This window comes from Phenylobacterium sp. (genome assembly GCF_041691455.1).
Classification (GTDB): Bacteria; Pseudomonadota; Alphaproteobacteria; order Caulobacterales; family Caulobacteraceae; genus Phenylobacterium.
In genome coordinates this window covers 1-41,246 of record NZ_JBEPUO010000028.1, presented here as the reverse complement: position 1 = coordinate 41,246, position 41,246 = coordinate 1, and the positions used below count along the sequence as shown (strand labels likewise).

42 protein-coding genes and 1 pseudogene are annotated in these 41,246 nt (G+C 68.8%); 14 read left to right on the top strand and 29 right to left on the bottom strand.

All coding sequences use genetic code 11. The annotated features are described in order from the left end of the window. The first annotated feature begins 173 nt into the window (after positions 1-173). Positions 174-764, top strand: a complete 591-nt coding sequence (locus ACESMY_RS20135) for a hypothetical protein (RefSeq protein ID WP_372786405.1) — start codon at positions 174-176, stop codon at positions 762-764. On the opposite strand, the gene ACESMY_RS20130 is transcribed toward ACESMY_RS20135, so the two are convergent. The 3 genes from ACESMY_RS20130 to queA are packed head-to-tail and all read right to left on the bottom strand — an operon-like array spanning position 731 to position 4,268. Further along, positions 731-2,080, bottom strand: a complete 1,350-nt coding sequence (locus ACESMY_RS20130) for a hypothetical protein (RefSeq protein WP_372786404.1) — start codon at positions 2,078-2,080, stop codon at positions 731-733. The two genes, ACESMY_RS20135 and ACESMY_RS20130, sit on opposite strands and share 34 nt — an antisense overlap. After that, positions 2,077-3,192 carry a tRNA guanosine(34) transglycosylase Tgt gene (gene tgt / locus ACESMY_RS20125; protein WP_372786403.1) on the bottom strand — a complete coding sequence of 372 codons (1,116 nt, stop codon included), beginning with the start codon at positions 3,190-3,192 and terminating at the stop codon, positions 2,077-2,079. Before tgt ends, ACESMY_RS20130 begins: the two co-directional genes overlap by 4 nt. Then, positions 3,192-4,268 (bottom strand): tRNA preQ1(34) S-adenosylmethionine ribosyltransferase-isomerase QueA, encoded by a 1,077-nt coding sequence (gene queA / locus ACESMY_RS20120; RefSeq protein ID WP_372786402.1) that lies wholly within the window; start codon positions 4,266-4,268, stop codon positions 3,192-3,194. Before queA ends, tgt begins: the two co-directional genes overlap by 1 nt. 67 nt (positions 4,269-4,335) lie before the next feature. Between queA and ACESMY_RS20115 the strand changes: the two genes are divergently transcribed. Continuing rightward, complete coding sequence (locus ACESMY_RS20115; protein WP_372786401.1) at positions 4,336-5,292, top strand: endonuclease/exonuclease/phosphatase family protein; 957 nt, start codon at positions 4,336-4,338, stop codon at positions 5,290-5,292. Here the strand turns inward: ACESMY_RS20115 and ACESMY_RS20110 are convergent. From ACESMY_RS20110 to coaD, 4 genes are read right to left on the bottom strand one after another with little or no spacing between them, the layout of a single operon-like run. Continuing rightward, positions 5,264-5,725, bottom strand: coding sequence for a hypothetical protein (locus ACESMY_RS20110; protein ID WP_372786400.1), 462 nt, complete (start codon positions 5,723-5,725; stop codon positions 5,264-5,266). The genes ACESMY_RS20115 and ACESMY_RS20110 overlap by 29 nt on opposite strands. Positions 5,726-5,736: 11 nt before the next feature. Further along, positions 5,737-6,201 (bottom strand): peptidylprolyl isomerase, encoded by a 465-nt coding sequence (locus tag ACESMY_RS20105; RefSeq protein WP_372786399.1) that lies wholly within the window; start codon positions 6,199-6,201, stop codon positions 5,737-5,739. Continuing rightward, positions 6,198-7,076 (bottom strand): peptidylprolyl isomerase, encoded by an 879-nt coding sequence (locus tag ACESMY_RS20100; protein WP_372786398.1) that lies wholly within the window; start codon positions 7,074-7,076, stop codon positions 6,198-6,200. Before ACESMY_RS20100 ends, ACESMY_RS20105 begins: the two co-directional genes overlap by 4 nt. Before the next feature lie 46 nt (positions 7,077-7,122). Then, positions 7,123-7,614 (bottom strand): pantetheine-phosphate adenylyltransferase, encoded by a 492-nt coding sequence (coaD, locus tag ACESMY_RS20095; RefSeq protein ID WP_372786408.1) that lies wholly within the window; start codon positions 7,612-7,614, stop codon positions 7,123-7,125. Positions 7,615-7,771: 157 nt separating this feature from the next. Between coaD and ACESMY_RS20090 the strand changes: the two genes are divergently transcribed. Next, a complete protein-coding gene (locus ACESMY_RS20090; RefSeq protein ID WP_372786397.1) occupies positions 7,772-8,614 on the top strand; it encodes an acyl-CoA thioester hydrolase/BAAT C-terminal domain-containing protein in 843 nt (280 codons plus the stop codon). Here ACESMY_RS20090 and gyrA read toward each other — a convergent pair. Next, positions 8,611-11,415 (bottom strand): DNA gyrase subunit A, encoded by a 2,805-nt coding sequence (gyrA, locus tag ACESMY_RS20085; protein ID WP_372786396.1) that lies wholly within the window; start codon positions 11,413-11,415, stop codon positions 8,611-8,613. The two genes, ACESMY_RS20090 and gyrA, sit on opposite strands and share 4 nt — an antisense overlap. Positions 11,416-11,608: 193 nt before the next feature. Here gyrA and ACESMY_RS20080 point away from each other — a divergent pair, with 193 nt between their 5' ends. The 3 genes from ACESMY_RS20080 (at position 11,609) to ACESMY_RS20070 (ending at position 14,312) form a co-directional block, all read left to right on the top strand. Next, positions 11,609-12,670, top strand: coding sequence for a 2OG-Fe(II) oxygenase (locus ACESMY_RS20080; protein ID WP_372786395.1), 1,062 nt, complete (start codon positions 11,609-11,611; stop codon positions 12,668-12,670). Continuing rightward, a complete protein-coding gene (locus tag ACESMY_RS20075) occupies positions 12,670-13,785 on the top strand; it encodes a 2OG-Fe(II) oxygenase (RefSeq protein ID WP_372786394.1) in 1,116 nt (371 codons plus the stop codon). Before ACESMY_RS20080 ends, ACESMY_RS20075 begins: the two co-directional genes overlap by 1 nt. Positions 13,786-13,853: 68 nt before the next feature. Further along, positions 13,854-14,312: a DUF3617 domain-containing protein gene (locus ACESMY_RS20070; protein WP_372786393.1), complete on the top strand. Its 459-nt coding sequence runs from the start codon at positions 13,854-13,856 to the stop codon at positions 14,310-14,312. Positions 14,313-14,340: 28 nt separating this feature from the next. Here the strand turns inward: ACESMY_RS20070 and ssb are convergent, their stop codons facing one another. The 9 genes from ssb to flbT form a co-directional block, all read right to left on the bottom strand. Beyond that, positions 14,341-14,817 carry a single-stranded DNA-binding protein gene (ssb, locus tag ACESMY_RS20065; RefSeq protein WP_372786392.1) on the bottom strand — a complete coding sequence of 159 codons (477 nt, stop codon included), beginning with the start codon at positions 14,815-14,817 and terminating at the stop codon, positions 14,341-14,343. A gap of 179 nt (positions 14,818-14,996) precedes the next feature. After that, positions 14,997-15,383 (bottom strand): hypothetical protein, encoded by a 387-nt coding sequence (locus tag ACESMY_RS20060; RefSeq protein ID WP_372786391.1) that lies wholly within the window; start codon positions 15,381-15,383, stop codon positions 14,997-14,999. Between the two features lie 39 nt (positions 15,384-15,422). Further along, a complete protein-coding gene (locus tag ACESMY_RS20055; protein ID WP_372786390.1) occupies positions 15,423-16,106 on the bottom strand; it encodes a hypothetical protein in 684 nt (227 codons plus the stop codon). Positions 16,107-16,159: 53 nt separating this feature from the next. Then, positions 16,160-19,006 (bottom strand): hypothetical protein, encoded by a 2,847-nt coding sequence (locus tag ACESMY_RS20050; RefSeq protein WP_372786389.1) that lies wholly within the window; start codon positions 19,004-19,006, stop codon positions 16,160-16,162. Between the two features lie 168 nt (positions 19,007-19,174). After that, positions 19,175-20,002: a flagellin gene (locus ACESMY_RS20045; RefSeq protein ID WP_372786388.1), complete on the bottom strand. Its 828-nt coding sequence runs from the start codon at positions 20,000-20,002 to the stop codon at positions 19,175-19,177. Between the two features lie 177 nt (positions 20,003-20,179). Beyond that, entirely contained in the window at positions 20,180-20,470 is a 291-nt protein-coding gene (locus ACESMY_RS20040; protein WP_372786387.1) for a flagellar protein FlaG, read from the bottom strand. 91 nt (positions 20,471-20,561) lie between these two features. Beyond that, positions 20,562-21,395, bottom strand: a complete 834-nt coding sequence (locus tag ACESMY_RS20035) for a flagellin (protein ID WP_372786386.1) — start codon at positions 21,393-21,395, stop codon at positions 20,562-20,564. Between the two features lie 303 nt (positions 21,396-21,698). After that, positions 21,699-22,076, bottom strand: coding sequence for a flagellar biosynthesis regulator FlaF (gene flaF, locus ACESMY_RS20030; protein WP_372786385.1), 378 nt, complete (start codon positions 22,074-22,076; stop codon positions 21,699-21,701). Next, complete coding sequence (flbT, locus tag ACESMY_RS20025; protein WP_372786384.1) at positions 22,036-22,461, bottom strand: flagellar biosynthesis repressor FlbT; 426 nt, start codon at positions 22,459-22,461, stop codon at positions 22,036-22,038. The genes flaF and flbT overlap by 41 nt, the downstream gene beginning before the upstream one ends. 231 nt (positions 22,462-22,692) lie before the next feature. On the opposite strand from flbT, the gene ACESMY_RS20020 reads away from it, so the two are divergent. Continuing rightward, positions 22,693-24,528 carry a tetratricopeptide repeat protein gene (locus tag ACESMY_RS20020; protein WP_372786383.1) on the top strand — a complete coding sequence of 612 codons (1,836 nt, stop codon included), beginning with the start codon at positions 22,693-22,695 and terminating at the stop codon, positions 24,526-24,528. On the opposite strand, the gene pseH is transcribed toward ACESMY_RS20020, so the two are convergent. Both pseH and ACESMY_RS20010 read right to left on the bottom strand, forming a co-directional pair. Next, a complete protein-coding gene (gene pseH, locus ACESMY_RS20015) occupies positions 24,525-25,094 on the bottom strand; it encodes a UDP-4-amino-4,6-dideoxy-N-acetyl-beta-L-altrosamine N-acetyltransferase (RefSeq protein ID WP_372786382.1) in 570 nt (189 codons plus the stop codon). The two genes, ACESMY_RS20020 and pseH, sit on opposite strands and share 4 nt — an antisense overlap. After that, a complete protein-coding gene (locus tag ACESMY_RS20010; RefSeq protein WP_372786381.1) occupies positions 25,091-25,789 on the bottom strand; it encodes a cytidylyltransferase domain-containing protein in 699 nt (232 codons plus the stop codon). Before ACESMY_RS20010 ends, pseH begins: the two co-directional genes overlap by 4 nt. A 160-nt stretch (positions 25,790-25,949) precedes the next feature. On the opposite strand from ACESMY_RS20010, the gene ACESMY_RS20005 reads away from it, so the two are divergent. Together ACESMY_RS20005 and ACESMY_RS20000 are read left to right on the top strand one after the other, a co-directional pair. Further along, positions 25,950-26,819: an AAA family ATPase gene (locus tag ACESMY_RS20005; protein ID WP_372786380.1), complete on the top strand. Its 870-nt coding sequence runs from the start codon at positions 25,950-25,952 to the stop codon at positions 26,817-26,819. A gap of 93 nt (positions 26,820-26,912) precedes the next feature. After that, a complete protein-coding gene (locus ACESMY_RS20000; protein WP_372786379.1) occupies positions 26,913-27,740 on the top strand; it encodes a hypothetical protein in 828 nt (275 codons plus the stop codon). Between the two features lie 7 nt (positions 27,741-27,747). Here the strand turns inward: ACESMY_RS20000 and ACESMY_RS19995 are convergent, their stop codons facing one another. Continuing rightward, positions 27,748-28,122: a hypothetical protein gene (locus ACESMY_RS19995; RefSeq protein WP_372786378.1), complete on the bottom strand. Its 375-nt coding sequence runs from the start codon at positions 28,120-28,122 to the stop codon at positions 27,748-27,750. 19 nt (positions 28,123-28,141) lie between these two features. After that, a complete protein-coding gene (locus tag ACESMY_RS19990; protein WP_372786377.1) occupies positions 28,142-28,954 on the bottom strand; it encodes a universal stress protein in 813 nt (270 codons plus the stop codon). Between the two features lie 149 nt (positions 28,955-29,103). On the opposite strand from ACESMY_RS19990, the gene ACESMY_RS19985 reads away from it, so the two are divergent. Next, complete coding sequence (locus ACESMY_RS19985) at positions 29,104-29,748, top strand: YfbR-like 5'-deoxynucleotidase (protein ID WP_372786376.1); 645 nt, start codon at positions 29,104-29,106, stop codon at positions 29,746-29,748. After that, positions 29,690-30,725: pseudogene (locus ACESMY_RS19980) on the top strand (NAD regulator). The gene ACESMY_RS19985 and the pseudogene ACESMY_RS19980 overlap by 59 nt, the downstream one beginning before the upstream one ends. Here the strand turns inward: ACESMY_RS19980 and ACESMY_RS19975 are convergent. From ACESMY_RS19975 to ACESMY_RS19950, 6 genes are all read right to left on the bottom strand, one after another. Continuing rightward, positions 30,700-30,945, bottom strand: a complete 246-nt coding sequence (locus ACESMY_RS19975) for a hypothetical protein (RefSeq protein WP_372786375.1) — start codon at positions 30,943-30,945, stop codon at positions 30,700-30,702. The pseudogene ACESMY_RS19980 and the gene ACESMY_RS19975 sit on opposite strands and share 26 nt — an antisense overlap. A 69-nt stretch (positions 30,946-31,014) precedes the next feature. Beyond that, positions 31,015-31,419, bottom strand: a complete 405-nt coding sequence (locus tag ACESMY_RS19970; RefSeq protein ID WP_372786374.1) for a VOC family protein — start codon at positions 31,417-31,419, stop codon at positions 31,015-31,017. After that, positions 31,416-31,916: a helix-turn-helix transcriptional regulator gene (locus ACESMY_RS19965; protein WP_372786373.1), complete on the bottom strand. Its 501-nt coding sequence runs from the start codon at positions 31,914-31,916 to the stop codon at positions 31,416-31,418. Before ACESMY_RS19965 ends, ACESMY_RS19970 begins: the two co-directional genes overlap by 4 nt. Positions 31,917-31,939: 23 nt before the next feature. Then, positions 31,940-32,857 carry a sterol desaturase family protein gene (locus tag ACESMY_RS19960; RefSeq protein WP_372786372.1) on the bottom strand — a complete coding sequence of 306 codons (918 nt, stop codon included), beginning with the start codon at positions 32,855-32,857 and terminating at the stop codon, positions 31,940-31,942. After that, positions 32,854-33,255 (bottom strand): hypothetical protein, encoded by a 402-nt coding sequence (locus ACESMY_RS19955; protein WP_372786371.1) that lies wholly within the window; start codon positions 33,253-33,255, stop codon positions 32,854-32,856. The genes ACESMY_RS19960 and ACESMY_RS19955 overlap by 4 nt, the downstream gene beginning before the upstream one ends. 111 nt (positions 33,256-33,366) lie before the next feature. Beyond that, entirely contained in the window at positions 33,367-33,909 is a 543-nt protein-coding gene (locus ACESMY_RS19950; protein WP_372786370.1) for a porin family protein, read from the bottom strand. Between the two features lie 199 nt (positions 33,910-34,108). Here ACESMY_RS19950 and ACESMY_RS19945 point away from each other — a divergent pair, with 199 nt between their 5' ends. After that, positions 34,109-35,239 (top strand): beta-ketoacyl-ACP synthase III, encoded by a 1,131-nt coding sequence (locus tag ACESMY_RS19945; RefSeq protein ID WP_372786369.1) that lies wholly within the window; start codon positions 34,109-34,111, stop codon positions 35,237-35,239. Here ACESMY_RS19945 and ACESMY_RS19940 read toward each other — a convergent pair. Then, positions 35,236-36,447, bottom strand: a complete 1,212-nt coding sequence (locus ACESMY_RS19940; protein WP_372786368.1) for a M48 family metalloprotease — start codon at positions 36,445-36,447, stop codon at positions 35,236-35,238. The two genes, ACESMY_RS19945 and ACESMY_RS19940, sit on opposite strands and share 4 nt — an antisense overlap. Positions 36,448-36,550: 103 nt before the next feature. Here ACESMY_RS19940 and ACESMY_RS19935 point away from each other — a divergent pair, with 103 nt between their 5' ends. Together ACESMY_RS19935 and ACESMY_RS19930 are read left to right on the top strand one after the other, a co-directional pair. Then, a complete protein-coding gene (locus ACESMY_RS19935) occupies positions 36,551-38,281 on the top strand; it encodes an amidohydrolase family protein (RefSeq protein WP_372786367.1) in 1,731 nt (576 codons plus the stop codon). A 5-nt stretch (positions 38,282-38,286) separates the two neighbouring features. Further along, the gene (locus ACESMY_RS19930; protein WP_372786407.1) at positions 38,287-40,887 is read left to right on the top strand and encodes a M1 family metallopeptidase; all 2,601 of its coding nucleotides are present in this window, start codon (positions 38,287-38,289) and stop codon (positions 40,885-40,887) included. A gap of 3 nt (positions 40,888-40,890) precedes the next feature. Here the strand turns inward: ACESMY_RS19930 and ACESMY_RS19925 are convergent. Beyond that, positions 40,891-41,246: putative PEP-binding protein (locus ACESMY_RS19925; RefSeq protein ID WP_372786366.1), on the bottom strand; the 356-nt coding region annotated here is incomplete at its 5' end.

Here is a 41,246-nt window from a genome sequence, read left to right as displayed (position 1 = left end):
ACTCACGACCATTCGATTAAAAGTCGAATGCTCTACCACTGAGCTACCGGCCCACTTTCGCGAGGGCTTTGGAGGGCCTGGCGAAGCGGCGCGGACCTTAGGCGCCGGACCTCAGCGGCGCAAGGGCGCGCGCCTCCTTAACGCCACAGCAATGTGGGCTAGACTTGCCGCCGATGCGACACGCCGCCCTCCCCGCGCTCCTGACCGCCGCCCTCGCCCTCGGCGCCTGCACAACGACGCGTTCGGACGGATCGCCGAAGGTGGAGACCACCAATGAGGCCAACCGCGGGAGCTTCAAGGGGGCCGCCGAATCGCCCCTGCGCGACCTCAATGTCCTGCGCACCAAGATCCCCAGTGTGCTGCTGCAGGCGGTGGCCGATCCCTACGAGCGGCCGACGGTCAAGGGCTGCGCGCAGCTCAATATCCTGCTCAAGCCGCTGAACGACGCCCTGGGCGCCGACCTCGATGCGCCCGAGCCTGACCAGGACGACCTGATGGGCCGGGGCAAGGAGACGGCGTTCGGCTTCATGGCCGGCGCGGCGTCCGACGTGATCCCCTTCCGGGGCTGGATCCGCAAGCTGACCGGGGCGGAGCGGCACGACCGCCTGGTGCAGCAGGCGATCACCGCCGGCGCCGTGCGCCGCGCCTATCTGAAGGGTCTCGGCGAAGCCAAGGGCTGCGATCCCCCGGCGACGCCCTCGCACCAACTGGCCGGCGCCCCGGTGGTCGATCAGTCCATGAAGCCGAAGTACCCGATCCGCTGAGCCGGCGGCGGGTCGGGGCGAAGCTCCCGCTGGTAGAGGCCCTGACGCCGCATCCGGTCGCTCAGCGCCTGCGCCTTGGCGAGGTCCGGATAGATCGTCGGGAGCATCGCGGCGCTGCGCTGGCCGGCCCGGAAGTCGGCGATGAGGGCGAGCGTGGTGTCATGGGCGCTGACCGCATAGGCCGCCATCAGCCCCTGGTGGACGAGCATCAGGGCCGCCGCGCCCACCACGAGGCCCTCCATCGGCCGGGGCCGCCGTTCCCAGGCCCGCCGCAGGTAGGGCAGCGCCAGGATCCACAAGCCCACCTGCAAGGGAATCAGGAAGACCGCGTAGCGCATCGGCACGAAGTCCGCGGCGGTCGCGCCCGTGCGCGCCACGCCGGCCATCACCGCGGTGGTGAGGGAAAAGAGGATCAGGCCGAGCGCCGTCCGTTCGGGCCAGGCCGCGTCCCGTCCGCCCTTGCCGATCAGCGCGGCCAGCGACAGGCCCAGCACCATCACGCCCACCAGCCAGCCCAACCCCGGGATGCCGCGCACCCAGGGCAGGCCCAGGTAGTTGACGAAGAGCGCGACCGCTTCGGCGAGGCGCGTCAGGCCGCCTGCCGTCATCGGGCTGGCCGGCGCAGCCTGGCCCAGCAGATAGATCAGGCTGAAGGCGATGCCCGTGATCACGACGGCGACGGCCCAGCGCCGATCGCCGGCCCGCCAAGCGACGAGCAGGAGCGCCGGCCAGACGGCCAACCCCGCCGCGCTGCCGAGGCCCGCCGCCACGGCGCAGATCAGCACACCCCCTCGCCGGAGCGGCGCGCGCTCGCCCGGCGCGGTCGCCAGGACGATCGCTGCGACGGCGAAGACCAGGGCGTGGAGATAGGTGGTGTTGATGTCGGCGCTGGCGTCCAGGACATGGCAACCCATCGCACTCAAGGCCACTGCGCCGCCGGCTCCGATCAGCCTGAGGCCCCGCCCCGCCGCCGCCCCGGCGGCGCAGGCCAGCAGGGCCGCCGTCCCGGCCAGGCAGAGCACGCCCATCGCCAGGAACAGGTAGCTGCTGGCCCCAAAAGCCCGAGTGTCGAGGTCGAGGATCGCGAAGGTCCAGACCAGGTGATGGAAATTGTGCGGCGCCCAGAGATAGCGCCCGAGGTCGCCGTCCGCGCGGAAGCGCTCATGGCGCGCGATCCAGTCGAACATGTCGGAATAGGGTTCGAGGATCGAGGTGCGCCAGACGAGCCAGGCCGCGATGGCGAGATAGAGGCCGAGCGCCGCGGCGAAGATCCACCGGGCCGGCGCCGCGAGGCCAGGCTCGCGCGCGGCGCTCAACGGCTGGCCTGGCGAGCGGCGAACGCCTTGCGGAACGCGTCCAGCCGGCCCTCGGCGATCGCCGAGCGCAGGGCGTCCATCAGCTGCTGGAAGAAGGCCAGGTTGTGCCAGGAGAGCAGCACCTGGCCGAGGATCTCCTCGGACTTCACCAGGTGGTGCAGATAGGCCTTGGAATAGTCGCGGCTGGCCGGGCACGCGCTGGTGGCGTCCATCGGCGTGTCATCGTCGGCGAAGCGGGCGTTTTTGAGGTTGACCGAACCCTCCCAGGTCCAGGCCTGGCCATGACGCCCCGACCGCGTCGGCAGGACGCAATCAAACATATCCACGCCGCGCGCGACGGCCTCGACGATGTCGATCGGCTTGCCGACCCCCATCAGGTAGCGCGGCCGCTCCGGAGGCAGCATCGCCGGCGCATACTCCAGCACCTCGACCATCCCCTCGTGCCCCTCGCCCACCGCCAGGCCGCCGATCGCATAGCCGTCGAAGCCGATGTCGGTCAGGCGGTTTGCGCTCTCGCCGCGGAGCGCCTCCGACATGCCGCCCTGCTGGATCCCGAACAGGGCCTGGGTGTCGCGCGTCCCGAAGGCAGCCTTCGACCGCTCGCCCCAGCGCGCCGAACGGCGCGTGGCCTCGGCGGCTCGATCTTCCGTGGTCGGCAGCGACACCAATTCGTCGAGTTGCATGACGATGTCGGAGCCCAGCAGGTCGGCCTGGATCTCTATGGAGCGCTCGGGGGTCATCACATGCTTCGAGCCGTCGATATGGCTCTGGAAGGTCACCGCCTCTTCCGTGACCTTGGAGATTTTCGACAGCGACATCACCTGGAAGCCGCCGGAGTCCGTCAGGATCGGCTTCTCCCAGCGCATGAACCGATGCAGGCCGCCGAGCCGCGCCACCCGCTCGGCCGTGGGCCGCAGCATCAGGTGGTAGGTGTTGCCCAGGATGATGTCCGCGCCGGTCGCGGCGACCTGGTCGACAGTCAGCGCCTTCACCGTGCCGGCGGTGCCGACCGGCATGAAGGCGGGAGTCCGGATCTCACCCCGTGGGGTCGCGAGAACCCCGGTCCTGGCCTTGCCATCGGTCGCCGCGATACTGAACGGAAAGGCCGCCATCAGGCCGCCCGCCAGAGCAGGCTCGCGTCGCCGTAGGAATAGAACCGGTAGCCGTCGGCGATCGCGTGCTCATAGGCCGCGCGCATCGCCTCGAGGCCGGCGAAAGCCGACACCAGCATGAACAGGGTCGATTTCGGCAGATGGAAGTTAGTCATCAGCCCGTCGGCCGCCCGGAAGCGATAGCCGGGCGTGATGAAGATCGCCGTCTCGCCCTCGAAGGCGCCGATCGCGCCGTCCTCGCCCGTGGCGGACTCCAGCAGCCGAAGCGAGGTGGTCCCGACGCAGACGATCCGGCCGCCACGCGCCCGCGCCGCGTTCAGCCGCGCCGCCGTGGCCGCATCCACCTCGCCCCACTCCGGATGCATCCGATGCTCGGCCAGCGTTTCGGTCTTCACCGGCAGGAAGGTGCCCGCGCCCACGTGCAGGGTGACGAAAGCGGTCTCGACGCCCGCCTCGGCCAGCCGCGCGAAAAGCTCCGGCGTGAAATGCAGGCCGGCAGTCGGCGCCGCCACCGAGCCGTCCTCTTCGGCGTAGACCGTCTGATAGTCTCGCCGGTCCTGTTCGTCCTCGGCGCGCTTGGCGGCGATATATGGCGGCAACGGCATGGCTCCCCGCTCGGCTATGGCCGCGTCGAGGTCAGGGCCGGAGAGGTCGAAGCTCAGCATCACCTCGCCGCCCTCGCCCTTGCCGATCACCGTGGCGTCCAGCGCGCCCAGGAAGCAGGCCCGGTCGGAGGCCTCGCCGAACACCACCCGGTCACCCTCGGCCAGCCGCTTGCCGGGGCGCATGAAGGCGGTCCACCGGTGGCCGGCGAGCCGGCGGTGCAGCGTCGCCTCCACAGCCACCTGGCTCTCGCCGCGATGGCGAACGCCCTTCAGCCGCGCGGGGATGACGCGGGTGTCGTTCAGCACCAGCACGTCGCCGGCGCGCAGCTCGCCCGGCAGGTCGCTCACCGCCAGGTCGCGCAGCGGCGCGCCCGGCGCGACCACCAGCAGGCGCGCGGAATCCCGAGGCTTTGCGGGCCTTAGCGCGATGCGGTCCTCGGGAAGGTCGAAATCGAAGTCGGCGAGCTGCATGGAAGGCGGGTGAAGGCCATGCGCGGCCTTTCCCGTCAAGTCGCGGGCCGTGCTAGGCAGTCGGCGAATGTCCTCGTCGCGACTCGTGCTCACCGCCCTCCTCGGGCCGCCGTTCCTGGTAGGCGCGAGCCTGTGCGCCCTCGCCGCGGCCCTGGCCCAGCTGGGACGCTGGAACCCGACGTGGGACCTCTTCACCCACTTCGCGGTCGTCTATCTCGCGGTTGGCGTCATCACGGCCCTGATGGCGTTCATCTTCGCCGGACGGCTGCGCGCCGCCGTCGCCGTGGCGGGCCTCGCCTGCATCTTCGCGGCCGGACTGCTGATGGCGCCGGAATATCTGCGGTCCACGGGGCCCAGGGCGGCGGCGGGCGCGGGGCCCGCGTTCCGCGTGATCCAGTTCAACGCCTGGAGCGGCCGCAACGGCGAGGGGCGCCTTCTCGCCTGGTTGAAGGTCGAAAAGCCCGACGTCCTGGTGGTCGAAGAAGCTAATTCCCGAGTGCTCAACGCGCTCTCCAGCGCCGGCTGGTGGTCGGTGGCGGGCCGCTCCGGCGTCATGCTGTTCACGCCCCGCCGTCCGCTGGCGGCGATCATTCCGGAGGACAATCCGACGGGGCCGATGGAGCTGAACGGCGTCGTCGTCGCCTCGGCGGCCGGTCCCGTGACCGTGCTCGGGGTGCACGCGCCCTGGCCGTCGCATCCGACGCTCAAGCGCGACCACGACCTGCTGTTGCCGATCGTCCGCAGCTATCCGGCCGCGACCACCATCCTGGCCGGCGATTTCAACTCCACGCCCTGGTCGTTCGCCCGCCAGCGGGATGACCGCGACCTCGGCCTGATCCGGCGCACGCGGGCGGTGTTCACCTGGCCCATCGCCGCCTATCGGCGCCCCCTCATCCCAGTGCTGCCCATCGACCACGTCTACGCCGGCTCGGGCTGGGCGACAGTGAAGGTGGAGCGCGGGCCGTACCTCGGTTCGGATCACTTTCCGGTAGCGGTCACCCTAGCGCCGATCGCGCGGCCCTGAGCGCGGCGTCCAGGGCCTTGCGTTGCGCCGCGTGGCGCGACGTCAGGGCCTCGGCCCGCCGGTCGAGCGCGGCGCGTTCGCGATCCAACGCCGCCAGGGCTCGGCCGTGCTCGGCGTCGAGCGCCGCCAGCCTGGCCTCGAGGTCGGAAACCTTCCCGAGCTGGGCCTTCGTGGGTCCCTTGGGCCTGGCGGCCTTCGCGGGCTTCAGGTCCGCCAGCGCGCCTCGCGTTCCCGCGGGCCGGCGCAGCACCTCGCCGGGCCGCGCGGTGGCCGCCTTCACCAGCGCGGGATCGTCGGTCTCGTGCGCCGCGCCCTCCTTGAAGACGTCCTGCCGCACGCCCCAGGCCGCCAGCGCCTTGGCCCGCGAGCTCACCGCCACGACGTAGTCGGTGAGCCCGTCGGAGGTGACGAAGACTTTCAGGCGGGCGGCCATCGCGGCGCCCGTCAGGCGTCCGCGGCGACCTTCATGGAGATGATCTCGCCCGGATCGCGCGGCGGCTCGCCCTTCGGCAGGGCGTCGATGTGCTCCATGCCGTCCGTCACCTCGCCCCAGACCGTATACTGATTGTCCAGGAAGCGGGCGTCGTCGAAGCAGATGAAGAACTGGCTGTTGGCCGAGTTGGGGTTCGCGGTCCGGGCCATCGAGCAGACCCCGCGCACGTGCGGCTCCTTGGAGAATTCCGCCGGCAGGTTCGGCTTCTTCGACCCGCCTGAGCCGGTGCCCGTCGGGTCGCCGCCCTGGGCCATGAAGCCCGGGATGACGCGGTGGAAGACGACGCCGTCATAAAAGCCCTCGCGGGCCAGCTCCTTGATCCGCTCCACATGCTGTGGCGCGAGGTCGGGGCGGAGCTTGATGGTCACGGGTCCGGTGGCCAGCTCCAGGATCAGGGTGTTCTCGTCGTCCATCATTGCACCTCGGCAGGAATGTTTATGTCGCAGGCGGAAAGGGCCGGGCCCTTGGCCGCGCGCAGGCGTTCGATTTCGGCCTTGAACCAGGGCCCCTTCGGATCGATCACCCGGACCTTCGGGCGATCCTTCTCCGCCAAATCGGCGAGCAGGCGAACCCGTTCCATGCGGTCCTGCGGATCGGCGACCGGTTCGCCCACCTTGATCGCCCGGACCACGTCCTGGCCGCTGATCACCCGGCCCCAGGCGGTGTATTTGCGCTCAAGCGACGGGAAGGGTCCGCGCATCAGGAAGAACTGGCTGTTGCCGGAGTCCGGATTGTCATCCCGCGCCATGCCGGCGACGCCCGGGCAATAGAGGCCCCAGGCGTTGACCTTCTGGTCCTTGGTGAGCGCCCCCAGGGCCATCGACTGGCTCATCACGGGCAGCGACTTGACGAAGCCGATCTCGGCCACCGACTGGTCGGCCGCCAGCACGAAGGGGGTCTCGGGGCCGCGGCGGAACATGAATTCGGCCGGCACATTGGGCTTGGACGAGCCACCCTGGCCGTTGTTCTGCGGGTCGCCGGTCTGGTCCATGAAGTCCTCGATCACCCGGAAGAAGCGCAGGCCGTCGAAGAAATTCTCATGCGCCAGCTCGCGCATCCGCGCGACGTGCTGCGGCGCGGCTTCCGGGACCATCTCCACCAGGATGCGGCCCTTGTTGGTGTCGATGACCAAGACGTCGTTGGGGTCGGGGGCCCGCCAGTCGGCCGGGCCGGGCGCGCTCGGCGCGGCGGGTTTGGCGGCGGCGGCCACGGGCGGCTTCTTCGGCGCGGCGGCGGCAGCGGCGGTGACGGCGACGGCCGCGACACAGGCGGCAAGCAGGACGGTTCTCATGGGGATCACTCGTAATGGCCCGGCGCGCGCGGCGCCAGCGGCGGAATCAATGACGGCCGGCCTTGGCCAGCAAGCGGTCCTTGACGCTGGGACTGACGAACTTGGTGACGTCGCCGCCCAGAACCGCGATCTCCTTCACCAGCTTCGAGGCGATCGCCTGGTGGCGCGGGTCGGCCATCAGGAAGACGGTCTCGATCTCGCGGTCGAGCTGCTGGTTCATGGCGGTCATCTGGAATTCGAATTCGAAGTCGGCGACGGCGCGCAGACCGCGGACGATGATGCCGGCTCCGACCTCGCGGGCGAAGTGCATGGTCAGGCCCTCGAACGGCTGGACCAGGATCTCGGCGCGGCTGCGTAGGGGGGCCACCGCTTCCTCGACGATCGCCACCCGCTCCTCCAGCGTGAACATCGGCCCCTTGCCGGTGTTGATGGCGACGCCCAGGACCAGCTTGTCCACCAGTTTCACGGCGCGGCCGATGATGTCGGTGTGGCCGTTGTGGATCGGGTCGAAGGTGCCCGGATAGAGCCCGACACGGATCATGCGGCTAGGTCCCCCAACAACCGGTCTTTCGCCTTTCGCCGCCGCGCGCGGCTATGGCAAGCTCAAAGTTGCGGCGGAGGGTGCGGGGACAGTCTTGGCGGGATCGCGGAAGACACCGCCAGTCTGGGTTCCCGAAGGGGTTAGACGGAGCGCCGTGTGCGAACCGGGGCTGGTGGCGGAGCTGTTCGCCCCCGAGGATGCGCGGCGTCGGCCGGCGATGATGGCGCTCGGCGGATCGGAGGGCGGCCTGCAAGGCGCTCGGATCTTGGCCGCCGCCCTGGCCATGGCCGGCTTCCCGACCCTGGCCGTCGCCTATTTCAACGAGGTCGGCCTTCCCGACGCCCTGGAGGCGATCCCGCTGGAGACCTTCGGCCGCGCCCTGGCCTGGCTGGCGGCGCAGGACAGCGTCGATGCGGACCGCATTGGCGTCGTCGGGGCATCCAAGGGCGCAGAGGCGGCCCTGCAGTTCGCCAGCCGCTGGCCGCAAATCAAGGCGGTGGTGGTCGGCGCGGCGACCCATGTCGGCTGGCAGGGCATCAATCGCCGCAGCTGGGCCAGGGTGTCGTCCTGGACCCACCAAGGCCGCGAGCTTCCGTTCGTCGCCTACCGCGGCATGCCCAACCCCTTCGCCTCGCTCGGCGCCTTCTACGCCAAGAGCCTGGCGGCGGCCGACAACACCGAGGCCGCCACGATTCCCGTCGAGGCGATCGGCGGCCCCGTCCTGCTGGTTTCCGGGGGCCGCGACAGCATGTGGGACGCTTCGCAGATGTCGCGCGCTGTGACCGGCCGGCTCGACGCCAGGGGCTTTACGCATCGGGTCGTGCATCTGGACTATCCCGACGCCGGGCACCTGGCCTTCGGCGCGCCGATCCCGCTGGGCCACCCGGCGCGTCGGATGCTGGGCCGCTTCGGCGGGTCGGTGAGCACCAACGCCGCGGCCCGCGAAGACAGTTGGCCGCGTATCGTCGCGTTCCTGAAGGAGGTCCTCGGCGCCTAGGCCTCGGGGGCGTCGTCGATGTCCGGCTCGTCCGAACCCGGCGCGTCGTCGTCGCCCTCGACGGCGTCCACGTCCTCATCCTGGCCGGTGTCGGCCAGGCGCTCGACGGAGACCACATGCTCGTCCGGCGCCGTGCGGAAGATCGTGACTCCGGAGGTGTTGCGGCCGACCATGCGGACCTGGCTGACCGGCGTCCGGATCAGCTGGCCCTGATCGGTGACCAGCAGGATCTCGTCGAACTCGTCCACGGGGAAGGAGGCCGCGAGCTTACCGCCCTTCTTGGTGAGGTCCTGGGCGAGCAGCCCCTGGCCGCCCCGGCCGGTGCGGCGGAATTCATAGGCCGAAGTGCGCTTGCCGAAGCCCTCGGTGGAGACCGTCAGGATGATCTCCTCGGCCGCCTCCAGGGTGGCGATCCGCTCGACCGACAGCGCCTCGATGCCCTCGCCGGCCTCGACGTCCTCGTCCTCGACGGCCGGCGACTCGTCGCCTTCGACGGCCTCGCCGCGCGCCTTGCGCATGGCGTTGGCGTGCTTGACGTAGGCCGTCCGCTCGTCGGGCGTCGCGGCGATCGACCGAAGGATGGCCATGGAGATCACCTGGTCGCTCTCGGCCAGGCGGATTCCCCGTACACCGGTCGAATCGCGGCCGGCGAAGACGCGGACCTCTTCGGTCGCAAAGCGGATGCAGCGGCCAAGCGCGGTGGTCAGCAGGATGTCGTTGACGCCGGCGTTGCAGGTGCCGACGCCGATGATGCTGTCGCCCTCGTCGAGCTTCATGGCGATCTTGCCGTTGCGGCGCACGTCGACGAAGTCGGAGAGCTTGTTTCGCCTCACCCCGCCCGAGCGGGTGGCGAACATCACGTCGTACTGCTCCCAGGTCGCCTCGTCCTCGGGCAGCGGCAGGATCGAGGTGATGCTCTCGCCGGGCTCGATGGGCAGGATGTTGACCCAAGCCTTGCCGCGCGAGGTCGGCGTGCCGATCGGCAGGCGCCAGACCTTCAGCTTGTAGACCTTGCCGCCGGAGGAGAAGAACAGCATCGGGGTGTGGGTATTGGCCGAGAACACCCGGGTGACCGCATCCTCGTCCTTGGTCGACATGCCCGAGCGGCCTTTGCCGCCGCGGTGCTGGGTGCGGTAGATCGACAGCGGGGTGCGCTTCACATAGCCGCCGTGGGTCACGGTGATGACCATGTCGTCGCGGGCGATCAGGTCCTCGTCCTCGACGTCGGCGTCGCCTTCGACGATCTCCGTGCGGCGCGGGACGGCGTAGGCCTCGCGGACCTCCATCAGCTCGGCGCGCACAATGGCCATGATCGCGTCCCGTGACGCCAGCAGCTCCAGGTAGCCCTGGATGGCGTCCGCCAGCGTCTGGGCCTCGCCGAAGATCTCGTCGCGGCCCAGGCCGGTCAGGCGCGAGAGCGTCAGCGCCAGGATCGCGCGGGCCTGTTCGTCCGACAGGCGGATCTTGTTCCCGTCGATCACCAGGGTGCGCGGATCGGCGATCAGCTCGACCAGAGGCAGCATGTCGCCCGCCGGCCAATCCTTGGCGATTAGCCGCTCGCGGGCCTCGGCCGGGTCCTTGGACGAGCGGATGATGTGGATGAACTCGTCGATATTGGCGACGGCGATCGCCAGGCCGACCAGCACGTGGCCCCGGTCGCGGGCCTTGGACAGCTCGAACTTGGTGCGCCGTTCGACCACCTCTTCGCGGAAATCCACGAAGGCGGTGACCATGTCGCGCAGGCCCATCTGCTCGGGCCGCCCGCGGTTCAGCGCCAGCATGTTCACGCCGAACGACGACTGCAGGGGGGTGTAGCGGTAGAGCTGGTTCAGGATCACTTCGGCGCTGGCGTCGCGCTTCATCTCGATGACGATGCGCATGCCCTGCCGGTCGCTCTCATCGCGCAGGTCGGAGATGCCCTCGACCCGCTTCTCGCGCACCAGCTCGGCGATGCGCTCCACCAGCCCGGCCTTGTTCAGCTGGTAGGGGATCGAGTGGATGATGATCGCTTCGCGTTCCTTGCGGATCTCCTCGATGGTCGCCACGCCGCGCATGATCACCGAGCCGCGGCCGGTCATCAGGGCGTTGCGCGCGCCGGTCCGGCCGATGATCTGGCCCCCGGTCGGGAAGTCGGGGCCGGGCACGATGTCCAGCAGCGCCTCGAGCGTGACCTCCGGATCGTCGATATAGGCCAGGCACGCGTCGACCACTTCGCCGAGGTTGTGCGGCGGGATGTTGGTGGCCATGCCGACGGCGATGCCGCCCGCGCCGTTGACCAGCAGGTTTGGCACCCGGCTCGGCAGCACCACCGGCTCATGCTCGGAGCCGTCGTAGTTGTCCTTGAAGTCGACGGTGTCCTTGTCGAGGTCGGCCAGGATCGACATGGCCGCCTTGGTCAGGCGGCACTCGGTGTAGCGCATGGCGGCCGGCGGATCGTTGTCCACCGAGCCGAAATTGCCCTGCCCGTCGATGAGCAGCAGGCCCATGGAGAACGGCTGCGCCATCCGGACCAGTGTGTCGTAGATCGCGAGGTCCCCGTGCGGATGGTACTTGCCCATCACGTCGCCGACCACGCGCGCGGATTTCACGTAAGAGCGGTCGGGGGTATGCCCCTGCTCGCTCATCGAGAACAGGATGCGCCGGTGAACGGGCTTCAGGCCATCGCGCACGTCCGGCAGCGCCCGGCTCACGATCACGCTCATGGCGTAATCGAGGTAGGAGCGCTTCAGCTCGTCTTCGATCGCGATAGGGGCGATGCCCCCATGCCGGTCGGCTGGAGGCGTGGTGTTTTCGTCGGTCAAGGCGGGGATTTAGCCGTTAGAATCGGACTGCTTATGTGGGGGTCATGAATAGCATTCGGAAGCCCGCAAAGCCAACTTTCGCGAGCGCGTACGCGCGCACGTGCGAGGCAAGCGCGGCCGGGCCTTGGAGACAGGCGGTGACCTGCGGCCGGTGGCGTCCTAAGAAGCAGCTTCGATAAGGACCCCAGTCTCTATGCCGCTTATGCCCGGCGAGCCCGCGCCCTGGTTCAAGGCGCCCACGCCCTCCAGTCCGGAGTTCGTCTTCGACACGGCGGCCGGCCGTTATGTACTGATGGTCTTCCTGCCGAAGGACGACGAGCCCGCGGCAGCCGAAGCCCTGCGCACGCTCTCGGCGAACCAGGCGCAGTTCGACGACCAGCGGATGAGCGCCTTCGTGGTGACCCGCGACCCGACGACAGCGGCGACGGCGAAAGACATGCGCGGCCTGCGCTGGTTCCTCGACCTCGACGGCGCGGTGAGCCGGCTCTATGGCGCGCTTGCCCCCGACGGGACGGAAAGCCCGATGTGGCTGCTGCTCGACCCGACGTTGCGGGCCATGGGGCGGGTGCAGCTCGCCAGCGCCACGACGATCTTCGACTTCCTGCGGCGGCTGCAGGCGCCGGAGATGCATGCGGGCGTCCCGCTGCACGCCCCTGTGCTGATCGCCCCGCGCATCTTCGAGCCCGAACTCTGTGAGCGGCTCATCGCCCTGCACAAGGCCGATGGCGGGCGGTTCACCGGCGTGATGCGCGACGCGGGCGACCGCACCGTCGCGGTAATGGACGAGCTCAAGAAGCGCCGGGACATACTGGTCACGGATGAAGACCTGCAGGCTGTCCTGCGCGACCGGCTCGAGCGGCGTCTCTTCCCGCTCATCGCCCGCGGCCTCGGCTTCGACGTGACCCGCATCGAGCGCTATGTGGTCAGCTGCTACGACGCCGCGGACGGAGCGGTCTTTCACGCGCACCGGGATTCCACGACGCTCGGCACGGCGCACCGCAAATTCGCCTGCTCGATCAACCTGAACGACAGCTTCGAAGGCGGCGACCTGCGCTTTCCGGAATTCGGCCCGCGGACCTACCGCCCGCCGCCGGGCGGGGCGGTGGTGTTCTCCTGCGCCCTGCTGCACGAGGCGACCCGCGTCACCGCCGGTCAGCGCTACGCCTTCCTGCCCTTCTTCTACGACGAGGCGGGCGCTGAGGTGCTTGCGGCCTATGAACAACGGGTCGGCGCGCTTACGGAGCCCGCCGCCTGATGGACGCAAGCCTCGCCACCGAGCCTTGGGCGCCGCCGTTCGCGCCCGGCGATCCTGCGCCCTGGTTCTCCACGCCCTCGCCGAGCAACCCCAACTTCCATTTCAACACCACGGCCGGGCGCTACCTGCTGCTGGGCTTCCTGCCCCCGTCCGGCCCGGGCCGCGAGGCCGCCTTCGCCGCCCTCGAAGCCAGCCGCGCCCATTTCGACGATGCGAACCTGGCCGCCTTCGTGGTGATCCGCGACGCGGAGTCCATCGCCAAGGCGCGCAACTGGTCGGTTGGCCTGCGCTGGCTCTTCGACGCAGACGGCGAAGTCAGCCGACTCTACGGCGCCCTCGACCCAGCCGGCCGGGAGACGCCCTTCTGGCTGCTGCTGGACCCGATGCTGCGGGTCCTGTGCGCCTTCCCCATCGCCGAGGGCGCGGCCCTGTTGAGCGCGATCGAGCGCCTGGCGCCCCTGGACGCCCACGCCGGCGTGGAGCTCAACGCCCCGGTGCTGATCGCCCCGCGCATCTTTGAGCCGGACCTCTGCGAGCGGCTCATCGCCCTCTACGAGGCCGACGGTGGCGCGCCGTCAGGCGTCATGCGCGACGTCGATGGCCGCACGGTGGGCGTGCTGGACGACTTCAAGCGCCGCCGGGACTTCACCATCTCCGATCCGGCGCTGAAGCAGGAGCTGCTGATGCGGATTCGCCGCCGGCTGATCCCGGAGGTGACCAAGGTCTTCCAGTTCCGCGCGACCCGGATCGAGCGCTACATCGTGGCCTGCTACGACGCCGCCGATGGCGGCTACTTCCGGCCGCACCGGGACAACGAGAGCCTTGGCACCGCGCATCGCAAGTTCGCCTGTTCGATCAACCTCAACGCCGAGGGGTTCGAAGGCGGCGACTTGCGGTTCCCGGAGTTCGGCCGCCGCACCTATCGCCCACCGACCGGCGGCGCGGTGGTCTTCGCCTGCGGCCTGCAGCACGAGGCGACGCCGGTCACCCGGGGACGCCGCTACGCCTTCCTGCCGTTCCTCTACGACGAGGCCGGACAGCAGGTTCGCGAGGCCAACCAGGCCGCCCTGGCCCCGCCCGGAACGCCGCCGGCGGGCGAGGATCCGGTCCCCTGAGATTGGCCCTTGAGATTGACCCATCCCGCCCCCAACTCCGCCGCAATCCCATGCGCTGATGTGAGACGATGAGACGATTGACCCCCAGGCTCGCCGCCCCGCTGCTCGCAGCGCCCTTCGCCCTGACACTGGCGCTCGCCGGCCCCGCCGCGGCCCAGAGCGCCATCAGTCCGGGCTATTGGGAGACCATCAGCAAGGTCACCTCGCCCTTCCCCACCCAGAAGACCGAGCGGCGCTGCATCAAGCCCGCCGACGTCGCCAAGTTCATGGAAGGCAAGATCAACCACATCTACACCTGCACCTATCCCACCAAGGAGGTTGGGGGCGGCAAGATCAAGCTGCAGGGCACGTGCGCCACCCGCGACGGCCCGGCGATCCCGATCTCGGGTCAGGGAACCTTCAGCAGCGACACCATGCATATCGAGGCGCGCATCGTGCCGCAGATCGGCGGCCTGTCGGTGCCGGTCCGCGCCAGCACCGACGCCAAGCGCCTGGGCGACAACTGCCCGGCCGATCCGGCGGGCTGATCCCGCCGGCCGGTTCCGGAGACCCCGTCTAGAACGGGATTTCGTCGTCCAGGTCGGCGGAGAAATCCTCGCGCGGCGCGGCGGTTTGCGCGCGCGGGCCGGACGAGAAGCCGCCGTTGTAGCCGCCGGTGTCGCCCTCGCCCGCGTTCTCGCCGCGGCCGTCCAGCATGGTCAGCTCGCCGCGGAATTTCTGCAGCACGATCTCGGTCGAATATTTCTCGGCGCCGGCCTGATCGGTCCACTTGCGCGTCTGGATCGCGCCCTCGACATAGACCTTCGCGCCCTTGCGCAGGTACTGCTCGCAGACCTTCACGATGTTCTCGTTGAAGACCACGACCCGGTGCCATTCGGTCTTTTCCTTGCGCTCGCCCGAGCTACGGTCCCGCCAGGATTCCGAAGTCGCGATCCTGAGGTTCGCCACCCGATCGCCGGAGGTGAGCGAGCGGATTTCGGGGTCGGCCCCGAGATTGCCCACCAGAATGACCTTGTTGACGCTGCCCGCCATGTCGATGTCCTAAGCTTCCGTGGTTGCGGGCTGTCAGCCCCATTCTTCGTCAAATCCGGGCCTCCCGGCCCGCGGGCACGCTAGCGGGCCATTGACAGTTGAGCAAGGACTTTGTTCCCGTTCCGTTCACATTCCAAGGGAACCGTCCACAGGCATTCGCTGCGGCCGATCACGCCGACCTACTGCGATGGCCCCTGAGGCATCGCGCCCGGGATCGCCAGCCGCCCGTCGCCCGTGCGCACCAGGGCCACGTAGCGCGGACCTTCGAGGCTGGTCGAGGTCAGCACGCCTTCCTGCTGCAGAAACAGGAAGTTGGCCTGATAGGCGCCGTAGATGTCCTGCTGCGTACCGCCCATGCGCAGGAACTTCAGCCGCATGGCCTCCAGGTTCGCCGCGCAAGTCTCCAGGTTCGGGGCGGCGACCAGCTTGTTGTACTTCAGCTTGCCGCCCTTCTGCGGGACCACGTGGTAGCAGATGCCGGCGTCGCCCGGCGGCTCGGTGCGCTGGCTGCAGGCGGACAGGGCGGCCGAGGCGGCGACGGCGGCGATCAGGGCGAGGCGATGCATACGCCGAATCCTACACAAGCCCGCCGGGATGCGCGAGCGTCAGCCCGCCGGCGACCCACTGCAGCCGGGCTGGTCGATGAGGGTGCGGAAACTGTGGTTGTCGGTGGAGATCTCCACGCGCCCCGCCACCAGGCGCAGCGTCTGCTCGCGCCAGCGGCCGTAGGCGGCCTCCCCTGCCCGTTCGCAGCGTCCGGAAAACAGGGTCTGGGCGCAGGCGCCGAGCGCCATCTCGGCCGGGAGCTTGCGCCATTGGCCCTCGGCGTAGCGCCAGCAGGCGCCGGGAGACCCGCTGACGACCTGCGGCAGGGCCACGGGGGCCGGCGCGGCTTCGGCCGGCGCTTCGTCCGCGCTCCTGGCCTGGGGCGGCGGCAGGGGCGTCAACACGGCGCCGGCGGGATCGGCGGCGGCGAGCGCGCCGGTCGGGTCGACGCCGACGTCCAGCGCGTCGGTCGAGACGCCGTTGCGCTTGGCGCACTCGGCCAGCGTCAGCTCACCCACCGGCTGGCCGGCCACGAAACAGCGCAACGGCTTGGTGGGGTCCATGCGCCCGTCGGCGACATCGGCGGAATCGATCACCAGCCCGGCCTGGGAGGCCGGCGACGGCGGGGTCGCTTCGCCGCGATGTCCGCCGACCAGGGCCCAGGCGATCGCGAGGCCAGCCAGCAGCGCCACGACGGCGCCGGCCAACACCAGCACGATCCTGCGGTCCTTGAGGAAGTCCATGACCCTGGCTAGACCCCGTCCGCGCCCGATTCAAGGCGCCGGGACAGCGGAGGTCAGGCGGAGGTTCCGCCGGTCAGGCGCGCGAGGCCGGCCTGCAGATTGGCGATCTGGGCGGTCAGGTAGGCCGGCACGGGGTTGGAAGCGCTGCCATTGTTCACCGCCGTGCTGGCCGCGGTCTTGGGCGAGGCCGCAGTCACCAGGCCCTGGTAGGCCGAACGGACGATCCCCATGGCCGCCGAGACCTGCGCCAGGGCGTGGCTGATCTGCGAAGCGTCATTGAGGTTCAGGGTGCTGGAGAGGCCCAGGCCATAGAGCTGGCTCTTGCCATCGGCGGGCACGTTGGCGCCGGCGTTGTTCGCCATGGTGGTGCGCACGACGCCTTCCGGAATCCCGAGGATCGCGAGCGCGTTCTTGTCGGCCGTCCCGGCGCCGATCTCGATCGTCATACGCGGGTTGGCCGGGGTGATGTGCAGCGCCTGGTGGCCGTCCAGCGAGGTCCCCACGGTCACCGTTGCCTCGAAGCCGGACGCGCGCTGGATCTTGGTGGCGAGCGTCTTCAGCGTCTCGCCGGGATCGATGGTGACGGTCCGCGCGATGCTGCTGTCGCCGGGCTTGACCGTGAACTGGTCGCCGGGGCGCAGCGAACTCTGCGCCATCAGTTGTTGGGAGTCGGAGAGGTCCAACGTCCCGCTGGGCAGGCCAAGGCGGTCGAGCACGCTGGCGCCGGTCGGATCGAAGGCGATCGTCGACGGGGCGGCCATGTTGTCCTTGCCGGTGAAGCGCTGCGACCAGTCGATCGAGCCCGTGGCCACGTTGAGCTTGGCGAGGAAGCCGTCCTTGGTTCCCACCGCCGGCTGGCCCGGCAGGTCCGTGCCGGCGCTGCCGGCGATCCAGACCTGGCCGTTGGCCACGGCGAGCGAGGTCGCCGTGTCGTTGCCCGTGCCGCCGTAGTAGGCGATGGCGTCGCTGGGGCTGCTCGATAGGTCCGAGGAGACCGTCGCAGCGAAAGCGTCTGTGCCGCCGGACGCCGCGCGCGTCACCGTGCCGGCGGAGAGCGCGCCGTTGGCCGTCGTGCCCGCGATCACCAGCTGGCTTCCGTTCAGCGCCAGGCCGGCGATGCTGCCGCCCTGGAGGTCGCCCAGGTCGCGGGTCGAGGACAGCACCGGCGTGCCCGAGGACACGTCATAGCGGCGGAGGACCGCGTGGCCGTCCTCGTTGCTGGCGACCACCACCGAGGTCCCGTCGACCACCATGCCGGCGGGCTTGTCCTGCCCGGTCGTGCCGAACGTCTGGGCGGAGGTCGTCGTCGGCTTGCCCGTTGCGCTGGTCTTGATGGCCTCGATGTAGCCGTCGTAGCCGCCGATGGGCGTCGAGGTTCCGGGCATCTGGCCCTGCGCGCGGCCGGTCACATAGACCGTGCCGTCGGCGCCGAACGCCGCCTGGTCGGCCTCGTCGTTGAGCCGCGACCCGCGCCGTTCTGTCCACACCTCGTCGCCATTCGTGTCGTAGAGCGTGACGAAGCTGTCGGTGTTGCTGGAGAAGGACCCCGTCGCCCCCGAGTTCAGCGCGCCCTCGACGTCGCCGGTGAGCGCGCCGGTGACCGATCCCGTCACGGCGACCTTGCCGTCGGCGGAGACCGCCAGCCCAAGGCCCGTCGCCGAATCGGCGGCGCCGAGCGTGCGCGTGTACTGCAGCTGGCCGGTTGAATCGTATTTCATCAACGCGACGTCCTGGGTCCCCTGGAGCGCCTGGCCGTCGGTCGTGCCGGTGACGTCGGCGAGCATATAGACCGAACCGTCCGGCCCCACCTGGGTCGCATGGACGGTCTTCACTTCCGGCCCGAGCGTGATGGCGGAGGTCCGGCCCGGGACGAAGTTCGCCTGGCCGGGAATCTGCGGCGGGGCGTCGACGTTCGTGGTGTCGGTCTGGAACTTCAGCAACTGCTGCGAGGTGTCGGCGTCGCTGGTCGTGGGATCCTTGTCGGGATTGGGGTCGCCCTGGGTCTGGGTGAGATAGACCGCGCCGGCCGTCGAAGGCGCGCTGAAGTTCACGGTCTCACCGGTGCCGACGGTCACCTTGAGCGCGTACTGGTCGGGCGTGTTGGTCGGCAGGGTGACGGTCTTGCCGCCCACGGTGATCGTCTTCGGCACGCCGGCCGTGCGCTGGGTGCCGAACTTCGTTTCCACGCCGGCCGCCGCCAGTTGCTGGTTCACATAGCCGACGACATTGGCCAGGGTGCGAGGCTGCGCGCCCATGCCGTTGAGGTCGATCGGGACGTTATGAGTTATCCCGATCCGCTTGATCGATATGTTGAATTGTACGTTCCCCTCATAGGCGGGGACGGAGGTGGCCGCCGAGGACGCCACGGTGGGCGTGACATAGGTGGTCGCCGCCTTCGCCACCTGTAGCTTGGTGGCCGCGATGCTCGATAGCGTGCCGTCTGCAAGCCGCAGATTTTCGAAGTCGCTGGTGTCGACGAAGCTCGAGATCTCCTTGAGCCCGCTCGCGAACGTCTTCTGGAGTTGCGCTTGGTCGAGCGCCGAATTTCCCTTGGCGGAGGCCCGCTGGGCGATGTCCAGCAGGGTGTTGAGGCCCTGATAGAGCGCGAACAGCTTCTTGTAGTCGGCGCTGGCGCCGGGCAGGTCGAGCTTGGCGGCGGTCACATCAACCAGCGGGTGGCCGGCCAGCGCGCTCTGCACGGCGGCGCTCGCCTGGCTGACGGTCTCGGGGGCGCTGTTCCAGGGGGCGGTCGGCGCGACCGGCCGGGCCGGAAGGTTGGAGCCCGCAGATCCGGCCGGCGCAGGCGTCAGCAGGCTGGAAAGATCCATGCTGATAACGCCGTGGCTGTCGGTGTTCGAAGAATTGAACAGCCCCAGCACATAGCTCTGATCAATCTGCATGGCACGCCTTCGACGGACACGGCTCCGCATCCCCAGCTTGCGCCGAATAGCGCTTAGACTTCGTTAAGAACCGCGTGACGGTGAAGAAATAATCTTCTGAAAACACTCAAGAAAAAACCCGGGCGCCGAAGCGGCCCGGGTCGTTCCTTACGCCCCAACGGAAAGGGTTTATTTGAACAGCTGCAGGATCACCTGCGGCGCCTGGTTGGCGATCGACAGCGCCTGGGTGCCGAGTTGCTGCTGGACCTGAAGGGCCTGCAGGCGCGCGCTCTCCTTGGCGAGGTCGGCGTCGACCAGATTGCCTACCCCGGCCGTCAACTGGTCGGTGAGCTGGCCGACGAATGACGCGTGATTGCTGATTTCCTTGCTCTGCGAGCCGAGGTTGCCCAGCGCCTGGTTGGTGCTGCTGATCGAGGTGGTCAACTGAGCGAGCACGGCGGTCGCCAGGGTGATGGTGCTGAGCGAGGCGGTCGAGGGCACGCTGATGATGCTGCCGCCGAGCGAGAGGTTCTGGCTCGACAGGGTGATGAAGCTGTTGGCCTGGGCGTTGGCGATGAACTTGATCTGCGAGACGCTGCCGTCGAGCATGTTCGCGCCGTCGAAGTTGGCGTTCTGCACGACCTGGCTGATCTGACGCAGGATCGACTTGAAGTCGGAGTCGAGCGCGGTGCGCGAGGCGGTGTCGATGGACGGGTCCATCGCGGCGACCACCTTCTCTTTCATCTGTACAAGAAGGTCCGAGATCGTCGCGCCGGCCGTGGAGGCCACGTCGGCGATCGATGTCGCCCGGTCCAGGCTCATTTTCACAGCGCCCAGCGATCCGATGTCGGCCCTCTGCCCCTGGGCGATGGCCCAGACCGAAGCGTTGTCCTTGGCGCTGTTGATCGCCAACCCGGTGCTGATGCGATTCTGGACCTCGCTGAGGTCTGCACTCGTCTTGTTCAGGTTCTGAAGCGCAATGAGGGCGGCCTCGTTGGTATGTACGCTCAGCGCCATAGAACCAATCTCCTTGTCGCCTGCCTGCTGTCCGCGGTCGGACGAGTCGCTGGGCGAGCTCGGAGGTGAAGCTATGGATTCGTGGTGAGCAGAAGGTTAACGCAGAACGCGTTTTGCCGCCGCCGGCGCGCCGGGGCGGAACAATCGGTTCAAACCGTCCCTAACCAAGGGGCGGGATCAGGCCTTCGCGCGGACGATGTCCCCGGCTTCGTAGTCGAGCGCCTCGCGCAGCCTCAGGAGTTGGTCCCTGGGGAGCTGCTGGAGCACCTTGCCGGTGCGGCGATCGACGGTTTTGTAGACGTAAGAGCCGGCGGCTTTGTCCTCTTCGATGACCAATCGCATGTCCACCGGATCCGGGCCTTGAGCGACGTTCTCCGCGGGGTTCCCGGTGTCGGGACGCGACGCGGCGGGCTTTTGGCCGAGTGTGGGATCGGGGGTGGCTGCGACCGTCGCAACCTTGCTGTCCATCTCTGCTGTCGTGAGCGCCTGGGGCGCCTACGCTCCAATTGAGGAAAGAGCGGACGGTGGGAGGGCGAACCCTCCCACCGCCGCGGTCGGCCTAGCGGAAGAGGCCGAGAAGGATCGACGACGACTGGTTGGCGATCGAGAGCGCCTGGATCCCCAGTTGCTGCTTCGTCTGCAGCGCTTGGAGATTCGCGCTTTCCTTCGCCAGATCGGCGTCCACCAGGTTGCCGATACCGGCATCGATGGTGTTCTGCAGGTTCTGGATGAAGGTCAGGTGCGAGGCCAGGGCCTTGGAGCCCGTACCCAGCTTGCCCATCGCGCTCGAGACGCTCGTGATCGCGGTGTTGACGGTCGCGATCATGGCGGTGGCCGAAGTCACCGTGTTGATCGTGGCGCCAGTACCGAGAGACGCGGTCAGGACCGTGCCGCCGAGCGACAGGTCTTGAGACGAGACCGTGATCACCGAGGTGGCGTCAGCGTTGGCCAGAGCCTGCACCGTGGTGCCGCCCGACTTCAGCATGTTGCCGCCGTTGAACACCGCGTTGTTCACGACCTTGTTGATCTGGTCGCGCAGCGACGTGAACTCGTCGTTCAGAGCCGCACGGCTGTTCGTGTCCAGGGTCGTGTCGGAAGCGGCGAGCGCCTTTTCCTTCATCTGGTTCAGCAGGTCAGCCACCGAGGTGCCGGCCGACAACGCAACGTCCACGGTCGACTGACCGCGTTGCAGCGAAGAGACGACCGAATTCAGCGAGCTGGAGGTCGCGCGTTGGTTTTGGGCGATGGCCCAGACCGCGGCGTTGTCCTTCGCCGAAGCCACCTTCAGACCGGTGTTGATCCGGTTTTCAGTGGTCGACAGCGACATCTGCGTCGAGTTGAGGTTTTGCAGCGCGACCATCGCGCCGACATTGGTGTTGACTGAAAAGCTCATGGAACTTCGTCCTTTTCTCAGGTCTTCGGCCGTCGTTTTGACAACCGTGAGCGTTTTGCTCGGTCCTGTAAGAAGCAAGGTTCGAGCCATTTCGGCGACGAATGGCGGCGCTTTAAGCTATTGATTTTATATCGTTATAGGTCTGTTATCCACGTTCAGACCCGGCAATTCCTGCCCACCCGCCGTAGCGCCCGGCAATTCTTGCCGCCCAGCCCGGCAGAAAACGCCCAGACGCGGGAAAACCGCCGCTTGAGGAAACCCCAGGCGCCGGGCCTTGTGCGATCGTCTCGGGATATTTGGCGGTCAGGCGGCGGCGGTCTGGGCGCTGACCGCGCCAGGGGAGAGCCCCTGCATGATCATCCGATTGACCTCGATCAGAGGTTCAATCTCTTCGCTACGGCGGATCACCGCGCTGGTGTGGCGTCCGACCCAGATGGATAGGGAAATGATCGAGGCGCGCAGCGGCGCCGGCAGGCCGTTCGCGGGATTGGCGCAGTCGTCGCTGAGCACCGTCCAGATACGACGGTTCCAGTCCAGCGCATCGATGCGGGAGCCGAGGTCGCTGGGATCGGCCTTGGCCGCCTCCATGAGCGCCATCGTCACCTGCGCAAACAGGCGGTATTCGGTCTGGCGCGGGCTCTCAGCCCGCGTCGCCGCCTGGTGGTACGCTTGAAGGGACATGCCCTAACCTCTCGCCTTCGTAGTCCATAAGCTTCCGGCACCGCATCAGAGCCTTGTAATATTCCCGCTCCATGCAGTTTTTCGAGATCTCGATGCACTCGGTAAGCACCGCCGGATTGCCGATGACATTCATGAATTCAGTCAGCCGCCGGACAAATTCGTCGTAGTAGCGATCGGCCCCCGCCTCATCGAGGTACATCATCATCACCGGGAAGTAGATGCGCCGCGCCGGCGTCGTCACTTCCTCTTCCTGCATGATGTCCTTCTCACGCAGGACGGAGGCTTTGTTCTGCAACACCAGCACGCCCCGGCGGTCGCCATTCTGGACGACGGCGCCGTTGAGAACGAACTTCTCACCGGGCTTCAGCGACAATTTGAGCGGCAACCCCGCCTCCCGATCTCAGTGCGTACGAACCGGCATCGCGATTCGAATGACCCATTGTCGCCTTCTGACAGGCCCGACGCACGACAGAGTTAAGCCGGTCGGGGTTAACGTCGCCTTGCTGGCGGAGCAGAGGGCGTTTGCGCCGCGGCAAAGGGGGGATTCGCCGGCGATCTTAAGCTCCCGTTAGCCATGTTCGCCGAGGAGTCAGGACTTCATCGGAGACTCTCGTCCATGTCGCGTCAGGCCCTGCCCAGCGCCACTTCCGCCCACGCGCTGCAGACCGCGGCGCCGACCCCGGCCAGGCTGACCGCCGATTCCCTCGGCAAGTCGGGATCGACCGATGCGCTCGCCAAGCTCAACGGTGCGATCTCGGAACTGAAGGCGCTCTCGGCCGCGCCGATGCTGCAGCGGGCGGTGGACGCGCTCCGCGCCGAAGACGCCAAGACCGCCTGCGAATGGTCGCTTAAGGCCCTGGAGCAGGACGAGCACTCCGGCTTCGGCTGGTATCTCCTGGCCATCGCGCTGGAGCGGGCGGGCGACTTCGCCAATTCCATCCAGGCCTATGAATCGGCGCTGAAACTGCTGCCCGACCATGCCGAGATCGCCAACGACCTCGGCCGCCTCGCCTTCCGCCTCGGGATGACGCCCCAGGCCGAGAGCCTTTTCCGCCACTTCCTGTCCCGCTATCCCGAACATCCGGAAGGCTCCAACAACCTCGCCTGCGCGATCCGCGACCAGGGCCGTCACGCCGAGGCTGTCGAGATCCTGCGCCCGGCGATCGTCAAGACGCCCGAGATCGCAATGCTCTGGAACACCATGGGCACCGTGGTGTCTGACCAGGGCGACTTCGCCAACGCCATGGTGTTCTTCCAGGAAGCCCTGCGGCTCGACCGGCATTTCCCCAAGGCGCGCTACAACCTCGGCAACGCCAAGTTGCTGCTCGGCGACGCGGAGGGCGCGATCGTCGACTGCGAGGCGGCGATGGCCGGCGTCCTGGCCCAGGACGAGCGCCAGATGATGCGGCTCTCTCACTCGACCATCCTGATGGCGCTGGGCCGCATCGGCGAAGGCTGGGACGACTACGAGGCGCGCCTGCATCCGCAGTTCAACGAACGGACCCAGTTCATGTTCGACGGCCCCCGCTGGGAGCCCGGCTGCGACATCGAAGGCAAGACCCTGCTGGTGATCGGCGAGCAAGGCCTGGGCGACGAGGTGCTGTTCGCAAGCCAGCTGCCTGAGGTGATCGAGCGCCTGGGCCCCGCCGGACGCCTGATCCTGGCCGTGGAGGCCCGCTTGGTCCCGCTCTTCCAGCGCGCCTTCCCGACCGCCCAGGTGGGCGCCCACGCCACCTATATCGTCGGCGGCAGGTTGACGCGGGTGATCCCCTTCGTCGAGCATATCGTCGGGATCGACCTTTGGGCTCCAATGGGCTCGCTGCTGCGCGAGTTCCGCCGCTCGCTCGACGCCTTCCCGGCGCGCGACGCCTACCTGATCCCCGACCCGGCCCGCGTCGCCCACTGGCGCGAAGTGCTGAAGGGCGCGCCGGCCGGCCCGAAGGTCGGCCTGCTCTGGAAGAGCGCGGTCAACAAGGACTCCCGCCACCGCTATTTCTCACCCTTCGAGACCTGGGCGCCGGTGCTGGCGCAGAAGGGCGTCAGCTTCATCAACCTGCAGTACGGCGACTGCGCCGAGGAGCTGGCGACCGCTCGCCGCGATTTCGGGGTCGAGATCTGGACCCCGCCCGGCATCGACCTGAAACAGGACCTCGACGATGTCACCGCGCTCTGCTGCGCCATGGACCTGATCGTCGGCTTCTCCAACGCCACCCTGAACCTGGCGGCGGCAAGCGGCGTGCCGAACTTCCTGATCTCCACGCCCGGCGCCTGGCCGCGGCTGGGGACCGCGACCTATCCCTGGTACCCGAAGACCAAGGTCTTCCTGCCACCCAGCTTCGGCGCCTGGGAACCGGTGATGGCCGAGGTGGCCGACGCCGTGGGCGCCTTCGCCCGCGCCGCCAAAGCCGCCGCCAAAACCCCCGCCAAGACGCGCGCCAAGCGGCGCAGCTAGGCCGGAAGCTCGAAGCCCCGGGAAACAAGCCGCGCCCGGCTCGCCGCGCGCGTCGCCGCCCAGTCCGAGGCCAAGAGGCCGAGCCCCACCACGTCGGCCGGCGCCCCGTCCTTGCGCACGTGGCGGCGGAACAGGGCCTCGCGCTGGAAGCCGAAGCCTTCGTGCAGCCGCCAGACCGGCTCGTTGTCGACCAAGACCTCGCACCAGAGCTTGTTCAGGCCCAGCTCGCCGAACACGTGCTCGATCACCCAGTATTCGACGAAGGCCCCGATCCCCTGCCCCCGCGTCGAGGGGTCGGCCAGGTAGTAGGCCCAGGCGGTCCGCGCATGCTCGGGCGACAGGTCGTAGAGGTTGGCCAGCCCCACCGGCCGTCCGTCCGCCTCGATCACCCAGTAGCGGCGGCGTGGATCGGCCACGGCGGCGGCGAACCAGCGGGCGTGCTCCTCAGGCGTGATCTGGTGGTCGCTGTACATCCAGCGGGCGACCTCCGGCTGATTGCGCCAGGCGAGCAGCCGGTCGCGGTCGCCTTCTTCCAGGGGCCGCAGGACCACGTCTGGCGCGCTCACGGCTTGGCCCCCGAGGTGTTCACCGGCAGGGCCGCGATGGCGTCGGAGTCGAACGCCGGGTCGAACGGATAGAGCTGGGCGTAGACGTCGCGCACGAAGGCCAGGTCCTCGGGAAGGTCCACCGTCCAGCGTAGCATGGCGAGCGACTCGTGGCGCGCCACCCCGGCCAGGCGGAACAGCTCCGGCCGCCGGTAGACGTAAGGTGTCACGTGCTCGCGCTCATAGGGGTCGCGGGCCTGTTCGGCGGCGGCGACCAGGGCCGAGGGCCTGATGACCTCGGTGTCCAGCCCATGCGGATAGGTGCGGGTCCCGAGCGTGTTGGAGGTGTAGTCGGCCCCGGCCGCATGATGGTGGTCGATCACCCGGTCGATCAGCTCGGGATCGGCCAGCGGGCAGTCGGCGGTCAGCCGCACTACGGCCCTGGCCTCCGGATAGGCGCGCAGCGTGGTGCGGAACCGCTCGAGGACGTCGTCCAGGGGCCCGCGGAACACCCACAGGTCCAGGTTCTCGCAATAGGCGGCCAGGGCGTCGTCGCTGGGGTCGGTGCTGGTCGCCACCACCAGCTTATCGATGCGCTTCGCGCGGCGCAGACGCTCAACCTGGCGGCCGATCATCGGTTCGCCCAGCACCGAGGCCATCACCTTGCCGGGCAGCCGCGAGGAGCTCATTCGGGCCTGGAGGATGGCAAGGTTCAAAGCCGGCGGCGCCTCGTTGCGGAACCCCTGAGTAGCGCCGAATCCGGCCCCGCGACAACGCGCGCCGCGAAGCCGCTTGCATGACGCGTGACTGCCTTTAGGCTGGCGCAACCAAACAACTGTTCGAACGCGGGCCTTGGGGCCCGCCCCGGGAGCCCGAATGAGCCAGCGTTTCGAAGGCACTGACGACTATGTCGCCACGGAAGACCTGAAGGTCGCGGTCAACGCCGCCATCGCCCTGGAGCGCCCGCTGCTCATCAAGGGCGAGCCCGGCACCGGCAAGACGGTCCTGGCCTACGAGATCGCCAAGGCGCTGAAGGCCCCACTGATTACCTGGCACATCAAGTCGACCACCAAGGCCCACCAGGGGCTCTACGAGTACGACGCCGTCACCCGCCTGCGCGACAGCCAGCTCGGTGAAATCGGCGTCAAGGACGTCAAGAACTACATCAAGAAAGGCAAGCTCTGGGAGGCGTTCGAGAGCAAGGAACGCCCCGTCCTGCTGATCGACGAGATCGACAAGGCCGACATCGAGTTCCCCAACGACCTCCTGCAGGAGCTCGATCGGATGGAATTCTACGTCTACGAGACCAACGAGACGATCAAGGCCAAGGTCCGCCCGATCGTGCTGATCACCTCCAACAACGAAAAGGAGCTGCCCGACGCCTTCCTGCGCCGCTGCTTCTTCCACTACATCCGCTTCCCGGAAGCCGAGACGATGAACGAGATCGTCGAGGTGCACTATCCGAACATCAAGCAGAAGCTCGTCGCCGAGGCGCTGCGCATCTTCTACGACATGCGCAAGGTGCCGGGCCTGAAGAAGAAGCCGTCGACGTCGGAGCTGCTCGACTGGCTGAAGCTGCTGATGGTCGAGGATATCGACGCCGAGGCGCTGAAGGAAAAGGATCCGACCAAGCTGATCCCGCCGCTGCACGGCGCCCTGCTCAAGAACGAGCAGGACGTGCACCTCTTCGAGCGGCTGGCCTTCCTGGCGCGGCGCGAGGGCGCGGGCTCGCGTCCCGGCCAATAACTTGAGGGCGTAACTGGAGTTACGCCGAATTCACTCGCCATTTGAAGGGGCTCCGGTCACGTTCCTAGCCGAACGGACTGGAGCCTTTTTGCTATGAAGCCGCTGCTCTACCTCTCGGCCTGCGGGCTGGCGCTGATGTCCGCCGCCGCCTGCGCGCCCACAGCTCCGCCCACCGCGCGCGCGGCGCTCGACTGTCCCGCGAACCAGGGCGACCTCGAGCGCACCAGCATCTCGCCCGACAAGAAGACCTGCCTCTATGCGAGCCGCGACGGCGACCAGGTGTCTCTGCGCCTGATCCCGGTGTCCGCCAACTACGAGATGGCGCTGCAGCCGGTCGAACAGGAACTGCAGGCCGAGGTCCAGACCGACCAGGAGGCCGCCTCCGCCAAGGTGACGGTCGCTGCCGGCGACGCCAAGGCCGCGGCCGCCGACGCCAAGGCCGCCGCCGCCTCGGCCACCGAAGCCGAGAAGGCGGCCAGGCAGGCCGCCGAGGACGCCGGCCACGAACTCGCCGACGCCGACAAGGACGACAAGGACACGCCCCGCGGCGCGCACCCCGACCGCAACGAGCACGCCCACATCGACCTGCCGGGCATCCACATCGACGCCGACGATGACGGCAAGGCCGACGTCAATGTCGGCATGATCCACGTGAACGCCGGCGAGAACGGCGCGGTGGTGCGGATGTCCCGCGACGTGCGCCTGCGCGGCGAGGCCTTCTCGCGCGACAAGCGCGGTTTCCGCGCCACCTACATCCTGGCCAAGGACAACCTGAAGGACGGCTGGAAGACGGTGGGCTACGAGGCGGCCGGCCCCAAGGCGGGCCCGATCACCGTGGCGGTGGTCAAGGCCAGGACCGGCGACCACCACGACGTCTTCGACGACGTCAAACGCCTGGTCCGCCGGAACGGCGGGGTCTAGCCGAGGCTCAGCCGGCCGGCTGGACCTCCACGACCTTGTAGGTCAGGGGCCGGCCGTCCTCGTCGGTGACGGTGACGTATTCGCCGACCGCGAAGCGGTGCTCGCCCAGCCGGTGCAGCGGCTCGTCGTCCGCCACATCCTCGTCCTCATAGTCGAAGAACCAGCGCGAACCCCGTTTCGCCAGCCGCCCGTCGGCCGGATCCTCGTCCGGCGAGAACCGCCGCACCGTGCAGTTGTCGCGCGCCTTGGCGTAGGCCGCCTCGTCCAGGTGGCCGTCGTCGGTGAGCGGCGCGGTGAGCGCATAGCCGCGGTGGTCGTCGCCGCCGGCGAACTCCGTGCCGGGGTTCCGGGCAAGCCGCATGACGATGCGCGACAGGGTCATTGGAAATCCTCTTGGAAAGCTAATGAGATAAGAACAGCGACGGCTCGTCAGAGTTCAATAGCGTGCGCGTCGTTCCCCCAAATATGAACTCCTGCAGCCGGGGATGCCCGAAGGCCCCGGCCACCAGTATATCCGCTCCGGCCTTGCGCGCCGCATAGAGCAGCACCGGCGCGGCGTCGCCGCTGTCGGGCAGGATGTCGACCTCGGCATCGACGCCCCGCGCCGCATAGTAGGACTTGAGCCGTCCCGGATCGAAGCTGCGGGAACTGGCCTTGGGCGCCGCCAGGATCACCACCTTTGAGGCTTTTTCCAGGAGCGGCAGGGCCAGGCGCGCCGCGCGGCTGGCTTCCTTGCCGCCGTCCCAGGCCACCGCCACCGATCCGCCGACCTTCAGGCCCGGGCGGGCGATCAGCACCGGGCGCTGCTCGTCGGCGACCATCTGCTGAAAAGCCTCCGCCAGGGGCCCGCGGCCGCGGGCGGGGTCGGAGGAGAAGACCACCACGTCCGACAGGCGGCTTTCGGCCGACAATCCGGCCCAGACCGGGGTCTGCAGGGCGATGAACTGGCTCTTGGCGTAGGTCGAGGTGGCCATGGCGGCGCGCGCGCTGGTCTCGCCCGCCTGGGCGGCCTCCTTCAGGGATTCCAGCGCCGTGGTCTGCACCCCGCCCAGGAAGCCCTCGCCCATCCACGGCATGACGTCGGCCACGTCGGCGGGGGTGTAGACGCCGACCATCTCGGCCTGGAACGGCTCGGCCAGCATGACCGCGGCCGCCACCGTCGCTGCGTCGCCGGCGCCCCCGGACAACGGCGCCATGATACGCGCCCAGCTCATTGGTTCGGCTCCTTCAGCGTGAACTTCATGCGTCCCGCGCCTATGCTCGCTTCGATCGGCGCGAGCATAGGCCCGCATTGATCTTTGTCAGGCCATGGGTCAGTTCACGAGCTTGCCCCGGCCGGCTTGACTGTGGAGGGAATGCTTTCGTGAGGAAAGGGCTGCGTCGTTCGAAGCCGGAACCCCGCGCCTGGCAGAGAATGCTGTCCGGCCGGCGGCTGGACCTGCTCGACCCCTCGCCCATGGATATCGAGATCGAGGACATCGCCCACGGCCTGGCCCGCGTCGCCCGCTGGAACGGCCAGACGATCGGCGAGCACGCCTTCTCGGTGGCCCAGCATTCGGTGGTCGTCGAGGAGATCGTGGCCCACATCCAGCCCGATGTGGCGCCGCGCTGGCGGCTGGCCGCCCTGCTGCACGACGCCTCGGAATATGTGATCGGCGACATGATCTCGCCGTTCAAGGCCGCGCTCGGCGTGGACTATAGGACCTTCGAGGAGCGGCTGGAAACCGCGATCCACGTGCGTTTCGGCCTCCCCGCCAAGACGCCGGCGCCGATCAAGACGCTGATCAAGCAGGCGGACCGCGCCTGCGCCTTCTTCGAGGCGACCCAGCTCGCGGGCTTCAATCACGAGGAATCGCTCGCCTTCTTCGACGCCCCGCCGCCCGGCTACAGCCTGAAGATCGACCCGCAGCCGCCCGCTCTGGCGCAGCGGCGCTACGTCGAGCGCTTCCATGTCCTTTCCGAGGCCGCCGGCTATTCGCCCGTGGCCGCGGCCTTCGACACCGAATGAGCGTTTCGGCCAACAGCGCCATGGTCATCGGCCTCTCGGCGGTCGTGGTGGCCATCCAGGGCGACGACGCCGTCGTCCTGACCGTGCGTCCGCCGGGCGAGAGCCTGGAGGGCCTGCCTTTCGGCCCCTTCGATCCGCTCGGCCACCGCACCTTCGAACTGGCTATGCGGGCCTTCGTGACCGAGCAGACGCGGTTCACCCTGGGCTATGTCGAGCAGCTCTATACCTTCGGCGACAAGGGCCGCGACGCCCCGCTCGCCGACATGGGCGACATGGGGGGCGACCGCTCCGACCATGCGCGGGTGATCTCGGTCGGCTATCTGGCGCTGGCCACCGTGGCGGTGGACACCCATGCGCCAGGCTCCGAATGGCGGCCGTGGACCCGGTTCTTCCCCTACGAGGACTGGCGTGAGGGCCGTCCCGCCGCCCTGCCGCTGATCGAAGAGGCGCTACGCCGTTGGGCGGAGGGCGATGGCCAGCGCCTGGGCCGCGCGCGCCTGCTGTTCGCGCTCGACGGTGCGCCCTGGAACGAGGAACGGGTGCTGGAGCGCTATGAGCTGCTCTACGAGGCGGGTCTGGCGCGCGAGGCGGCCCGCGACCGCAGCGAGACGGCGACCGCCCTGCCCGCGCCCCTGGCCGCGGCGCTCGGCGAGCCGATGCTTTCCGACCACCGCCGGATCCTGGCGACCGCCGTCAGCCGCCTGCGCGGCAAGCTGAAGTACCGCCCGGTGGTCTTCGAACTGATGCCCGAGGCCTTCACGCTCTCGGCCCTGCAGCGCGCCGTCGAGGCCATCGCCGGCGTGCCGCTGCATAAGCAGAACTTCCGCCGCGCGCTGGAACGCGCCGAGCTGGTCGAGGGCCTGGGCCGCATGGACGCCGAGACCGGCGGACGGCCCGCCGAGCTGTTCCGATTCCGCCGCGAGATCCTGGGCGCGCGGCCGGTCTCCGGGCTCAGCCTTCCGCTCCTGCGGGACTAAGGCGTCCGCGGCGCGGCTTCAGCTTGGCGACATAGGGCAGCACGAACAGGTAGAGCCCGCTGAACAGCAGCAGGAAGAGCGGGATCAGGGCGAAGAGATACATCCAGGAGGGCGGCTGCTGACCCTTGTTCAGCATGAAGATGACGATGGTGTTGGCGATCACGCCCACCGTGAAGACGATGGACAGCCAGCGATGGAATTGTCGGATAAATCGGCTCAAGGAAACCTCCTGCGAGACAACTGTTGGGATAGGCGAGCGGCCGCAACCGCTCGCCGCTTGTGACGCGCCCTAGCGGGCCTCGATCAGCTTCCAGCCGTTGCCGGACGGATCGCGGAACGAGGCATCCACCGCGCCGTAGCGCTCCACTGGTTCCTGGGTGAATTCCACGCCGCTGCCCATCATCCGCGTGTGGGCGGCGCGAACGTCGTCGACCACCAGAACCAGCGGCGGCATGGCGCCCTTGGCCACGGCCTCTCGCAGGCTCTGGGCGGTCGCGGCGTCAACCAGCGGCGCCTGCGGGGTGAAAAGGCCGAGCTGGAAGCCCGGCTGATCGGGGTGCTGCACCGTCAGCCAGCGGTAATCGCCGTTCTTCGCGTCGGTGTGGACGCTGAACCCGAGCTTGCCGACATAGAACTCGACGGCCTCGTCCTGATCGCGGACGTACAGACCGACGACGCTGATAACTTGATTCATGGGACCTCCGTGTCTTCGGATCCGGTCTTAACCTCCGCCTCCAGTCGCCGCTTCTCCGAAACTGCGATCTTGAGATCGGGCCGATGGGCGGCGATGAGGTAGCAGGCTGGCGTCCGGTCGAACTGGCCCGGCGCGGCCTGTTCGCGCAGGCGCAGCTGGCCCGGAGCCTCCGCGGTGACGTCGCGAAAGGTCCGCCCGAAGGTCCCGAGGCTGTTCCAGCCCGTCTGGAACGCGATCTCCGTGACGGAGAGGTCCGTGTCGCGCAGCAGGGCCTTGGCCCGCTCGATCCGCCGGGTCAGCAGGTAGCGGTGCGGTGGGACGCCAAAGGCGTCACGGAACGATCGCGCGAAGTGGGCCTGCGAGACGCCGCTCACCCGCGCCAGCCGGCGGACCGGCCACGCCTCCTCCGAGGCGGCGTCCATCCGATCCTTGGCGCGCAGCAGGCGGCGCAGCAGTTCGGGGTCCATGGGCTGCCGGCCGTCGGTCTGGTTCGCCACGGAGCCTCGTCCCTCAGGCCGCGCTAGGCCGCCTCGCGCTCGGCCGGCGCCGGCGCCTTCTGCCGCTCCGCCCAGGCCGCTTTCAGGGAGGCGGAGGTGTCGCGGCTGCCGTCCGGGCTCCAGCCGGGCGGGCCGAACAGCCAGCCCAGGATGTGCCGCGGCGAGCGGACGATGTCCTGGGCGATCCCGATCCACTCGTGGAAGGCCACGCGGATGACGTTGAAGGTGCCGAGGTTGTGGACCAGGCCATAGCGGCAGGCCTCCTCGTCCAGCTCCGGCTGGAAGCTGCCGAACATCCGGTCCCAGATGATCAGGATGCCGGCGTAGTTGCGGTCGAGATAGCGCGGGTTGCGCGCGTGGTGCACCCGGTGATGCGAGGGCGTGTTGAACACCGCCTCGAACCAGCGCGGCATCCGGCGGATCGCCTCGGTGTGGATCCAGTACTGGTAGACGAGGCTGATCCCCTTCTGGATCGCCACCATGGCCGGCGGGAAGCCCAGCAGGGAGAGCGGCAGCCAGAGCAGCCAGGTGCCGGCGACGCCGCCCGTCCAGGTCTGCCTGAGCGCCGTGGAGAGATTGTAGTGCTGCGAGGAGTGGTGGTTGACGTGGCTCGCCCACCAGAACCGCCGTTCATGGCTGAGGCGGTGGAACCAGTAGTAGGTCAGGTCCTCCAGGAAGAAGACCGCGACCCAGGCCCAGACCGCGGTCATCGGGATGGTGAAAAACCGGTGCTGATAGATCCACATCGCCGCTGCGAAGCTGATCCCCGCGACCGGCAGGCCCGAGAGCGAGGACAACAGGCCCATGGTCAGCGAGGTCGCGGTGTCCTTGGTCTCGTAGCGGGCGTCGAGCTTGCCGAACCGAGCCAGGACGATTTCCAGGATGACGGTGAGGATGAAGAACGGGGTGGCCAGGGTGACCGGGTCGAAGGCGGCCTTCATGCCGCCAACTCCTTCTGCGGACCCGTGGGCGGCCAGGCCTCGAGCGCGATCACCGCCTTGGGCGCGGCGACGTCGGCCAGGTCGATGCTGATCCGTCCGTCCTTGAAGCTGGCGGCCAGCGCCTGGGCCCAGGGGAGCTGGCGGGCCACATAGCCGTCGCCCATCCTGCAGAGCACCAGGGCCATGGCGCCGGACTTGGCCACCGCCCCGGCGCCGTCGACGGCGATCCAGAGGCCTTCCAGGGCGCGGCCGGGGAATTCCTCGGCGAGCTGGCGGCGGGCGCGGGCGTCGTCCAGCGGCAGGGCTGGCCGCGCGATATTGGCCCAGGCGGCCAGCGCCACCAGCACGGCCACCGCAAGGCCGGACGCCGCCAGCTGGACGAAAAAGGCTTGGTTCAAGGGGTCGCTCCTCCGCGAGGCGCGAAATTGGGCGCTGGGCGCCCTTCCGGTCAAGAAAAAGCCCTCCCGAGACCGGGAGGGCTTTCCGACGCAGGCTTGAGGCCCGCGGACCTAGAACTTGCGGACGTAGGCCACCGACCAGACGTTGGCGTCGCCATTGTTGTGCTGGAACGCCTCGCGCGTGTAGTCGACGCGGACGCCGTTCTGGCCGTCGAAGGTGTATTGGCCGCCCACCCCGTAGTTCCAGGAATCGCCCTTAGCCGTCGCGGTGACGCCGGGGACGGAGCCCGACCCTTGCGAGTGGCCATAGCCGACGCGCGCCAGGAGGTCGAAGTTCGGCGAGATCGGCAGGAAGCCCACGCCGTAGATCGCCTCCTGATGGTCCAGCTTCACCTTCACGTCCGTGCCGCCGACATTGACCTTGTCGTCCTTCACGCCGCCGGAGAGTTCGCCCTCGACGCCGAAGTACTGGCCAAACCGCGCGCCGAGCCGTCCCTGGATCGCGCCGAGATTGACGTGATCGAGGTCGGTGTCGGCGTAGCCGAGGGTTCCGTAGAAGGTGGTTCCGGAGGTGGCGGCGGTCTGGGCCGAGGCGGCGGCCGGCAGCAGGGCGGCGAGCGCCAGGGCCGAGGCGGCGGTGATCAAAGCTTTCATCTGGATTTCGTCCTTAGTGTACGCGAACAGCCCAACCCAACTGGGGTTCGGCTCCAAACGCGGCCACCGGTTGTCGGTTCGGCCTTATTGATATGGCGAACGCCGTATGTGGCTCGCCGGCCACGCGGGGGCGCCGGCCACTAGCCGCCGAGCGCTCCGGGCGTGCTATCACTCGGACTTCGCCGCCGGAGACGCCCCCTTGCCGCAAGCCGTGATCGCCGCCACCGGCCTCTACACGCCGCCTCACAGCCTCTCGAACGCTGAGCTGGTGGAGACCTTCAACACCTATGTGGCGCGCTTCAACGAGACCAACGCCGAGGCCATTGCCGCCGGCGAGATCGCCGCCCTCACGCCCTCCTCCGTGGAGTTCATCGAGAAGGCCTCGGGCATCAAGGCGCGCTATGTGGTCGACAAGTCGGGCCTGGTCGATCCGGAGCTGATGCGGCCGCAGATCCCCGAACGCTCCAACGACGAACTGTCGGTGCTGGCCGAGATGGCGGTCGAGGCGGCCAGGGACGCCATCGCCCGCTGGGGCAAGCCCGCGAGCGAGATCGGGGCGGTGATCTGTGCGGCCTCCAACATGCAGCGCGCCTATCCGGCCATGGCCATCGAGGTGCAGCAGGCGCTCGGCATCGACGGCTTCGCCTTCGACATGAACGTCGCCTGCTCCTCGGCCACCTTCGGCATCAAGACCGCGGCGGACTTCGTGGCGTCGGGCTCGGCCAAGGCGGTGCTGATGGTCAATCCGGAGATCTGCTCGGGCCACCTCAACTTCCGCGACCGCGACAGCCACTTCATCTTCGGCGACGTGGCGACCGCCGTGATCGTCGAGAACGAGGAACAGGCGCCAAAGTCCGGCGAGAACGCCGGCTGGGACATCCTTGGAACCCGCCTGCGCACCCAGTTCTCCAACAACATCCGCAACAACTTCGGCTTCCTGAACCGCGCCGCCCCCGAGGGCGTCGGCGCCGTCGACAAGCTCTTCGTGCAGGAGGGCCGAAAGGTGTTCCGCGAGGTCGTGCCGCTGGTCTCCGAGATGATCGTCGAACACGCCGGCGATCTCGGCATCGACCCGACGGGGCTGAAGCGCCTGTGGCTGCACCAGGCCAACATCAACATGAACGAGTTCATCGGCCGCCGGGTGCTCGGCCGCGAGCCGGCGCCGGGCGAGAACGTCATCATCCTCGACGAATTCGCCAACACCTCCTCGGCCGGCTCGATCATCGCCTTCCACCGCGCCAACGACGACTTCGCCAGGGGCGAGACCGGCCTGATCTGCTCCTTCGGCGCCGGCTACTCCGCCGGCACGGTGTTCGTCCGGAAGCGCTAGGGCGTGGGCGCCGCCGGACTTGCGGGCGGCGTCGGCGGATGGGTCGCCTTCCAGTCCATCATCGCCCGCACCCGCGCGCCGACCGACGGGTGATCGTAGAAGATGAACTCCTCGACCCTCGAGGGGCTCGAGGCGCGGTATTCGATGGTCTTCACCAGCGCCTTGGCCAGTCCGTCCGGCTCGTTGAAGTGCACCACCGAGAAGTGGTCGGCGTCGGACTCCGCCCAGCGGCTCATGGTGTTGCTGATCGGGGTGGCGAGCAGGCTCATCACGGCAAACAGGATGCCCAGCACCGGCAGGCCCGCGGGGTCGGCGATCCCCGTCACGCCCTTGGCCCCCAGGAGCCGCACGGCGGCCGGGAACAGGCGGCTTGCCAGGAACAGGGCCGCGAGGGTCATCAGCCCGGTCTCGAGGTCGCCCAGCAGCACGTGCTTGCGAACATAGTGGCCCATCTCGTGGCCGACGACGCCGCGCACCTCGGCAAGGTCGGCGTCCTTCTTGAACATCACGTCGCTCATCGCCACCCGGCCGAAGCCGAACAGGCCGCCGGCGTTGGCGGTGTAGCGGTTGGACTGCTTGGAGCCGTCGTAGATCAGGATCTTGTCCGAGGGGACGCCGACCTGCTTGGCCATGGCCACGACCTCGTCGCGCACCGGTCCGGGCGGGGCGGGCTTGTAGCTGTTGAACAGCGGCTCGATCAGCAAGAGCTGGGCGATGAAGAACACCAGCGACACCACCGTCACGCCGGCCGCGCCCCACAGCCACCAGGTCTTCGGCGCACGTCGGATGATCCAGTAGAGCAGCGAGAAGATGATCAGCGACGAGATCAGGCCGATGAAGATCTTCAGCCCGTGCTCGCCCAGCCAGCCGGAAAAGGCGCGGCTGGTCAGGCCGTAGCTCTTCTCGCGCCACCAGTTGGAATAGGCGTCCCAGGGCAGCGACAGCAGGCTCTCGACCACGCCGTCGACAACGACCACCGCCGCCACCGCCAGCCAGGGACGCGGCTTTCGCCCTTCGACGCCCGCCCGCACCCGCACCAGCACGCCGCTCTTGATCACCAGCCAGGAGACGAGGACGCTGACCAGCGTCGCCCACAGCAGAACCCAGTGGCCGCCCTGCGTGTAGGCCGTCGCCTTGGCGTGAGCCTCCGGCGACAGCGTCGCCAGATAGGCGGCCGTCGCCGCGGCCGGATCGAATCCCTGGGCCATGAAAGCCTCCCCCGTTTCCCTCGTGGCGAGAAGAGGCCAGAGATTGCGGCGCTTGTCAGGCCCGAAACCGCGCTAGGCTGACTGTCACAATCAGGAGTCGCCTATGAAGCTCTTCGCCGCCGCCTCTCTCGCGGTCCTCGCCGCCGCCAGCCTCGGGGCGGCCAAGGCGCCGGCGCCCGCCTATGATGTCGTCATCCGCGGCGGCGAGATCCTCGATGGCTCTGGCGGCAAGCCGGTCCACGGCGACGTGGCGGTCAAGGGCGACCGCATCGCCTACGTCGGCCCCCATGCGCCGGGCCGCGGCAAGACGGAGATCGACGCCAAGGGCAAGGCGATCGCGCCCGGCTTCATCAACATGCTCTCCCACTCCGAGGACAGCTTCATGGCCGACGGCCGGGGCCTCTCGGAACTTCGCCAGGGCGTGACGCTGGAGGTGATGGGCGAAGGCAGCTCCGTCGGGCCGCTGACGCCGAAGATGCAGAAGCTGGAGGAGCAGCGGGAGCACGACATCAAGTTCCCGGTCACCTGGTCGACCCTCGACCAGGGCCTGCAGGCCTTCGTCGACCGCGGCGTCTCGCTCAACGTCGCCTCCTTCGTGGGCGCGGCGACCGTGCGGGTGCATGTGCTGGGCGAGGACGACGTCCAGCCGACGCCGGCGCAGCTTGCCCAGATGCGGACCCTGGTGCGCCAGGCCATGGAGGACGGCGCCATGGGCGTCGGCTCGGCGCTGATCTATGCGCCGGGCACATTCGCCAGGACCGACGAACTGGCCGCGCTGACCACCGAGGCCGGCCGCTGCGGCGGCTACTACATCAGCCACATGCGTTCCGAAGGCGACCGTATCCTGGAGGCCACCGACGAGCTGATCGAGATCTCGCGGCGCTCCGGCGCGCCGGCCGAGGTCTTCCACATGAAGACCTCCGGCAAGGACAACTGGGACAAGGAAGACGCCTTCATCGCCCGCATCGTGGCCGCGCGCGCCAAGGGCCAGCGGATCACCGCGGACATGTACACCTACCCGGCTTCCTCCACCGGCTTCGACGCAGCCATGCCGACCTGGGTGCAGGCGGGCGGCGTTGAGGCCTGGATCGCGCGGCTGAAGGACCCGGCCACCCGCGCCAAGGTGCTGGCCGAGATGCACGAGGACCACCCCAAGACCTGGGAGAACTCCTACCGCCAGGCGGGCCCCGACGGCACCCTGCTGGTCGGCTTCAAGTCGGCGGCGCTGAAGCCCTTGACCGGCAAGACCTTGGCGCAGGTCGCCAAGGAACGCGGGACCAGCCCTGAGGACACCATCCTCGACCTGATCATCGCCGACGGCAGCCGCATCCAGGTGGTTTATTCCTCGATGAGCGAGGCCAATGTGACCAGGCAGATGAAACTGCCCTGGGTCAGTTTCGGCTCCGACGCTTCGGCCCAGGCGCCGGAGGGCGTCTTCCTGCTCTCCTCGACCCACCCGCGCGCCTACGGCAACTTCGTACGCGTGCTCGGGAAGTACGCGCGCGACGAGAAGACCGTCACGCTGCCGGAGGCCGTGCGGCGCCTGGCCGCCCTCCCCGCCCACAATCTCGGCCTGCACGACCGGGGCCTCTTGAAGGCCGGCTATTACGCCGACGTGGTGGTGTTCGATCCCGAGACGGTCACCGATCACGGAACATTCCTGAAGCCGCAACAGCTCGCCACCGGGGTCACCGACGTGCTGGTCAACGGCCAGCCGGTGCTGAGGGACAGCGAGGCCACCGGCGCCCACGCCGGCCGGGTGGTGCGCGGGCGCGGCTGGAAGGGCTGGAAGGACGGCGGCTGCCGAGCCTCTGCGAAGGACTGGACCTGGTGAAACCGATGCTCCGCGGCGTCGTCGCCGCCCTCGCCCTGCTGACCGCTGCTCCGGCCGCCGCCGCGACCATACCGACGCAGCTGCCCACCGGCGTCGAGCCGGTAGCCTACGACCTTGCGGTCACGCCCGACGCCGCCAAACTCACCTTCAGCGGCCACGTCGCCGTCACCGTCGACGTCGCGCGGCCCATGACGGCCCTGACCCTTAACGCCGTCGATCTGACCATCACCCACGCTACGCTGGACGGGGCGCCGGCGACCGCCGTCCTGGACGCCCAGGCCCAGACCGCGGCCTTCGCCACCGGCCGGACCGTCGTCCGCGGCCGTCACGTGCTCGCCATCGACTACACGGCCAGGATCAACGACAGCGCCTCGGGGCTCTTCCACGTGGACTATGCAGGCGGCCGGATGCTTGCGACGCAGTTCGAGCCGGCCGACGCGCGCCGCTTCCTGCCGGTCTTCGACGAGCCCGCGAAGAAGGCGGTGTTCACGGTCTCCGCCGTCGTGCCGAAAGACCAGATGGCCGTCTCCAACATGCCGGAGGCCGCCAGCGAGGACCTGCCCGGCGGACTGAAGCTCGTCCGCTTCAAGCCGACGCCGAAGATGAGCTCTTACCTGCTGTTCTTCGGGGCCGGCGACCTGGTGCGGCTGAGCCGTGAGGTCGAGGGCGTCACCGTCAGCGTGGTGATCCGGCGCGGCGAGACCGAGAAGGCCCGCTACGCCCTCGATGCCGCGAGCCAGCTCCTGCCCTACTACAACGACTACTTCGGCCGGAAATACCCGCTGCCGAAGCTCGACCTGGTGGCCGCCCCTGGCGACGTCTCCGGCTCCATGGAGAACTGGGGGGCGATCCTCTTCAGCCAGACCAATGTGATCTTCGACCCCAAGCTCTCCAGCGCCCGCGACCAGCAGGTCGTCTACCGGGTCATCGCCCACGAGATGGCGCACCTGTGGTCCGGCGACCTGGTCACCATGGCCTGGTGGGACGACCTGTGGCTGAACGAGGGCTTCGCGAGCTGGATGTCGTCGAAGGCCACCGACCATTTCCATCCGGAGTGGCGCGCCCTGCTGAGCGCGATCGGCGACAAGGACGAGGCCATGCTGCTCGACGCGCGGCCCTCGACCCATCCGATCGTGCGGCGCATCGCGACCGTCGCCCAGGCCGAGCAGGCGTTCGACGCGATCACCTACAAGAAGGGCGAGGCCGTGATCCGGATGCTCGAGGCCTACGCCGGCCCGGACGCCTGGCGGGACGGGGTGCGCGCCTACATGGCCGAGCACGCCTACGGCTCGGCGACCAGCAACGACCTCTGGCGGGCGATCGACAGGGCGGCGGGCAAGTCGGTGTCGGCTGTTGCGCGGGACTTCACGACCCAGCCGGGCGTCCCCCTGATCCATGTGGCGAGCACGGGATCCGGCGAAGTCCTCACCGAGCGCCATCTGGCGAGCGACGCTCAGGCCGCGGCGATCACGGTCGCGACCAGCCAGCGCGACATCGAGGAGCGGGACGCCAGCCTGCTGTCGTGGCGCGCGCCGGTGCGTATCCAGCCGGCGAACGGCGGTCCGGCCGGCGAGCGGCTGGTCTCGCGGACCTCCCCTCAGTCGGCCGGCCTGGGCGACGTGGTCAATGCGGGCCAGGGCGGCTATTTCCGCGTCGCCTACGATCCGTCTTCGTTCAGCGCCATCGCTCAGCGGTTTGGTCGCCTTGGCGCGGCGGATCAGTTCGGTCTCCTGAAGGACAGCCTGGCGCTCGGCATGGCCGGCGAAACCCCGATCACCAACTACCTGCGCCTGAGCGCGGCCCTGCCGGTCGACGCCGATCCCCTGGTGTGGCTCGAGCAGGCGCGGACGCTGGCCGGTATCGACAGCTTCTATGCGCCAGGCGCGCCGCGCGCGGCGTTCCGCGCCTGGACGTTCCGCCTGCTGGAGCCCGAGCTGGTCCGGATCGGCTTCGACGCCCGCCCGGGCGAGCCGGTCGCCGACGCGGTATTGCGCGAAACCCTGCTTCTGGCGCTCACCCAGATCGGCGACCCCAAGGTGCGCGTGGAGGCGCGCAAGCGCTTCGAGGCGGCCCACGGCGATCTGTCGAGGCTGGCCTCCAGCGAACGGCGCTGGGTGCTGGTAGGAACCGCGCGCTCGGCGGACGCGCCGATCTTCACGGCGCTTCGCGGCCTCGCCCGCGCGGCCCGCGACCCTCTGGAGCGGAATGAACTCTACACCGACCTGGCGACGGTCGAGGATGAGACCCTGGCCCACGAGGTCCTAACCCTGGCGCTCTCCGACGAGGCGCCGACCAATTTCGCCCCCTTGCTGGTCCGCGACGTGGCCGCCGAGCACCCGGCGCTCGCCTGGCGGTTCACGCTGGACAACCTGCCGGCCATCACCCGAAACCTGGACGCGCTCGGCCGCTCGACCTTCGTACCGCGAATTGCGGCCTCGTCGAACGATGCGAAGCTCGCCGCGGAGCTTGCGGCCTACGCGGCCAAGAATATCCCCCCGGACGCCCAGGGCGAGGTCAGGATCGCGCTCGCCCAGATCCGCAACAACGTCGACATCCAGGCCCGGCGACTGCCGCAGATCAACGCCTGGATCGTGAGCCCCCGCTAGCGGCTAGCGGTCCTTCTCGCGCTCGCCGATGGCGGCTTGCGCGGCGGCCAGGCGGGCGATCGGCACGCGGTAGGCCGAGCAGCTGACGTAATCCAGGCCGATCTCTTCACAGAAGGCGATCGAGGCCGGGTCGCCGCCGTGCTCGCCGCAGATGCCGAGCTTGACGTCGGGCCGGGCCGCGCGGCCGCGCTCGGCGGCGATGCGGATCAGGTCGCCGACGCCCTCCTGGTCGAGGGAGACGAAGGGGTCCTTCTCGAAGATGCCCTTGTCGATATAGGCGTTGAGGAACCGGCCGGAGTCGTCACGGCTGATGCCGAAGGTGGTCTGGGTCAGGTCGTTGGTGCCGAAGGAGAAGAACT

What these genes read in the sequence shown, in the direction of transcription:
- tgt (WP_372786403.1), bottom strand. Translation starts at nt 3,192, where the DNA reads ATGGCGGCCTTTCCGTTCAGTATCGCGGCGACCGATGGCAAGGCCAGG.
- ACESMY_RS20070 (WP_372786393.1), top strand. Translation starts at nt 13,854, where the DNA reads ATGAGACGATTGACCCCCAGGCTCGCCGCCCCGCTGCTCGCAGCGCCC.
- ACESMY_RS20005 (WP_372786380.1), top strand. Translation starts at nt 25,950, where the DNA reads ATGAGCCAGCGTTTCGAAGGCACTGACGACTATGTCGCCACGGAAGAC.
- ACESMY_RS20080 (WP_372786395.1), top strand. Translation starts at nt 11,609, where the DNA reads ATGCCGCTTATGCCCGGCGAGCCCGCGCCCTGGTTCAAGGCGCCCACG.
- ACESMY_RS19940 (WP_372786368.1), bottom strand. Translation starts at nt 36,447, where the DNA reads ATGGCCCAGGGATTCGATCCGGCCGCGGCGACGGCCGCCTATCTGGCG.
- flaF (WP_372786385.1), bottom strand. Translation starts at nt 22,076, where the DNA reads ATGTCCCTTCAAGCGTACCACCAGGCGGCGACGCGGGCTGAGAGCCCG.
- ACESMY_RS19930 (WP_372786407.1), top strand. Translation starts at nt 38,287, where the DNA reads ATGCTCCGCGGCGTCGTCGCCGCCCTCGCCCTGCTGACCGCTGCTCCG.
- ACESMY_RS20040 (WP_372786387.1), bottom strand. Translation starts at nt 20,470, where the DNA reads ATGGACAGCAAGGTTGCGACGGTCGCAGCCACCCCCGATCCCACACTC.
- ACESMY_RS19950 (WP_372786370.1), bottom strand. Translation starts at nt 33,909, where the DNA reads ATGAAAGCTTTGATCACCGCCGCCTCGGCCCTGGCGCTCGCCGCCCTG.
- ACESMY_RS19935 (WP_372786367.1), top strand. Translation starts at nt 36,551, where the DNA reads ATGAAGCTCTTCGCCGCCGCCTCTCTCGCGGTCCTCGCCGCCGCCAGC.
- ACESMY_RS20110 (WP_372786400.1), bottom strand. Translation starts at nt 5,725, where the DNA reads ATGGCCGCCCGCCTGAAAGTCTTCGTCACCTCCGACGGGCTCACCGAC.
- ACESMY_RS20000 (WP_372786379.1), top strand. Translation starts at nt 26,913, where the DNA reads ATGAAGCCGCTGCTCTACCTCTCGGCCTGCGGGCTGGCGCTGATGTCC.
- ACESMY_RS20105 (WP_372786399.1), bottom strand. Translation starts at nt 6,201, where the DNA reads ATGATGGACGACGAGAACACCCTGATCCTGGAGCTGGCCACCGGACCC.
- ssb (WP_372786392.1), bottom strand. Translation starts at nt 14,817, where the DNA reads ATGGCGGGCAGCGTCAACAAGGTCATTCTGGTGGGCAATCTCGGGGCC.
- ACESMY_RS20035 (WP_372786386.1), bottom strand. Translation starts at nt 21,395, where the DNA reads ATGAGCTTTTCAGTCAACACCAATGTCGGCGCGATGGTCGCGCTGCAA.
- ACESMY_RS19995 (WP_372786378.1), bottom strand. Translation starts at nt 28,122, where the DNA reads ATGACCCTGTCGCGCATCGTCATGCGGCTTGCCCGGAACCCCGGCACG.
- ACESMY_RS20060 (WP_372786391.1), bottom strand. Translation starts at nt 15,383, where the DNA reads ATGCATCGCCTCGCCCTGATCGCCGCCGTCGCCGCCTCGGCCGCCCTG.
- ACESMY_RS20045 (WP_372786388.1), bottom strand. Translation starts at nt 20,002, where the DNA reads ATGGCGCTGAGCGTACATACCAACGAGGCCGCCCTCATTGCGCTTCAG.
- ACESMY_RS20075 (WP_372786394.1), top strand. Translation starts at nt 12,670, where the DNA reads ATGGACGCAAGCCTCGCCACCGAGCCTTGGGCGCCGCCGTTCGCGCCC.
- ACESMY_RS20100 (WP_372786398.1), bottom strand. Translation starts at nt 7,076, where the DNA reads ATGAGAACCGTCCTGCTTGCCGCCTGTGTCGCGGCCGTCGCCGTCACC.
- ACESMY_RS19960 (WP_372786372.1), bottom strand. Translation starts at nt 32,857, where the DNA reads ATGAAGGCCGCCTTCGACCCGGTCACCCTGGCCACCCCGTTCTTCATC.
- queA (WP_372786402.1), bottom strand. Translation starts at nt 4,268, where the DNA reads ATGCAGCTCGCCGACTTCGATTTCGACCTTCCCGAGGACCGCATCGCG.
- ACESMY_RS20020 (WP_372786383.1), top strand. Translation starts at nt 22,693, where the DNA reads ATGTCGCGTCAGGCCCTGCCCAGCGCCACTTCCGCCCACGCGCTGCAG.
- ACESMY_RS20050 (WP_372786389.1), bottom strand. Translation starts at nt 19,006, where the DNA reads ATGCAGATTGATCAGAGCTATGTGCTGGGGCTGTTCAATTCTTCGAAC.
- ACESMY_RS20135 (WP_372786405.1), top strand. Translation starts at nt 174, where the DNA reads ATGCGACACGCCGCCCTCCCCGCGCTCCTGACCGCCGCCCTCGCCCTC.
- ACESMY_RS20055 (WP_372786390.1), bottom strand. Translation starts at nt 16,106, where the DNA reads ATGGACTTCCTCAAGGACCGCAGGATCGTGCTGGTGTTGGCCGGCGCC.
- ACESMY_RS19990 (WP_372786377.1), bottom strand. Translation starts at nt 28,954, where the DNA reads ATGAGCTGGGCGCGTATCATGGCGCCGTTGTCCGGGGGCGCCGGCGAC.
- ACESMY_RS20115 (WP_372786401.1), top strand. Translation starts at nt 4,336, where the DNA reads ATGTCCTCGTCGCGACTCGTGCTCACCGCCCTCCTCGGGCCGCCGTTC.
- ACESMY_RS19970 (WP_372786374.1), bottom strand. Translation starts at nt 31,419, where the DNA reads ATGAATCAAGTTATCAGCGTCGTCGGTCTGTACGTCCGCGATCAGGAC.